This is a genomic window from Paraburkholderia phymatum, assembly GCF_040965635.1.
Lineage (GTDB): Bacteria > Pseudomonadota > Gammaproteobacteria > Burkholderiales > Burkholderiaceae > Paraburkholderia > Paraburkholderia phymatum_B.
Genome location: NZ_JBFRCH010000024.1, coordinates 56,088 through 109,619, shown reverse-complemented (window position 1 = coordinate 109,619; position 53,532 = coordinate 56,088). Strand labels below are relative to the sequence as shown.

Genomic DNA, 53,532 nt, shown 5'->3' with positions numbered 1-53,532 from the left:
CATGGAACGTCGCGAAGCATCTCCCCCTATCTACATCTGCCTCGCTTTGATCCCTGCTGGCAGCGGCCTGCCGCGTTCTTCGACGCTTGTCCAGAGAATTCTCAACGGCTCCCACGCGACGCTTACGGTGGAACTTGGAAGATTAGCGGACAACTCTTTAGCGACCCACGCTAATCCTCATTGAGTGTTACGGATTCCGGCGGTCGAGCGTCCGCATACGCACCCAGGGGAGTGTCGGAACTTAGCCGACCGACATGCGCACGTCGCGTCGACTGGATGGCGATCCACATGCGAACGGCATAAAGCGACCCTCAACAGCCGTTGGGTCTAGCGCGAGTCGACGGCAGCTTTCAAGATCCGGCGGTCATTCAATCAGCGACGGCGCTCGATAATTGCTCGGCCGTTCTTCGTGCACTCGCCACCGCGGATCGTTAGGCATTGTCGAGTGTCCGCTTCACATCAAAAGGATTTCTGCCGCGCGGAGCCGATGCGGTCTATCGACGTATCTCGGGGTACGTGCGACATGAATCGCATATGCCATCCAGGCCGGGTAACGGCCTCACGAGGCTTCGTTGAGGACCTGGTGAGCCAATGACCTCGGCTTCGGTACACAGACCGTGACGGATTACCTGCTTACTCGAGCGTGTCAGGCAATACCGTGTTGCCAGCTTCGCCGACGGGGTGCACCGACGAAGCCCGGCCTTTCATGCAATGTCCTGGAACGGCCGGCGTGGACTTCCCCGGCCTCGGTCAATCGTGGGCTAGCGCGAAATCGCCGCGCGCAATCTTCCAGATTACAGCGCCTGTCCAGGTCTCTCTGCTTAAGCATTGGTGACGTTTCGTGCAACTGTCGACCGCCGCGAACACCTTATGCCGAATCGCGGCGGACCTCAATTACCATTCAGCAGGGATTGGCACCCGCTTCGCCGCAGTCGATGTGGCGGCGATTTCTCCCGTCGTGCGGTGTCGGCAGGTAGGGGAATACGGTGTAGATGCCGTTCGCGGTCACGTTGCGGCCTTCGGCACCGATGTTGAAGTTCACGCCATCACCCAGCAACAGGTTGCCCGTTGGCGCACCTGTCAGACGGCCCGCAATGACCCGCAGCGCGATGTCGGTCACGTCGTCGTTCGGGCGCCGCCCATTGGGCCAGCCGGCGCTGTCCCCGGCAAGAACGGCGAGGCGACGCTGCTGCGCGGGCGGTGTCGGAGAAACACCCAGATTGAGCCGCAGAAGTTCCGAGCAATCGTGTGCGCCGCACGTCCCAGTCTGCGGTTGGGAGGGATACTTGAGAAGCACGTTTACCAGATCAGTTCGGTTGGTCGTCGGAATCGTCAAGCCGAACCGCAGGTTGAGTGCGGTCGCCAGCCTGGAGTTGAGATAGAAACCGAGGAATTGCGCTTCATCGGCCGGATCGGTCGCATTCCATTTGTCTTTCATATCGGTCCCAATGATCAGTTCGTTGACGAGTGGATTGCCCATGCGGGACACCTGCACCCAACGTCCGGCGTTGTCCTCATCGACGCCCATCCCGCGGCCTTCGTGACGCATTGTGGACACGTACGCGCCGATTACGCCATTGGGTCTGGACGTCACCGTGGTGATTGGCACTTCGATCGCAATGGTGCTGATGTTGAAGCCGGACAAAGTGTCGTTGCCAAAAGGATTCACGTGATCGTTGGCATCCTCCGCCGGTGTCAACACAGGTGGCGTGCGGCGCAGATTCACCGTGTCGAACACGGCGCCCAAATCGATGTAGAACGTCTCACCGCGCTGTCCGGCGAAGACCTTGCCGCCGTTCGCCAGCGAGTAGATACCCTGTGCGGCGAGCGCTTCGTAATTGGGCATCGTTAGCGGTCCGACGTTGGACGGCACCGCGAACATCCTCTGGGTACCCAGGTCGGTGCGTTGGCCGTGACGAACTTGCGTCACGGTGTAGCTCTGGCGCAGGATCAGGCCGTCCGAGCCAGGGCCGTCGAGCGCAGTGATCGGCGGCAACGCGGCGTATGACAGCGGCAGCTGTTGGCTCGCCAGGGCCCCGCGCAATTCGGTCTTGAAGCGGATTTCGTAGACGAGGTCGTTGGCCTTGCCGTTGCCATTGGTGTCAATGTTGATGCGATAAATCACGTCATCGCCGAAATTGAAATAGTTCGGCCCAGCGCCAGGGTCCTGCATGGGAATCACGTTCAAAATGAAAACGACGTTGTTAGGGTTCGTCCAACTCCGAAACATGTAAAAGTCGGTGTTGTCAGCGGTCGGGTCGTTCGCAATTAGGGGTGCCTCGCGGTGACTGGCAGGGTGCGTTCCACTGCCCCAAAGCGCCGCGGAGCAAAGCGCGACGGCCGCCATGATGCGGACAACAGATCTCATGGTGTTCTCCTTCAGGTTATAACGGGGCCGCAAACGAGCTAAATATGGGCACGTTGAGTGCACGCTCGAGCAGCCAGATCATGGCGACGGTCGCGGTCACCGCTGAGCCGCCGGTAAGTACCACTCGCCGGTATGTCCAGGTTGCTCGCAACGAGAACGCCAGTGGCAGGTAAACGAATACGATGGCGAGTTGTCCTGCTTCGACGCCAAGATTGAATCCGGCGAGCGACAACGCAAGCGAACCGGTCGGCAAGCCGAGGTCGTGCAACGCGCCTGCAAAGCCCAGTCCGTGCAGCAGCCCGAAGCCGAACGCCGCCATCCAGCGTCCGTTCGTCACGTGCGGAAACAGGTTATTCAGCGCCGCCAGCACTACCGACAAGGCGATGCCCGATTCAACGAGCCGCGAAGGCAGCACGACGATCGATAGCGCCGCGAGCGTGAGTGTGATCGAGTGTGCCACCGTAAATGCGGTCACAACCCTGGTGACATCGATGAATGCCCGGCGAAATGATGTGCCGGGCTGCCATGCATGTCCCTCACGAATCAGCACCGCAGGCAGCAGCAGCGAAAGCAGGAAGAGGATGTGATCGTATCCGGTCCAGATGTGCCAGACGCCTTCGTTCAGATACATCGCGAACTGGGTCAATGGCCCGCCGGTATCGGTGCCGACGATGCGGTGCGGCGCATCAGCGCTAAATACGACACTTCGGCTTTCACCGTTCTCGACGAAGTGAAGAAGTCCGCGATGCTGGGGATCAAGGCCTTCGAACAGCCGGTAATCGATAGAAAGTGTTGGGCTCGCCCGCGGACATTGTCCTGTGAACGTCAGCACCGCGTAGGTGCCATCGGTGTGCGAGTCGATCAGTTGCCCAGTCGGTTCGAGCGCACAAAGTTTGCCGGCGGAGGACACCTTGAGGTGTGCAAGCGCATATGCCGCGATATCTCGCTTTCGCGAACGTACTTCACCCCACGTGATGTCCCCGTCGCCGTTCTCATCGAGCCCAAGCGCGTTGTCGAGATCGCGTAGCGCGATATCCCACTGACCGCGCAGCGCTTGCCCGCTGCGCTCCAGTGTGAGGTAGGCGTCGCTTGCCTTGTGCGCAAACGCGGGCGCTATCAGCAACGCGAGCACAAAGGCGAGGACGACGCGTCTCATTGCCGCACCTGCAGCAGCGTGACAATCGATGCATCTTCGAGACGCGTTGCGGCGACCCAATCGGATGCAATCTTTAGGGCATCAGCATCACCGGCCGCACGCGCGGCTTCGATCAGAATCCGCAGGTCTGGCGGCTCGCGCTGGACCAACCAGTTTTCGCGCGCGAGAATGAGTGCCGCTTTGGCGTCATGTTCCACTGTGAGACGAAAGCGCGCCTCCTCCCGGCGATGCACGCTATCCCCGCGGCGACGCGCAGCGTCAAAGCGCGCCGAGAGATCCTCGCGGTGCGCAGCGAATGACTCGCGCAATTCCGGCAGCTGTTGTTCGGCCAGCACTAAACGAAGCAGCAGCGCGTCATTTTTTGTAGCGTCACGCAAAAGTGGCAGCAACTCTCGCGGACGACCCCGATCCAGCAGAAAATCGGCGTACGCCCCCTGCAGATAAGCGTCACGCGGGTCGAGCGCAAGTGCGTCGCGGAAATGTCGCTCGGCAGCATCGAAGTCGCCGCGGCGAGCGGCAATTTCCGCGGCGAGCGTCAACGTCCACTCGCGCACGTCCAGATTGCCGACGCCTTGCGCGAGCACCTGCACGAGCGCCCGGTATGCGCCGGCTGCGTTGCCGTTCATGCTCGCCGATGTCGCATCGCACCCGATAACGACGATGGGTGCAACGAGTCCCTTCAGTTGCTCGCAATCGTGCCGCGCGTCCGCGTAGCGTCCGCGCACGCTCAGCACTGTGGCGCGCGTCAGTCGCGCCTGCGCGAGCGCTGGATGCGCGGCCAGCAACCGATCCAGATCGGCAAGCGAGCCGTCGAAATCATGCTGGCTTTGCTTGAGCGTCGCGCGAAGCAATAACGCGGTAGGCGGCACATCCTCTGCGCTCCACCACGGCGCCAGCGCCGCCTGCGCCTGGCCGAAGAAGCGAGGATCGCCCAGCCTCCGCCCTGCTTCGAGAGCGCGACGCGCGACGGACATTGCCAGGTTGAGATTGCGCGGGTCCATCATCAGCGTCGCGCGCATGCGCTTCAGTTGCGCGAGCGTTGGATCGTTTTTTTCCGGGAGGTGTTCGAGCACCACTCCATCGCTTTCGGGTACGTATGGCTTCGCCCCGCTCTCGCCTGAGAGCAAGACAAGCGCGGCTACCACCGTGACGAATGGCCAACCCGACATCGACCTTCTCCCGTCTGCATTGGGTTGTACGCGAAAAGTCCCGATCCGGATGCAGCCGGCTGTCACTGTTGACTCCAGCGTCTTGCCTATGTCTGCGCAATCTGGGCGTCCACCACGCCAGCGCGGTTCAGCATGATGGGTTAGCCAGAAGTAAAGCTGGTTTCGCTTGACGTTGATGTTGGTTGCACCAGATCAAATATCGATCAGGTCACGATACGTCTGCGCTACAGCCGCTCTACCTTGAATTAGATCTGTCTGTAACGCTCTGCACATAGCGCACGCGCGAATGGGCTTTTTCAGGGTTCGAGTTGCATTTTTGGCTTTATAGGCGACTTCTCAATCACATTCAACGCTTAAGATCCGTCACGAACGGTCAATACAACGATGTCTTAAGCCACAGCGCGGGGGGCGCTGCTATGGCCAGAGCAGACATTCGCGCGTCAACACGGGTGGCAAGCCGGGCGGTGTCCATATAAGACCATGTCAAAACACTAAGGGGCTCCGACCATGGCGAGTTCGTCGCTTTCAAGGCCCCCCTTCTCGGGAACGGAGGAGCGACTGAATAATTTGGCACCATAGGAACCGCAGCGCTGTCAGGTGGCGGCGTTACCCCTCAACGCCCCAATTAGCCGTTGCGAACAAGGAGCTTAATAACGCACTTCATGTTGTAGGCAAGCACGTACAGACTCATCTCCGTACTAACTCGCGCCTTCCTTAACAGCGATACTTGAAAGGGAAACAACTCCACTGACCGAATTAGGAAAGGAATTACTGTGTACCCGAAAATTGCAAGCCAGGTACGCCAACGCATTCGATATATATCGAAGCAGGAGGAAGAGCTAGTTTGGCTACGGTCCTCTCAGAACCGTTCAAGACGGTGCACACGTCCTCCATCAGGTTATTTGCCGAACGGCTGCTCCTGGCGGATCCCAATTGTGCGCTCGTCCGTCAGGTTCCGGTGCGATGCAGCCGTTCCAACAGCAGGGTTCCCGGAGCGCTGAACAGCAGGTTGTGGCCGATTGCTGCCCGACGCGACCGGCCGCAACCCTCTGCGGACCTTCGACAAGCCGTCACCCCTACGGCCGCTCTCAGGGAGCACGGGCCATTGGTGGAGGCCGGAGCGTTTCCAGCGCAATATCGTTGACATGCGCCTATACGCTGTCCCAATCGCGCTATAGGCCGCAAGCGGATGCCCGCGGAAGCTCTGCGGTCGCTGATGCGCATATCTTTTCGATTGAAGGGACATCCACCTGCTGTTGGCAGCAACGGGGTCGTCTAGCGCCCATTGCTTTGGTCACAGACTGGGGTTCATCTCGCCAACGCGATCTTCTTACAGCCATGGATCATCGCGGGTACGAAAGCAGTTGAGGCACACCCCCTTTGTGCCGCCAAAGGCATCGCCAATGCACCGCGAGCTGATCGCCATCGGCCCGGGTCGCAATTCTGGGGCGCCGTGCGCTTCTGCAAGCGCATACATGCTCTGACCGTTCTTCTGCAAGCGCTATACCACATCAATAGAGCGCAGGACGCCCACGCGACGAACCGGCATCCGTAACGAATCTTTCACACAAATGCGGCTGCCGCGACCTAGTGTGTTTCTGTAGGTGGCAATCGGCAGCAAGCGTTGGTTTTGCGGTGGGGCAAGTCGTCTTCGCACGTGGATCATCACGGTGCGAGAGTCATGGTGCCGGTGATGGTCTGCCGGCACTGCAAAGGCGTTTTATCCAATTTCACGAGGCAAAGAATGAAATCCATTTTCAGACGCCTATCCCGTTTAGCTTCCCCGAGCATCGCAGGCAGCGGCGTCATCGCGCTTACGTGTGCAATCGGCCCGGGCGCCCAGGCGCAAGTGCTCGGCCCGCTCGTTCAGGTGGCTGCGGGCGATCCATTCAGCGGATGCACTTCCGACCAGGTGAACGCACAGGAGTCCGCATTCGGGAGCATTCTGTTTCCAGCCACGTCGATCGAGCCATGGGTGGCGACCGATCCGACCAATCCGTCCCGCCTTCTCGCCGGGCACCAGCAGGACCGCTGGAACGACGGTGGCTCACGCGGGCTCGTCGGCGTCGTGTCCAACGATGCGGGCAGCACGTGGACCAATACGATCCCGACCGACGTTACCGACTGCACCGGGGGTAAGTTCCGTCGTGCCTCCGATCCCTGGGTGGACTTCGCGCAAAACGGAACAGCCTTCTTCTTCTCGCTGACGCTGGACCCCGCGCAGCCGACGACCCCGTTCGGTGCACGAAATAGCGCGATGCTCGTCAGCCGCTCCGTCGACCACGGCGCGACCTGGCAAAGTCCCGATACGCTGATTCAAAACAACTCGCCGCACGTGCTCAATGACAAGAACTCGCTGACCGCCGATCCGACAGCGAATGGTTTCGTCTATGCGGTGTGGGATCAGCTGAGCGTTTTCCCGCCAACCAGGGAAGGCGCTGAGTTGCTCGGGGAAAACGATGGTGTCGTCATCGCGCGCAAACTGCTCAATGCTGCGGCGGGCGGTGCTCCCGTCTTCAAGTTCAACTTCACCGGCCCAACCTTCTTCTCGCGATCCACCGACAACGGCGTAACCTGGAGTACGGCCGCCCCGATCTACCAGCCGGGCACGAACAGACAGACGATCGACAATATCGTGCGGGTGTTGCCTAACGGCACCGTGCTCGATTTCTTCACCGCGATTAATGTCACGCCGCAGGGCCTCAACATCGGCTATATAGCGTCCACGGATAAGGGCGGCCACTGGAGCGGGCCGGCGTTCGCCAGCAACATTCAAGTGGTCGGGGTCGTCACGCCGGACACCGGCCAGCCGATACGCGATGCCTCGATTCTCTACAGTGTTGCCGTGAACCCGGTCACCGGGGCAATCTATCTCGCCTGGCAGGACGATCGCTTTTCGGCAGGCACCTGCACGACGCCCACTGGGTCAATCCCGATCGATGGGATTGTCTTCAGTGAGTCGGACGACGGCGGGACCACCTGGTCGGCGCCAGTGATGATCAACAAGACGCCGGCGAATGCCGCGAACCCGTGCCGTCAGCAGGCCTTCGTTCCCGCGGTGGTGGCTGCGGGCGACGGCAAGACGATCGTGGTGACCTACTACGACTTTCGCAACGACACGAACACGCCTGCGGGTTTCGAGAGCACCGACTATTTCGCGCTCTTCTGCTCCACCTCCAGCGGATGCACGAACCCCGCCAACTGGGGCAACGAGCGGCGCCTGACCGACGCTTCGTTCAACATACTTGACGCCCCCGTGGCGCGTGGCCATTTCCTCGGCGATTACATGGGCCTGACTGCTAGCGGGCCCACGACCGTGTACCCGGTATTCGGCACAGCCACGGGTCACAATGTGACGGCCGAATTCACCCGCAAGATCACATTGCCGTGAGCGCAAATGGCGGCGACTGGAGGAGGTCGCCGCCCAGTCCTCCGCGACGTGTCATGGTCCCGGCAACAGATCATATGGCTAGGGGAATGCGCGAGCACGCGCCGTGATGCGCAGTGTCTTCGTCGCGCGATCGCTTTCGACAACCTGTGCCGCACTCCCGAATCCCAGGATCCCGATGACTGGCCCGCATTAACATGTCAGCGAACGACCGCAGTTGGATGCCAATCAGCCGTTTCAATGGACGCTTGATGGATAAAATAGGATGTCCATATGGGGAAATCATCATGCCAATAGTGCTAGTCCAGCAGTTTCATAAGGTCGAAGACAAATTCCAGAAAGTGGGGGAGCCGAACGAGCTCGATGTGACCGACGACGAGCGGGATCAGCTCGAGCGCGCAGCGGAGGTCGTGTATCTGGGAAGCCTCGACGGCTATTTCGCGCTTGCGGCTGGGGAGGAGTAACCCGGCGACAATTGGGGCGCTGGCGTGCCCCGCACCGTAGACGACCATGGCGGGTATTTCGCCCTTGCCCCGAAGGCGGGTAGCCAACAGGAGATTCGTGATGGTGACTAGTAAGGTGTTCGTAGCTCACATTGCAGCGTATTGACAAGTCGGTGCACGGAAGAAGACGGCCACAATGTCGGGCAGCTTCTGCAAGCGCCGCAGGATCCTGTCGACAATGCTTCTGAGTTCGTCCTTGGTCTGGGTCGTGGCTTTGGCCGCGTAGCTGCGCCACATGTGCCAGGGCGGCGGGTGCGACAGCGACCAGGCTACGCTCGCGCCAAAGTTGTAGCAAATCGTCGGACGCGATGGGCCGTAGCCGACCCTTCTCGGACCTTCAAGGTGAGTCGCCGCCTACGGCCGCTCAAAGATGTGGTGCGGTCATTGGCGTCGCCCGCCCATCAGCGTTCCTGAAACGACACCGTTGATAGGTCACTCATCGCTCTCAACCAGTATCCAAATAACGTTTTCCGTAACGACCCAAGAGAAATCCGATACAGATAGCGCCTATAGCCCAGCCGTATGTGTGCTGGCGCACAGTCCACGCAAGATTGTCTGCTTGCAGAACGATCACTCGGTTTCTATATCTGTAGCGGTGCAGCACCCGTCCACCGCTGCTCAAGACGTGGAAAACTCGAAAAGGCTATGACCCGCTATGGTGCTCATGTACGCGGTAATTGTCGCGCTGATCCTACTAATGCTCTTGGGAACTGTTGCACTGGTTTTTTGGGGTGAGCTAATTGCGGGAAGGATGCAAGGTGATGTCTTTAAGCTCATCACAACCCTCGTAACATCCTCAGGCATTGGCGGAATAGCAACGCTCCTGTACAACGCGCTAAACGTGCAGCGGGAACGACGAGAGGCCAAACATCAACTTGTGCAATCTACCCTTCAAGATATTGTCCGCTCCTACAATGAAATCAAAGCCATCCGTCGACAGCTGAGAGCGGAGGCCGTCCGACCGGCATATGACCATCTCGAAGCCTTCGTGCTTGCGACGCCCTATGCGGAACTGATGCGGAAACTAAACGACGCGCAGCTAGCACTGGAGACGCACATGCGGCGAATCGAGGGTAACAAGCCCCAATACCCTCATCCAGAAACATTGCTCGGGGGGCTAAGAAAAGCCGAGTCCTATGTCGGGAAATTGATCTCTGAATGGGAGAAGGGATCGGGGTTTGCCAGAAAAAAGGAACTCTCTGCATTTCCTGTACTGCGCAGCTTCCTCTCGCACGCAAATCAGGGCTTCAAGCCGTGCTTCGCGGATCCCATAGCAGACGTCCTTAACGCACTTGGCAAAGTTTTGTCGCCCAGCCGCCGCTTGATATGTTGGTCAAAATCGGTTCATGACGGTCAACGCGCCCAAATTCCACACAACACGCGGGAGTGCAACTTCATGGATGACCAGACAACTTCTGAAAAAGAGAAGCAAGCGATCGACTTATGGAAGCACTTTAGTACCTTTGGTTTCAATGACAAGAACGCAATGATGACCGGCGAGAACTGGCTATTGGGTTTGCAGGGGACCATTATCGGATATATTGTCACCAAAATCCTCTGTTATTCGGATGGCTTCCACGTCCACGTCCAAGAACCTTTTGCGGGTTTCGTGATTTCGCTTTTCGGTATCGGTATTGCAATCCTGGCCGCCTACGTGTCTTTCCTTTACGCAGGGCAGTCCAATCGGAATTGGAAGAACGCTGACAAAATCGCAAAGGATCATCTGCCATCAATTTGGCAAGAAATATGTGTGCCATCACCGCCTGCGAAAAAGATGGCACCGATCTTTTGTGTCTACATATTGATTGCCATCATTACGGGATTGTTCGACATAGCAATTTTCCTGCTTTGCATTTTTGGGGGAGCATCACGATGCCCGACGGCACTTATTTCGATTGCGCAATAACCGGTCGACAGCAATAGCCTCCTCGATCTGTCGCCAAAGAGGTGAGGTCACCGTACACTGGGACCGTAGCAATGCCCCGTAAGCACCGTAGGGTTACTCTGATCAACGCGCCAAGGTCCGTTGTTTGGTGCGGAGCCGACGTCCGAATGACGCTGAAACCGCGGCCCAATGTCCCTAGATGGCCGACACCGGGCCGACGGCGAACGCACCAAAACCCGTTGTGATCGTTCGACCAGAGCGGCGGCTTCCGGGGTATAACGGCCGGCCAGTCGCTGTCGCTCCATTCCGTTGACCAGACTGACGGATTGCGCAACACGCGGCATTCTTATGCCATTAAACACAATATCGCTAACACGAGTTATCAACGGTGCGGTCTCTGCAACGCCCGCGAAGACACCGCTGCCTGCTTTCACCAGTGAAAATGGCCGACAACGCGCCGGCGCGTTTCCTATGCTGGTTACACGCCTCTGCACACCCTTTGCCGGATCATGCCGGGAGACAGCCATGACGAGCACGCAAAAAGAACCAGCCGACCGTGATGAGATGCCGCTGACGGGATATTTCACCACCACGGTTTTTGTGAGTCCGCACCTGCCGGAAGTTGCAATAATCACGCTCCCAGCGAGCCGCCCCTCTTCGGGGTCGACGCAAGAAGATAGTTTGTGGGAAGCCAGATTCGCATACGACGGACTTGGAGATTGGGGCTGGGCATCAGAGGGGGTGGACGTGGTCGAGCGATTGGAGGCGATGCGGGGAATCGAAAGATGCCTCCCGGACGCTGAGGATTTGGACCCACGCACAAAGTTCCACTTAGTAGAGCTGTTGATGAAACAGCCGTTCCCGGTTATGAACTCCCCCATTGGAGGCACGACGCTCGCCCAGCTGTTCGCGACATCGGGAAGCGGCGCAGCCTTTCTCGCCATGTTCCCGCACCCCGACGCCGGACAGATCGCGATCTACTTCCTGGTGGTGGGGGGCACGAAAATCGTCTTTGGTGCGGCCGCTGGCATTGGTCAAGCCCTGGAGCACGGGTTGAAGTACAAGCTGCTGAAGTGGATGCACGCGCCAACCGAAATTGTCTACGGACAAAATAAGAAGGCGACAGGCAGGGAAAAGACCAGCGCTGAAAAAAAGAAGGAAGTGCAGGCAATCAGGTAAAGGATCAAGGCTGAAAAAAGAAGGAAGCGGTGCGCGCCGGGCAAAGCCGGTCAGGCATAGGCGGAGCGAACAGGTGCCGACGACGAACCCGAGGCGGAGGCGCGACGACGCCGGCCTCGCCAAGCGGTGGATCGGGTGACAGTGGCATGGAAAACTGCGGCCAGGTTTTCACTGGTGAAGGTGGCGAGGGGCATCGGCGCGTCGCCTCCGCTGTCCGCAGGTACGCGCGGACACGGCGCGGGGTCTGGTTTATTCCGCAGGCACTTCGAAAGCGCTCCACGACAGTTCGCAAGCGCGCAGGTCACCGTCGAACTGATGCAACTGGAAAAGTTGACTCACTGCATGCAGGGCATGCGCTAACACGGAGATCGCATCGGGAAACGGCCGGTCTCGGCAGCGGACGGCCGTTCGAACGTCTCAGCTCTCCCGACGATGAACGTCTGGAACTGGCCGGGAGTACGCGTTCACCCACGTCGCCGGAAATTTGTCGTTGAGACTCGAACGTCAGCTCTGTGGAACGTTCACGGAACCGGTGCTTTCGGCCACTTGCCGCCGCTCGCTCATCCGACGAAGCCGCCACTCGAATGGCCGGTTCGTCTCGGAGAGCTGTCCGACAACCAATTGTTGCATCTCGGCCTTCGTCGGCGTGAAGATTGGCAATTTTGGTTTCCCCGATTTTCCGTGAGCATTTCAAGCTAGCGTCAGACGTATTCTCCTTGATTGATCACATGAATCCATTGGAGTTTGATTCATACGGAGAATCGTATTGGTACACTAGGAGTGAGGTACAGAAGATTTGAAAATAAAGTCTCCGGTCTGACGACCTCTGCCAATCTTTATATCGCTAGCCTTTCGTATTTCTTCCAGAACTTGATCGCGAGATAGGGTTGTCTTGTTCATTATTCTCCCAATAGTCGTCCATTCGTACTTGCTGTCGCGGATGACGTCGCGGATGAGGTCTATGTTAGTTCTAGGACGACTGTACGGGGTACTCCACAACGAGATTGGACTCTTTGGATCGTGCAGCCACGTGGCAGCGCTGTGCTCCGGAACAGAGTGCTCCGGACTAGAAGCATCTGGGGTTGTCGAGCGGCCGGCAGTTTCGACATGCTCGGCAGAGGTGCCGCTATCGCTGGATGCGTTTGGAGGCGAAATGGGACTCTCCGAGTCAGACTGCTGTGAGTCAACGTGGAGATCGCTCTCCTCTTCAAGCTGTGCACCAAGCTGTTCCAGTTTGTCTATTTCGGTTTTCACTTTTTCGCTTTCTTCTTTTAGCGTGTTGAGCAATTCCACTGCATCCTGCTGGAGCTCTTTTGTCTCCCTTTGAATTGCGATCATTGACGCACGCGCATTTCGGACGTCCCATCCAAAGAAAGTCAGACCAAGAGTCGCAAGGATTGCAAGAAATATTCCGCCCAGCCAGATCGCGACCTTCAGAAGCAGAATAAGATCGGAGTTGATGACGAGGGTGGTGGTCGAAGGTGCGGATGCGACCTCGACGCCTAAAGCCAGGACCGGTACCGCTAGCGGTGCCAAGATTAGATAACGAATGTGCATGACTCTCCCGGAATTCCTTTGGACGAGCTATTTCAAAGTGGCTGCTCAGTTCGGCTGTGTCCGTTCAGCATGCGGTCAATGTGACGATTTTCTATCCTTTGTCTTGACCAGCGCCAAGGAACACCCACATCGGCCCTAATGCGGCGTTTATTACCGCTTTCATGTCGGCGATGCGGTCTGTTCCCGTCCAAACGACTTTCTCTAAAAATTCGACGTCAGAATTGAGGCTCTCGATCGTTACGAGACACTCGATCAGCGGATAGGTAACTGCTACGCTGTGACTGAGGCTTGCCATCTGCATCTCAAGTTGCTGCAAACCTCGCTTCAACGCGTCCTGTATCTCGCCAAGGACGTCATCGGCAGCGTGTTGCACTCGCGAGAATAAAGCCGGAGGTCCACCCGTTGATGATGAGCTCTCCTGACTCCTTGGCCCGTCCGGCGCAACCGCCTGCCTCTGTGCGTAAAAGGATTTTATCCATCCTATTGCGCCCACGACGGCGGACCCCACGCCTGTTGCGCTCAGAACACTCGCTATACCAGTCAATTTTGCATCGGGGCTGGACTGGGCGGAAAAAACCAGGTAAGCAGTGGCACCCGCAATGAGGAGCACGAAGATCACGAGAGGGATGAGGTAGGGGAGCGATTTAAGATAAAACGTCTTCAGTTCCTTATCGGCTGCCGTCGTCATTTGTGATACAGCTTGCGAAAACTGAACGCGCAGGTCGGCCTGGATGTTACTCCACACACTCTGTACGAGCCGAGTCGCGACACTCTCGACGTCGAACGCGCCCAGACCTTGCTGCCCGATCATCAGGCTCTCCCAAATGTTCGCCTGCCGAGTTAAGGCCAACCGCATCGTCTTCCAGGTTTCGATTCGGGCAGACGCTTGTGCAGTTCCCGACGCAAAAAGCGTTGCTTGCTGCGTAACCGTGCGCTGCCAGTAATCAATGCTTTTTTTAACCGAATCAAAAGCTTGAAGTCTCGGTTCGGTATCTTGCGCTGAGCCCAGCGCAGATGAAAGTTCAGAAATATAGTGCTGCAAGCGGATGATTACCTCAGGCCGAAATGCAGCACTCCACGCGTTCTCTAGATTCGTGACGTCCTCAGGCGCAGCCTTGCCGTCAGTCGACTCGATTCCTACAGACGCGACCGTTATTTCCCACGAGAACGACGCCATCGTGCGCCCCGCTTCGAAGGCTATCGATTCGATATCGTTGTCAGGGATCAATCCACCTGCGAAGTAATGCTCCCGGACATAGTTATTCCAGGCGTCCAGGACCTTGCATGCAAGTGTCCCGAGCACGCATTCGGGGGTCGTCTCTCCCGGCACCTGCCGTTTTACCTGGTCGCGGATTGACTGTTGCCGAGCCTCGATATCAGCTTCAGCAAGCCACTCTGCAGGATTTAAATAGAGCAGACAGAGACAGTTTATTGTTCGACGGGAGGTGTCATATAGGGCGAAGCCTCCCAATTGCGGTTCAAGGTTGCTAGGGCACGCTGCAGTGTTGATCGTCACATAGTCGGGATCCGCTGGAAATAGGAACGGTGGTGTATTGGCCGGAAGCGCATAGAGCGTGCCCTCCGTCGTACTTCCCGGGAAAGCTTTGGCGTGCAGAGCGCCGATCTTGAAAAGAATCACGCGCCACAAGGCCAGGATCCGGCTACTGGAAGTGGGCGTGGATTTCAATGAGGCTCGTATGCGTGCATTCAACTCCGCGAGGTTCCAACCAAGCTCAAATGCAGTCTGGATAGCTTCGTTCGTGTTGTCTACCTTGGGCGGCAAAGCATCAGCCGGAACGTTCATGTCAGTACCTCGTTCCCTTGACAAGCTCGTTGTTTGAACGAGTTTTCGAAGCAACAGCGACAATCTCAGCGACGTCATTTAGATGCCGTCGCCTGCATGGAAAACATTCGACAACAGAATGCTATTAGAAACAGTCTCAAGCTACCTTTCCGCCGGCATCAGTATAAGCAATTTGAAGTGACGAAACTGGATTTACATGTTGTTGATATATATTCCCCGGGAAGCTAGCCCAAATGTTACTGCAACGGTAAACTGCGCTCGAAAAATCACCACTATCGATAAATGGTAGCGCACCTTGTTCTTTTATCTGGCATAACGCAATCTTATCTTGAGATAACGGTGAAAAATCCGGTAACGAAAGCTGGGTTGCATAATGCGAAAAATAACGATACAGCAACTGGTAACGTCCCGCTGCCGTAGAATCAAATGTTGGATTAAATATGTTCGGATGCGTCGCATAGCTCGAAAAGAGTAAGGGATGACTCGCCGTCGATCCCACCAGAACGTTGTAGCCGTTTTGTGAGGCAGCGAGAAGCGGCGGCCCGATTTCGGAAAAAGCAATCATGTCTAGAAAGGCACATCGATTACTTCCGCCTGCAGCCTGCGAGTCGATGGTGGGCATCTCATACCTCAATCCGTTTGGTGAGTGGTAAAAGGTCATGGAGCACGCAGCTCAAATCAGCGAGAGGGAATTTCGCCGAATGAAATCTCTGTTCTTCAGAAGTGAAAAAGAAGATGGTGCTGGCTACCTGTTTGCTTATTATTATTCGAGTTGAAGGTCGGTCAAACAAATTTCCACTAAGCTTAGGAAATCATTTTGTGGTTTGTCAGGCCAAACACGTCCCATATGAGCGTTACCGTACACATCGTCGGTTCTGAATTTGTTTCGGAAAAGCATACAGGTGTTGTACTAGTATCCGTAGGCAATCTGGAAGGGTAGCAGGCTGGTCAACCGTCCTGACGAAACATATTGGCTGCCTTAAGCGATTGGGTTGCTTCGTCTCCTGATGCGATAAGCACGTGGTCCATGCTTAATGCTGCGATCTAGCTCTGAATCGCCCGGGAATCGTGGAGCCTGGTTGATTTAAGTTGATATTGATCTCGTTACCGCAACGGTAGCGAAACCTGATTCGAGGCTATCGATGTGCGAATGTCAAATGAAAGCGACCTGTTACGTCTCTCCAACGCCGATGCCAGAATGTCGGCAGAGACCGACAAGTCCGTAGATGACGGAGAGGTATGGCCGTTCCACTTTCAGACCTGCCGTTGGAACCGGGACGACGCTACGTCCGCAACGGGTCGGATTGCGACGGTCTGGCCGGTACGGTTTCGGCGCGCGCCTGGCGGACTCCTTCCCAGCGCTCCAATTTCCGGTCATCGCTTTCGACGCTTCTCTTGAGCTTCAAACGATATACACCGACTAAAGCGAATGAGGTACTCGCAGGAGGTCCGCTTTGGAGTCTGACTTAGATCACGTGATTTTGCCGGTCGCCTAGCATCACGACGGGTTGCAAGGCTAGTTTTTCGGCTTGCCCTGCTCTTCCGCCCATCCACAAAAGGCGTCGACACCCACCCGCATGATGAACAGTGCCACTCCACCGATCAGCGGTGCCATAATTGCAGCAAAGGCCGCAGAAAACAGGCTCGCGATTGCGACAGACAACGCTCCCGCCGCAGTCACCATTATTGAAACGGCAGTCGGGTCCGTTATCATAATATTCTGCTTTTTCGCTTGATTGAGTGCATCTCTTAATTCTTTAGAAACTCGTTGATCTGTGCATATTTGTTTTTGCAGCGCCTTAATAATGTGGCGACCAGCGTTTGCTCGTCCATCAGCGCTGTGAAGAAGATCGCCGGTCAGTTCGGGTAACTGAGTCTCCATCGCAGACAGCGCCGCAGGAAAATTGTTGACGCTGAGTTCTGTGAAAAGCTTAAGATAAGCGTCTTGTCCTGAAGGATTGTCAAGGTCTTGTATGATTTTGTCGGCAGCATCCGGGCCGCCCGGCGCGATGTCGCGTAGCCCTTCGTAGAAACTGCGGACGCCGGCATTCATTTCTTCTGCACTTATTTCTTTGCTTGTCATCGCCGTCTCCGTGGAGCATGCCAGCAGGCTTTAGCAAGATAGGTCATCGGCGATACATCGGCAAGGTGTATTTCGAGGCCCGTCGTGCAATAGAAATTTCATTGCTGTAATAAACTGAGCAATTTGTTTGTCACTATTCGGATGTGGCAAAAGCGGAGTTATAGCCTATGATTCCGGTGGGCTCGTACCGGTGGAGCAGAAAATGGACGCAAATATCGCGAATTCGTTTATCGATTTGATCGCTCCCCGGATTGTGGCGGATCCAACTAATGAAATTATCGGAATGGCAATTGGCGATGCCGAAGGCGGGCCGATACCCGTCACGCGGTTCACTGGATTTTGTATTCTTGTGTTCGTTGAGGACGTTAATCTTCTCGATCGAGCGCAGCGTACAAATATACGAAATATGTGTGTAACCGAAGCCCAACGTCAAATAGGGCCGCAAATCAGCGGCCAGGATTTTCGCGTTGTATCGGCCGGAGGCGAGTTTAGACTGCATAACTCTGGACAAACTGACGACGACGATGTGGAGTTGCAAGCGCAGGCGTATAGAGGTTCTGAACATGCCAATCCGGCTTGCGCAAATACACAAAAGTGGTTTCATTCAATTCGACCGGGAATCGGAATAGCGAACCCTGTGCAGTATTCCAAACTGCTTGGAGGAGGGACGCTTGCCTTTTTTGTTCAAGACCCACAATATCTGGATGAAATCTATCTCGTTTCGTGCAATCACGTTATTGCTCAGTCGAATGGAAGTGGAAGCCCTTCAAGTCCGAACGCCGACATTATCGTACAGCCTGCTACGCTGGATTTATCGGGAAGCGACATCCTAACTCTCTCCAAGGCAGATCTTGAGACGCGGTTTGGGATTGCGGAGCTCGCCGCCTTTGTTAATGTAAGTCTACATTCGCCGGCACTTCCTAATAATGCGCAGCCGACTAACCCGGTAGATGCGGCAATGGCGAGGCTCCTGGAAAGCGAGAGACTCTACGACAAGCTCGGCCGGCTTCCTTACGGAGGCTTGATCTGCGGTCAAGCGATTTACCGGCTTCCAACGACGTCTTACAAACCAGAGTTCAATGAGGATGATTGGAAAACTAGAAACCCGGGAGCATCGCCCTATGTATACAAATGTGGGCGCTCCACTGGATACACTGAAGGGTATGTTTCGGCACTCCGTGGCGTCTTCAACACAAAATTTGGGAACGGAACGGCCACATTCGTAGATTCGATCGGCCTCCGGACTACGCCGGACAACACCGGACCATTCAGTGCAAAGGGGGACAGTGGTAGCCCAGTACTAACAATTAACCACGAGGTGGTCGGGATGATTTTCGCTGGCACAGACCTTATTAGCTGGGCAAGCCCGATCGACGTAATTCTTGATGAACTAGGTAAAGTTTCAAATAAGACGTTGCAGCTTTATCCCTAGAAGCGAAACGTTAATGTTCTCGTCCGCCGGACTCAGTTTGGTTCGCCGGGAGCAAATGCCGGCGGCCCCGGTCCGGGTACCAGAGTGCGGGTGTGCCGGCCGAAACCGCTCATAGACTTACGGCCCGAACTCTTAGACAGGTCTGAGGAAGCGGTCTACTGCCGTTTCTGGAGAGCGAGGACAGCCTGCAGCGCCGGGCAGTCACTCAGCCGGCTGCTACACACTCGGCAGCAGGTGAATGACGCAAACTGGCCGGCTGTACGCATTCAGCGTCGTGCTCTCGAGCGACCGGTCGGCTCGCCTGCGGCCGCTTTGTGGCGCCGCATCTCTGCGAATGCGACCGGCCGGCCGAGATGGAATGGACACCACCCTCCCTCGGGGGAAGTGACCGCGATTGAGGGCCCCCAGGACCGAACGGCATCAATGTGCCAAAGTGGAGCTGCGACACAACCACTTGAGGAACGGAGGCCCCAGATGAATGCTACGACATATGGACTCGATATTGCAAAACGGGTGTTCCAGCTGTACTGGGTCGACGCCCAAACTGGCGAGATCGCGAATCGCAAGTTCAGGCGTGACGATTTAATTGCATTTCTGGCTCAACGCCCCGCGGGTCGAGTCGCCCTCGAGGCGTGCGGAAGCGCTCATTGGTGGGCGCGTAAGATCCGGTCGCTCGGACACGAGGTGGTGCTATTACACGCCCAATTCATTCGACCTTTCGTGCAAACGAACAAGACCGACGCGGCGGACGCCCGTGCAATATGGACAGCAGCGCAGCAACCCGGCATGCGCGTGGTTGCCGCCAAGACAGAAGATCAGCAAGTGATGCTAAGCCTTCATCGTATGCGCTCGTTGCTCGTCAAGTTTCGAACGATGCAGATAAATCAGTTGCGTGGGTTGCTGTATGAATTCGGCGTTACGTTTCGCGCAGGACGCGTGGCAGGACTCGACGAGATCAGAGAGCGCATGGCAGAACTCGAAGACACACTGCCACGATCAATCGTTCTTAACCTTCTCGAACAATTGCGTCGCATCAACCTGTTTGAGGAAGACATCAATCAACTCGAGAAGCGGATTGGCGCCTGGCAGAAGCACGAAGCGGCATGTCGAGCGATCTCCGAAGTGCCGGGCATCGGTCGCCTGACTGCAACGGCCTTGGTAGCAACAATTGGAGATGCGAAGACGTTCAGGTCGGGGCGCGAGTTCGCAGCGTTTCTGGGGCTTGTTCCTCGTCAGAATGGCACAGGCGGAAAGATCCGGTTGGGGTCGATCTCCAGGCGAGGTGATGCATACCTGCGTACATTGTTGATACATGGGGCACGTTCTGTTCTGTGTCACGCCAAGATGCCAACCGCATGGCAAAAGGCAATACAGGTCCGACGACCGGCAAATGTAGCAACAGTGGCCTTGGCGAACAAAATGGCGCGAATCGCATGGGCAATCCTCGCCCACGGGACTTCGTACGAAGCGCATCATGTAAGCCACAAACCCGCATAGCAGAATAGGCGCCTTGACGTGTTGGGGAAACTGGTAGGTTGCTAGGGTTGATTTCAATGTGATGGCGAGACAGGTCGGACCGCAGGAACGCAAACCTGAACACAGTCTTGTGCTTCAAGCACGTGGCCGAGATGAGGACGTTCCTGGCGAATTCCATCAGGGCCCGCAGCTTCGGCTTGCAAAAAGGCCGCATATAAGACCGCAGCCGATACCTCGTTCAAGCGTCACATCAAGATCGACCTGGCAAACCGGGTGGTGTCCATATAAGGCTGTGTAAAAACGCCTGGGCCGGCCGGCTTGCAAAGGAAGTGATGTCGCGCATTTGCCGCGCGCCAGATTGCGTGCATCGGGGCGATTGCGTTGCCCACCCGCGAGTGATTCGAGCGCCGTTAGATTACGCGCCCCGCAGCTTCATTGCCCGCATCGCGCCAGCGAATCCCAGAATTCTGATGACGCGTTTGAGGTTATAAGCCAGCACATGCAAGCTCATTTCAGCTGCAACGCGGCCAAGCCCGCGCGTCTGGAAGCGGGTCGAACCCATCCAGTGTTTGAGGGTGCCGAACACGTGCTCAACCGTTCGACGTCGTATCGTCATTGCGTCAAGCTGGCGATCCAGTCTAAGTTGCATCTTCTCAAGTACCGCTTCGTGTTCCCACCGGCGGATGCGCCTGTAATCAGCCGGCGTGCACTTGCTTTTGATCGGGCATCGCGGGCATGCACTGCTCCAGTAGGTATGCGTTTTCAGCAGATTGGTGCCCTCAAGCGAGGTGTATCTGTATATTGCCCGTTGTCCGGCCGGACACAGGTACTGGTCGTCCTTGGCAATATAGATGAAGTCAGACCGATCGAACCTCCCGTCAGCCTTCGCACCTGAGGTCTGCGATTTCGGTACCAGTGCCGCAATGCCCGCGTCTGCGCAAGCCTTGATTTCTGGCGCGTTGAAGTATCCACGGTCTGCAAGTGCCTTGATCTTCTTCTTGCCCATGACGTCGCGCGCAGCCTTGGCCATCGTGCTCAACTGTGCCCGGTCACTGCTGACATTCGTGACCTCGTGGGTGACGACAAGATGATGTTTGGTATCGACAGCTACCTGAACGTTGTAGCCAACGACACCTGTGCCCTTGGCTTGGGAGATCATCGAGCGTGAATCGGGATCAGTTAGCGAGACCTGCTTCTCCGGTAACTTGCTCAGGAGCACTGCTGCACGATCCAGATCGCGCATCTGTTCGCGCAGCGTCTCGATCTTTTCCCGCAAACGCTCGGTCTTCGCCTCTACCTCGGCTGGTTGCGTGCGATCGGCTGTCTCCAGTGCATCCAGGTAGCGTTGAATGCTTTGTTCGATCTGCTCCTGGCGTCTCTCAATCTTACCCCCGGCGTCATAGTAGTTGTCGCCTCTGAACTTTCTTATCAAGAAGAGTCAGAGGTGCAGGTTGAAGGCGAAACAAACGTATTCTGTTGAGTTCAAGGAGCAGGCGCTGTCGAAGGTCCTGCAGCGCGGGAGCCGCACGGTTGGAGCAGTGGCCGACGAATTGAACGTGAACGTACTGACATTAAGGAAATGGATGAGAGGCGCCGCCGCCGCGAACCGGAGCTCGGGCTCCGGAGACGCAAGACGTCCGGAAGATTGGTCGCTGGAAGAACGGCTGATGGCCTTGCAGGAGAGCCACGGGCTGGTCGACGAAGCATTGAACGGCTGGTGTCGGGAGCGCGGCCTGTTTGCGCATCATCTCGCGCAGTGGCGAGCGGACTTCTGCGCCGCTGGTGGAATCGGTGGTAGCCGGCGCGAGAGCGCCCAGGAGGTGCGGGATCTGAAGCAGGCCAATGTCCAGCTGCAGCGCGAGTTGAAACGCAAGGAGAAGGCGCTGGCTGAAGCTGCGGCGCTACTGGTACTGCAAAAAAACTACCGCGCGCTGTTCGAGGGCGAGGCCGAATGACGGCTCCTGAAGAGCGCAAGACATTGATCAGCCTGATCAACGAGGCGACCCTGGCCGGGGCTCGCCAGGCACACGCGTGCAACATTCTGGGGCTCAGTGCCCGGACCGTTCAACGCTGGCAACGCGGCGAACCTGACGCGGTGGACGGGCGCTCGTTACGGCACCATGAGCCGCGCCACGAGCTTTCTGCCGACGAACGCGCCGAGCTGCTGGCGGTCGCGAACTCGCCCGAATTCGGTAATCTGCCACCAAGCCAGATCGTGCCGCGACTGGCAGACCAGCAACGCTATATCGCCTCGGAATCGACGTTCTACCGGGTACTGAAAGCCGAGAAGCAACTCGCCCATCGGCGCAGCGAACGGCCGGCCCACGCTCGCAGCAAACCACGTTCGGTTTGCGCCGACGCGCCGAACCAGTTGTATTCCTGGGACATCACGTATTTGCCGACGACGATCCGTGGACAGTATTTTTATCTGTACCTGTTTCTGGATGTATTCAGTCGCAAGATCGTCGGCTGGCAGGTCTATGCGGAGGAAAGCAGCGCGCTGGCCAGCGAAGTCCTCCGGGACCTTTGTGCACGCGAAGCGATACAGTCCGATCAGGTGATCCTGCATTCGGATAACGGCGGCCCGACGAAAGGCGCGACGATGCTCGCCACCCTTCAGGCACTGGGTGTCATGCCGTCGTTAAGTCGCCCGGGCGTGAGCAATGACAACCCTTATTCCGAGTCGCTGTTCAAGACCCTGAAGTACCGGCCCGCTTATCCGCTCAAGGCGTTCGATACCCTGTTTGCCGCGCGCACCTGGGTGGGCGAACTGGTGCGCTGGTACAACCACGAACATCGTCACAGCGCGATCCGGTTCGTGACGCCGGCGCAGCGTCATGCCAACCTCGATCAGGACATTCTGGATCGACGCGCGGCGCTCTACGAGACTGCAAGGCAGCGCAATCCGCTCCGATGGAAAGGCCGTACACGCAACTGGCAGCGCGTAGATGCTGTGCACCTGAACCCGGATCGCATCGACAACCAGGGCGTCGCCCCGCAACGCCGTAGCCAGGAGAGAAAGGCCGCCTGAAATTTATTCGTTGAGGCGACAACTAGCTTGAAAATTTCCGGAGGCTTCGCCACGCAAAACGTCACAGTCGGGGACGTGTTGGTCTCAACGCAAATCGTGGATTATGAGCTACAGAAAATCGAACCCGGCCGGACGGCGGTGCGACCATCATATCCGCCGATTAGCCAGCGGCTTCTACAAGCAAGCTTGAACTTCCAGGATCGTAGCTGGGTGAAGTCGCTCAAATCGCGCCCGTCGCCTGGCGAACCGCAAGTGCATTTCGGGCCAGTCGCTAGCGGCGACAAGGTCATCAACGATGCTCAGGCGCTACAGCGGCTCATCGACCTTCATCCCAAGCTCGTCGGTGTGGAAATGGAGGCAGGGGGGGCGGCGGCGGCGTCTCACCAACATGAGACGAACTTCTTCATGGTCCGCGGAGTGTCGGATTTGGCGGATGGGCAGAAGGGCAATTCGGCCGTGCTTCGCTGGCGTCAGTACGCCAGCGAAGTAGCTGCCGCGTATGCCGTGGGACTCGTGCGCAGCGGCCTACTCGCGCCGCCTGGGCCGCGAGAACTCCGGAACAGTTATGAAGACGTGTCGGAAGCGATTGCCGCGACCGCGAAGACGATGGCCATGGTCGACAAGCTGGCAGGACCCGTGGAATTCTTGTTGACCGGCAAGGACAAGGGAGGTGCCCATCGGGTGCAGTATGAGGGTGCGGGGATCGAACTGGTAGCGAAAGAGCATGGCGCAGTAATTCAGACGATTACCGGGCAAGATCTGCAACGGTTGCCTGCGGAGCAGTTGCGACACATTCGGGTTCGGGAAAGGACGCTCGAAAGTTACTATGCGGTCTGGGAAGACGTCCACCCTCAACTGCCACTAATGTCAGACCCAATGGCAAAGGCCCGTGTTACGCTGCAACTCAAGCAAACGGTCTCCGATATGAAGACTGAACTGGACGCCATCTTTAGGTTCCTCACGGATTGCGGGCTGTACCTGGACGATCACTATCAGCGCTTTTAGGACGTCATCCGAGACTATGCCTAGAAAGGCGCAGCGCAGCGGGCGCGCCATCGCCGGGACGCCAACGTGAAGTATCCCTCGGTTAGGAGCCTGCGCCGCAGAAGAAAATCGTTACTGCGCGCCTCGAGATCTACCACGAGTTTTCCGGAAGCCAGCACACCCAGTCAGTCGTGAAGATCAACGATGAGGGCACGGAGGCTTCGGCAGCGGTGGCCACCCGGGTGCGGAACGACGGGAAAAAGCTCCGCGTTATCCTTTGCGAGAGTTTCGGTAAGCGTCGTAGGGCTGTGTCGCGCCGGTGGCGTCTTGAGCTATTCGAGAACTCTCATGCCGGACGTCCCGTGCTGGGCGGAGAGGACAGCATCGACGTGCATCAACTACGTTTCCGTGACCGTTGCCTCGATAAGCGCGAGCAGACCCCGTTCAACGTCCGACCAAATCGAACGGCCGAGATCGCACAGCTTCCGTTCGGCGCGTATCAGAATGCGACGCCCATACAGCCAGCAAAGGGCGTGCTGGAGCAGTTCGTCAGTCGCAGGTACGGTGCCGCAAGCACGGTGGTCACGACCAACAAACCGTTCAAGGCATGGTCAGAGGTGTTCCCGAATGCGGCCTGCGTCGTCTCGCTGGTCGATCGTCTCGTGCATCGCGCCGAGGTCATTGCAATCGAGGGCGAGTCGTATCGCGTCAATGAAGCGCGCGAGCGATCCGAGCAGCGTGCCAGCAGGCGTAACGCCACGCGCCTGGAGAAAAAACCATGAGCCGGCGCACGCACCTGCCATCGGGCCTGTCTCGCGGACTGGACTTCCTGATCGATGCCGAATGGTCGCCCCAGCAGGCGTTCGCCGTGTTTGAACTGCTCAGCGATCTGCGTGCGCGCATCTGGATGCGCTACGGCGTCGAACTGCACGAACTGATCCGTCAACAGCGATCGCCTCCGGACGTCGGCGACACTGATGATATCGCGGACCCGTTCTGAAAGGACGCTTAACGGCGGCCGGCATCGGCCGCCGTTCGTTGTTAAGCGATTTACTCGACCTTGCGCCGCCGTCTAGTGTCGGATTTACACAGCCGTCAACATCAGCTTCCACGGCTTGCCAGATGGTCAGGCAAGCGTCGGATTGAGGGCACTGATCGACCACTACTCCTGCTTGAGATGCGCTTTCACGTCCCGTACCTGCACTAGGCGCTTCGATAGCTCGTTCGTATCGAATGCGTGCTGGCCGTCGGGGCGTGAAGCAAGCAGGCTGTAAAAGCTTTCCAGGTTCGCGACAAGGTTGCGGTTACCCGGGTCGAGCGATAGGGCTCCCAGAAAGTTCGCGACAATGGCTTGCTCCTCTTTAGCGGGATCGGAGCTCGCACAACAGCGAGCCGCGCGGAACATCGTTTGCAGGTTGCGCGCTTCCGCGCTCTGTGGAGCCAGGGTCGCGGACTGGCTGAACAGCTCGACCGGACCGGACAGGTTAGCCTGCTGCGGGTCGAGCATCATGACGGCGCGCAAGCTCATCGATGCCGCGCGCGCCTCCGGTGCCGAACTTGCGGCGCCGCGCTCATAGCGCTGGAAGGCGTCGCTGCCCAGCATGGCGGCGGTTTTGGCGCTGACTTGCGGTCCTTTTCCGGCAAGCGCCTCCTTGTATTGCAGATAGCCAACCAGTCCGTCGATAAAGTTCAGCTCGGGCATTCGATCGAGCAACGGCCACTTCGTGTTGGAACCGCTCGAGCGCAACCAGCCTTCCTTGCCGAAATAGAGTTCTTTGACTCGCATCCACTCGCCTTTGATTTCAAGCACCTGATAGGCAACCGGAACCGCCGGGTCGCGCAACAACGGCGTGGCGGGCGCGCTATCGCTGGCTTGGGTGTGAAGGCGCGCCAGTTGTTCGTAAGTCTTTTCTATGTTGTCGAGATCGGCTTGTGTGACGCGATGAGGTTCGAATGCAAACGACTGCCATGGGACGTTGCCGGTGAAGCGAATAGTGTTCGACTTCGCATCGGGCGGCGTCGCGGTGATCGTTTCTGTTTCACCGTTCCGTAGAAAGCGGGCGAATGTCTGAATGTAGATATCGTCCTTTTCCTGATAAATGCTCCCCCAGACCAGCACGACCCCTTTGCCGGGTTGAATATGCCGCGGCGCACCGGGAGTTCTGCCCAGCACCATACCCAACACCGTTGCCGGACTGCAAGGGCGCTGGGTTTGCCCCGCCAGTCTTGGTACGAGATCGACAACCGCGATGCTGCTGTACTTCGCAAGCCGGATCAGGGAATCTTGCTGGATCAGCAAACCCAGCCGCGTGCCGACTGCGGTCACGCGTTCATCGAAGCCGACGCCTGCTGCATACGGAAGTACCAGAACATTCACCGCACTGCCTTCGAATACGATCGGTTCCTCGCAGGGGGCGACCCCACCGGCACGTGCAAGCTGACCGCTCGAAGCCGCCAAGAGCACGAGCAGCACGCTGGCGAGGAAGCGCGATCGCATGATGCAGGCACGCTGCGAAATGATCGTGTAACGGGAGAGGGTCCGCATGGATGCTGTCCCGCTACGAGCAAGGCTGGTCCGCACCAACCAGCTTCAGGCTGCCGTGATAGGCGGTGTCTTTTCGTGCGGTGTCGACCACCTTTGCCGCCGACTGCTGGACGTAGGCGGTCAATGCATTGTCTGGGCGCTTGACAGCTCGCAGTTCAACGGCGGCCTGGCATAAGTAGCCTCGTGCAACGTCATAGTCGTTTGCTTTCATTGCCTTGATGCCGACCGCGACTTTCCAGTATGCCTTCAGTTCTTGCGCCTGACCGAGCAGATCCACCATGAGTTGGCCTGGCTGACCTTGGCTGCCGGCATATTCAACCTGATAGATGCCGCTGAGGCCCGCGGGGCCAGCACTCTCATAGAACCGTACGGGAATGATGGTGTAGCCCAGCTTCGCCACGCGATCCGACACATGACCATGGGCGATCTTCGCGTCCAGTGTGCCCCAGACTTCGAGCATCACATTGCTGGAATTCAGCGCATCGGTAACGGTTGAATTGAATTCGCTGCCGTCGCGTGGCGAGCGCCCCCTACACCAGATAGCCTGATAAGGCACTCTCTGGTTTTCGAGTTCGAGCATTTTCTCGTTGTTGCTAAGGTTCCACTGCAACCTTTGAGGAAGAGGACCGAGTTCCGGGTCGCTCGACAACGCGGGATCGGTATACGCGAATTGATCGAGCAGAAGCTTATAGGTCTGGCTCGAATAGCCACATTCGATCAACGTCGGTTGTTGTGCTGCAACGACCATCGGCCACATCAGCATGGTAGCCAAGGCAGCACCCCATTTCGATTGACGATTGAAATCGCCACTCATATCGCTTCCTGTCCGCTTGCACGGCGCTTGCCGTGATGTCTTAGCGCTGCACGAGTTGCTGCGTCCTGTCGAGCGCTTTGCACAAAAGATCGATGCTTTCCTGCGTGGGAACCGACTCCGCGCTGACTACGTTCTGGTATGCCGCAAGTTCCGGTTTGGTTCGCGTGCAGCCTGTCAACTCACTATAGTTGTTCAGTGCCGCCGTTGCAGTCTTTCCTTTGCAACCGATTTCGCCGATCAGCGTGATGGTCGTGCGGTGCGTTTGCCATCGGTACAGTTGCGTGCGATTATCGAGAACTTGTGCCAACCGGTCGCAGACGGCTTCATGCGAAACCAGTGCCGCGGCGCGCAAGCCATGCATGGCCGCGGGACCGCGCACGTCGCCGCCGCTATCCAGCACCGTGATAAACGGAACGACCGCATACTCGCCATATGCGGCCAGCGCAAGCGCGCTGGCTTCGGCTTCCGTCTGCGAAACATCGGCACTATTGAGCTTGATCAACGTATCCCGCATGGCGGTGATGTTCACCTCCTGGAGCTTTTGCCGTTCGAGAGCGTTGGTGATCCTTCCCGTCAGGTAGTAGCTGACCAGCGCGACCACGACCCCTGTCAAGATCGTCGCAAACGGGCTGACGAAAATGCCAAGCTTGTCCCAATTGTCTTTAGTGGCGGGCAACCGTTTTTCCAATGCCGACAGTCGTGCTTCAAGAGAAGGCTTCGGCTTTTCGATTTCGCGCTCAACAGAGGCGAGCCGTTCCTCGACGCCAAGCATTGTTGCGTCGCCTGCTGTTCGCACCGCCGGATCGTGTGCCGGTGGCTGCCCGCCTGCCGTGGCCGTATCGTTATTCACATGCCAACCCCATCGGAGCATGAAGCGGTCAATCTAGCCGAAAGAAGAGGCCTCATCGCGAGGCATTTCATGGCTGTTTTATAGTCGAAACGACAGCAAGGTTCCATTCGCGACGCTCGCGGCGTTGGAAGCGAGCCGCCGCTGTCGCTTCGAGGCTGCCTGCTCTGCCGTCCGTATCCGCGATACGTGATCGTCAACGGGCGAATACCCGGCCCTAGCAGGTACGAAATTATGCTAAACGAATTGAATTACCCGCCGCATCGTCGAATGGCATTTTGAGCACCGCCCGCAAAATCGCGATTGTCGGGAAAAACGCGGCGCTGTACGTCGCTAATCGATTTGAGACAGCTAGTTGCCGATTCCGCATCGGTCCAATGTGAATTGGAAAATTCTATTCTTTGGATTAACTATTCACTTCCGTTCTATTTGGCGCAATCGCGCGCCCGCCATAAAAACCGGCTTGCCGTGCTTCTCCCGACAGCTAAACTAATGGAGCCTAAGCGGCCTTTCATGCAATTGCATCGCGCAATCACCCGTGCAAAGCGAAGGACCATGTTGGTGCATGCCGAAGCGGTCCCGCCGTTAGCAATCGATTTCAAATCAATCGCTGTCTATTCGTTTGATTTCGCAAACGCGACGCTCGCGCGCTCAAAGGTGACGGGAGGTGCCGAATGGAAGATTTGGCACGGTTCAACCTGATCGGACAGTCCGGGGCCTTTGTAGCCGCGATGGCCTCGGTTGAAAAGTTTGCGGCTTGCGACATGACCTTGCTCGTGCACGGTGAAACCGGCACCGGCAAGGAACTGGTTGCGCGTGCTATTCATTATCTAAGCGCCCGGCGCGACGGCCCGTTCATTCCAGTGAACTGCGGCGCGTTGCCCGAGGCGCTGGTTGAAAGCGAGCTATTCGGCCACGTGCGCGGCGCCTTCACGGATGCGCGCGAGACACGTCAAGGGCTGATCGCGCAGGCGAACGGCGGCACGCTGTTTCTGGACGAAATCGAAGCAATGAACGCGCGTGTCCAGGTTTCATTGCTGCGTTTTCTACAGGACAAGGAGTACAGGCCGATTGGGGCATCGGGAATACATTGCGCCGACGTCAGGATCATCGGCACCAGCAATGCCGACCTGAAAGCGATGGTGCAACGCGGACAGTTCCGGCCGGATCTGCTGTTTCGCCTCGACGTGTTGTCGCTGCATTTGCCGCCGCTGCGCGATCGCTATGGCGATGTGGACGTGCTAGCCGAAACCTTTCTCGAACGGCTCAACAAGCGATCGTGCCATCCGCCCAAGGCATTTCATCCCGAAGCGCTCGATCGGATGAACAGCTATCGATGGCCGGGGAATGTACGTGAACTGGAAAATCTGGTCGCTCGCGAGTTCATCCTCTCGACGGGATCGATTGTCACGCTGTCGAGCATGGAAAGAGCGCGCTCGCCTCAAGCGGCTGCGGGCCATGAAGCGCTGGCCATCGACACCTTCAGATCGGCAAAAGCAAAGGCCATAGCCGATTTCGAAAGGTCTTATATCGAAGCACTGTTATCGAGGACGCGCGGTAATTTGAGCCTTGCTTCACGTATGTCGGGCAAGGATCGCAGCGACCTCGGCAAACTGTTGCGCAAGCACGGAATTGTGCGTCAGAACTTCAATTGAGACTGGTAGCGGCTCACGCCCAGTCGGCCTGCGCACACCCCAAGAAACAAGCGAGACGCGTTCGTGTCTCGCCCATTTCATTCACAAACACGGGGATTCGAACCCCCCGGCATCGCCGTCCCTACCTTGGGCCTTTTCAACATAGTCAACCGGCGATGCGTTGTCAATTGAGGCGCTTTCCCCTCATGTGGAGAAAGCCGCGAGGCCTCAGCAACCACCGCGCGTCAAGCGCTGCGTGTGCCGGCGCGCTGGGGACGTCCTCCCGCAGCAGCGAGCCTGCTTGTGAGTCGCGCGCCTTGATGCACGGTGCGCATGCGGCTGGCACCGTCCTTGCACCCGGATTCGTCGCGGCAGCCCATTAACTTTCGGCGGGCGGACATGGCGACGGCGGACGATCAAATGGTTCGAGATCTGGAACGCGAGATCGAGGCCTATGTGGCGCTGTATCCCCACGCCGCGGATAGCGCCGACGGAATTCGCAGCTGGTGGCTCGATGCACGGCGCGAGGACGCCAGCGACGAACAGGTGCAGCGCGCGCTGGCGGAGCTGGAGCGGCGCGGCGTGCTGAGCCGCACGGAGCTGCCCGATGGGCACGTGATCTATCGTGCCGCCAACGGCTAGCCGTGCCGCGATCCGCAAATTTTGACTCAGCCTGCCTGGAGGAAGTCGACACATGCCCGCTACCCTGAACTACCCCGGTGTCTACGTCGAAGAGCTGCCAAGCGGCGTCCATGCGATCACGGGCGTGCCGACCTCGATTGCCGCCTTCGTCGGCCGTGCCGCTCGTGGCCCGCTGAATACGCCGACGGTGATCAACAGCTTCTCCGATTTCGGCCGTCAGTTCGGCGGCATCGTCGCCAACTATCCGCTCAGCTACTCGGTGCGCGATTTCTTCGCGAACGGCGGTGGCCAGGCGATCATCGTGCGCGTCTGGTCGGCTATCTCAGGCTCGTCCGGTAGCAGCTCGAGTTCGTCGTCGAGTTCCGGCGCGCCGCCGTCGCCGCAGACGGAGCCAGACGGCATCGCGCGCATGGACGCGGCGGGCACCAACTCGATCGGTCTCGCGCTACAGGCGACGAGCCCCGGCAACTGGGGCAATCTCGTTCAGGTTCATGTGGTGCTGCAAGACCATCTGGACGACACGGTGCTGCAGAGCCTTGGCTACGCAGCAGGGGATTTGTTCGATCTTCTCGTCACCGACACCGGCAGCGGCCTCAGTGAAACGATCCGCAATGTGTCCGTCGTCGAAGGCTCGCGCCGGGTCGACCGCGTGCTGGCAGTCGAGTCGCAGTTGGTGCGAGTTCAACTGGATGTCAACAAAGTGCCGATTCTGCCCGGCACAAGGCCGCCGCAAACGATTCCGTTGAATGCACCGACGGGTTCCGGATCTTCGTCGAGCTCGGGGTCTTCGTCGTCGTCTTCCGGTCAAGCGGCCGCGGCGCCGCTGTGGCCCAGCCTGAGCGGCGGCTCCGATGGCGGAAACATCACGAGCACGAAGATCTACTTGCCGACCGACGGCAGCAAGACCGGCATTCACGCGCTGGACAACGCGGACATCTTCAATCTGTTGTGCATCCCGCCCGATGCGCCGACGTGGACATCGGGGAGCGATTTCTTCAACACCCTTTACCCGCAGGCGCTCGCGTACTGCAAGTCGCGCCGCGCGGTGCTGCTGGTCGATCCGCCGAGCAACTGGGTCTCGGTGGATGACGCGAAGGCGGGTCCGGCGGGCCTCAATCTGACGGCGAACGGCGACTACGGCGCAATCTACTTTCCGATGCTGATCGAGGCCGATCCGCTGCGGCCGGGCCAACTCGACAACTATCCGCCCTCGGGCGCGGTGGCCGGCGTGATCGCGCAGACCGATGCGAGCCGCGGCGTGTGGAAGGCGCCGGCCGGCACCGCGGCCGGACTGGTCGGCGTGCAGGGATTGAGCGTGCCGATGACCGACGCGGACAACGGCGAGCTCAATCCGCTCGGGGTGAACTGCCTGCGCAACTTCCGTTTCACCGGCAATGTCGTGTGGGGCGCGCGCACGCTGCGCGGCGCGGACGCGCTGACCGACGACTACAAGTATCTGCCGGTGCGGCGGCTCGCGTTGTATCTCGAGGAGAGCCTGTACCGCGGCACGCAGTGGGTGGTGTTCGAGCCGAACGACGAACCGCTGTGGTCGCAGATCCGGCTGAACGTGCAGGCCTTCATGCAGTCGCTGTTTCTGCAGCAGGCGTTCGCGGGCACCACTCCGAAAGAGGCCTACCTCGTGAAATGCGACAGCGAGACGACCACGCCGTATCACCAGAGCATCGGCGTGGTGAACATTCTGGTCGGGTTCGCGCCGCTGCGGCCCGCCGAATTCGTGGTGCTGCAGATCCAGCAGCTTGCCGGCCAGTCAGGCTCAGCGTGAGGTACACGAACATGGCGCAATTCAGTGTCAATCCGAAACGCTTCGATCCGTACAAGAACTTCAAATTCAAGGTGAAGTGGGATGGCCACTATGTCGCGGGCGTGAGCAAGGTCAGCATGCTCAAGCGCACGACCGAGGTGGTCAAGCACCGCGAGGGCGGCGATCCGAGCACCACGCGCAAATCGCCCGGCCGTACCGACTTCGATGCGATCACGCTCGAGCGCGGGGTCACGCACGATGTCGACTTCGAGGCATGGGCGAACAAGGTGTGGAACCTGGGCGCCGGACTCGGCGCCGAGGTGTCGCTCGCGGACTTCCGCAAGGACCTGATCATCGAGCTGTACAACGAAGCAGGCCAGAAGGTCATCGCCTACAAGGTATTCCGCTGCTGGGTATCGGAATATCAGGCGCAGCCCGATCTCGACGCGAACGCGAATGCGGTGGCGATCCAGCACCTGAAGCTGGAAAACGAGGGATGGGAGCGCGATACGTCGGTGACCGAGCCGACCGAGCCGACCCTTAACGCGTAGGAGGCGCAATGCGTTCCTTGCCGGACGGCCAGTCGCTCCTTGCGCTGTGGGAGCGCGGGCAGCGCGAGCACCCGGTCGATCGCGCGCTGTCGATCCTCGAAGCGTTCACGTTCGAGACGCGCGACGCGCTGGCGCGGCTGTCGATCCGGCGGCGCGACGAACTGCTGATCGCCAGCCGCGTCGCGGCGTTCGGCGCGAGGCTCGACGGCGTCGCGCAATGCGACGCATGCGCGAGCGAGCTGGATGTGAGTGTGGATCTGTCGGCGCGCATGTGCGGCGACGAGCAGGACGGCGGCACCGTGTTCGTCGCGGGGCGCGAGATCGGGTTTCGCGTGCCGGACAGCCATGATCTCGCGGCGATCGCGCGCTGCACGGAACCGCGCGACGCGGCGCGCGCGCTGCTCGGGCGCTGCTTCGCGCACGACGCCAACACGCCGCTGGCGCCGCCCGACGAGGAGGTGGCCGAGGCGATCGGCGTCGCGATCGAGCGTCTGTGCGACGCGTCGTCGATCGAGCTTGCAATCTCGTGTCCGGAGTGCGGCAAGGGGTTTCAGCTGCCGGTGGATATCGGCGAATTCCTGTGGGACGAATTGAGCGCGCGGGCGCGGAGCCTGATCGAGGACGTCGACACACTGGCGAGCGTATACGGCTGGTCCGAAGCGGCGATTCTCGCGCTGCCGGAACAGCGTCGCCGCCGCTATCTGGAGTTGATACGGTGAGCGGTTACCTCGAACGCATCGCCTCGCTCGCGGTCGGCGCGGGCCCGCGTCTGCGGCCGTTGCCGCGCTACCGGTTCGGGGACGCGCAGGCATGGGCGCACGGCGATCCGGGCAGGCCGTGGCTCGATATCGAACAGGCGGCCGAACGCTCCGCGCCTGTTGACGCACGCGACGATGTGCCGGACACGCGGCATGCGGTGCGCGATGCCGCGCGAGTGGAGACGCCGCCGTTCGACGATCAGGGTGTGCCGGTGCGGACGGCGCTCGCGAACCGCGCTCGTGCGTGCGTGCCAGATGGACTAGATCGACCAGGTCGACCAGATCGACCGGATGGACGGCTGCTGGCGCAGCAACCGGATCCTGGCCCCGCCGCCGAAACCTCGTCGTTACAGCCGGCGCAGGCCGCGCCCACGCAGCGCTCGCGCGACGATCGCGAGCCGCTGGTTCCGGCGCTCGCCGATCCGCGTGCGCGCGCGGCGCTTCCCCGCATCGAAGCGCGCCACGGCCCGCTTCACGACGGCGAGCCGCGCTCGCTCCGCCAGAGCGCTCGCGAGCCGGGCCGCGAACGCCTGCGCCCAAGCGACCGGCACGCCGCGCAGGCCGACGGGCCGCCGACGGTGATCGTGCGCATCGGCCACATCGACGTGCGCGCGCAGCACGCCAGCCCACCTGCCGCGCCTGCCCGCGAGCCCGAAGGCGGGTTGCGCAACCCGTCGCTGGACGCGTACCTGAAAACGCGCGACCGGGGACGGCCATGAGCACCGCCTTGGCGATCGCCGCGACGTCCCGCGTTATCGCCGCGGTGGTCGACGACGCGGTGGCCGCGGCGCGGCTCGCGATGCCGTTTCTCGGCGGTGCGACAACGAGCACGGCGCCGCCCGATCACCTCGTCACCGGCACCGACGGCGAGGTGACCAACCTGAACCTGTTCCTGTATCACGTCACCTACAACCAGGGCTGGCGCGAGGTCGGACTGCCGACACGCGGCAGCGACGGCAGCCAGGTCGGCCGCGCACCGCTGGCGATCGATCTGCACTACCTGATGAGCGCCTACAGCGCGGGCGACTTCGAAGCGCAGATCATGCTCGGCATCGGCATGCAGGCGGTCCACGAGATTCCGGTGCTGTTTCGCGGCAAGATCGCCAACGTGTTTTCCAATCCGGCCACGCCGGTCGACAAGGCGCTCGCGAGCGCCGATCTCGCGAACCAGATCGAGATGGTCAAGATCGTGCCGCAGCAGATTGGCACCGACGAGCTCTCGAAGCTGTGGACCGCGTTTCAGAGCAAGTTCCGCGTGTCCGCGGCGTATGCGGTGTCGGTGCTGCTGATCGAGAGCAAGGCGCCGGTGGTCGCGTCACTGCCGGTGTTGAGCCGCAACGTCGTGGTGCTGCCGCTGGCCGGGCCGGTCATCGATGCGATCGATCCGCAGAGCGTGCCGTTTGCGGCCGGCGTGGCGCTCACGCTGACGGGGGCGAATCTCGTCGGCAGCAATACGTTTGTCGTGTTCGACGGCGCTCCGGATGCGCCGCAAAAGCCGACCGCGAGCGGCGACGGCGCATCGGTCAGCGTGACGCTGCCGGCGCTCACTGCCGGCATCAACACGCTGCGCGTGGTCCAGCAGATCGACCTCGGCACGACACCGAAGACGGCGTTCGCGGAATCGAACGTCGCGTCGTTCATTCTGCAGCCGCGCATTCGCCGCGCGGCGGGGTCAGGCGATTACCTGATCGCGGTCGGCGCGTCGGACAACACGGTGAAGCCACCACGCGTGCCGGTCACGGTGACGCTCGATCCGGCGCTCGCCGCGACTCAAAAGGTTTCGCTGCTGCTCAATCCGCTCAATCCGCCGGCGCCGCAGACGGCACGGAGCTACACATTCGACGCGGACGCGGATGGCATCAGCGGGCCGAATACCGTGACAATCAAAACCCAAGGGGTGCCGATAGGCGACTACCTTGTCCGCATCCGCGTGGACGGCGCGGACAGTCCGCTCGATATCGATCCGGGCACTCATGCGTTCAGCGCGCCGAAGGTGACATTGTGAATTTCGACGATGGCCTGAGCGGCTGGCTCGAAGCCAATCAACGCGCGTTGCTGGCGGAGATCGCGGAGGTGGGGGTGCAGCTCAGGCGCGTTGCCGGACCGCCGGAGCAGACCGCGCAAGCGGCCGGCGTGGCGCCGCCTGCGGAGTTCGCCGCGCCATTGTGCGAGGATATCGACCCGACGTGCGCCACGGGCTGCACATCCAGCGCGCTCGACATCGCGTGCGCACGCCTTGGCCTGTCGTCGTTCGAACGCAAGATCGTGATACTGTGCGCCGCGCTCGAACTGGAGCCCGGCTTCGCAGCGCTATGCGCGCTCGCGCAAGGCGACCGGGCGCGCGACTATCCGACCTTCGCACTCGCGCTCGCGGCGTTCGAGGACGCGCACTGGAGCGCGCTTGCGCCGTCCAGTCCGCTGCGCCGCTGGAACCTCGTCGAAATGCACCCCGGCAGTTCGTTGACGCTGGCGCCGCTGCGCATCAACGAAGCCTTTCTGCATGAACTGGCGGGCGTGTGCGAACTCGATCCACGCATCGATGGCTGCGTGAGCCCGCTCGATGCTCCCGCGAGCCTCGTGTCCAGCCATGCCGAGGTCGCGCGCCAGATTGCCCAAGTGCTGGCGTTCGACGTATCGCGCGCGCTGCCTGCCGCCGCGCTGCTGACTGGCAACGATCGCGCCGGGCAGCAGCAGGTCGCCGCGCATGCGTTCGCCCAGCTTGGCTTCGTCACGTTCGAGTTCGACGCATCCGTGCTGGCAGGCACGGCCGAGGAACTCGAAGCGCGCGCGCGCGGCTGGGAGCGCGAAGCGCGTCTGCGCAATGCCGCGCTATTCGTCGACGCGCACGGCGTCGTCGAACCGCTCGCGCGTGAAAGCCTCGGCCGTTTTCTGGAGCGCTTTGCGACGCCGGTCGCGATCGGCGCACGGCACCCGCTTCACTTCGGGCGACGGCCGGTGCACGTGTTCGACGTGGTCCGGCCGCTGCGTGTCGAGCAGCGTGAGCTGTGGAGCGTCGCGCTCGGTGCGGCGCTGACGACCTCCACATTGTCCGATTCGAGCCCCAGCGCGATGCCGCGCAACCCGCCCGAGCCCGCGTTGCGCGTGCTGCTCGACCGGGTCACCGCGCAGTTCGATTTCGACGCCGTGTCGATCGAAAAAGCCGCGCAGCGCGCCCAGGCCGAACCAGGCGCGACGCCGCGCGAGCGGATCTGGAGTGCCGCGCGCGCAGGCGGCCGCAACGAGCTAGCGACGCTCGCGCAGCGGCTCGAACGACGCACCGAGTGGTCCGAGCTCGTGCTGTCCGACGATCAGCTCAACACGCTGCGCGACATCGCCGCGCATGCGCGCCATCGCTGCACCGTTCATGACGAATGGGGCGTAGGCATTCACGACGAGCGCGGCCTCGGTCTGGCTGCGCTGTTTCACGGCCCAAGCGGCACCGGCAAGACGATGGCGGCCGAAGTGCTGGGCACCGCGATGGAGCTGGACGTGTTTCGCGTCGATCTGAGCCAGCTCGTCAGCAAGTACATCGGCGAGACCGAGAAGAACTTGTGCCGCGTGTTCGACGCCGCGCAAGCGAGCGGCGCGATCCTGCTGTTCGACGAATGCGACGCGATCTTCGGCCGGCGCGGCGAGGTCGAGCACGGCCAGGACCGGTACGCGAATCTCGAGGTCAGCTATCTGCTGCAACGGATGGAAGCGTATCGCGGCATTTCGATCCTCACGACCAACATGCGCAAGGCGATCGACCCGGCGTTCATGCGGCGTCTGCGCTTCGTCGTGAGCTTTCCGTTTCCGGACTACGCCCAGCGCATGTTGATCTGGGCGCAGCTGTTCGGCCCCGGTGTGCCGGTCGACGGCGTGGACTTCACGCAGCTCGCGCGGCTGAACGTGGCGGGCGGCAGTATTCGCAACATCGTCACCTATGCGGCGTTTCTCGCGGCGGACGCGGCGCAGGCGGTGAGCATGCACCACCTGCGCCAAGCGGCGCTGGCCGAGTGCGCGAAGCTCGAACGTACGCCGAGCGAAGTGGAGATCGGAGGCTGGGCATGACAAGGTCGCGCATCATCGTCGAAATCGACACGCTCGCGCTGGATGGCTTCGACGCGCGTCAGTGCCGCGCGCTCGCCGACGCGCTGGGGCGTGCGCTGACGCTGCGCTTCGCGGCCGAGCCGGCGCGCGCGTATCGCAATGCGGCCGTCGACGCGCTCGCCGCGCGGCCGCTCGAAGTGAACGCGCGCAGTGCGCCGGCCGCGCTGGGCGGCGCGCTGGCCGAGCGGGTCTGGCGCAGCATCGGCGAGACCCAGGCGAGCGCGCCGGCGCGCGCACGCGCCACGCCGGATCGGAGACGCTGATGCTCAAAGCTGGCATTGTCCTCGTCGATCCGGCGAACGCGGCCGTGCTGCGGGTGATTGCGCTGCAATACAACCCGGAGACGCTGACGCGTTCGCTGCAGGTGCAGGGCGTCGGCGCCGACAGCGGGCCGCACGTCGATCAGCTGCGCCTGAAGGGCGTCGCGATCGAGACGTTCAAATTCGACGCCGAGATCGACGCCGCCGATGCGCTGGCCGATCCGGGCAGCAACCCGAACACGGTCAGCAACGGCATCGCGCCGCAGCTCGCGTCGCTCGAAATGCTGATCTACCCGACCACCCAGCAGCTCGCCGCCGCCGACGCGAACGCGCGCAACGGCGTGCTCGAGATCGCGCCGATGGACGCGCCGCTCGCGCTGTTCGTCTGGAGCAGCAACCGGATCGTGCCGGTGCGCGTCACCGAATTCAGCATCACCGAGGAGATGTTCGACAGCGCGCTCAATCCGATCCGCGCCAAAGTGTCGCTCGGTCTTCGCGTGCTGAGCATCGACGATCTGCCGTACGCGTCGAGCGGCGGCAGCATCTACCTCGCCTATCAACAGCAGAAGGAGCGGCTCGCGCAGAAGGCGGTGGGCGGTTCGCTCGCGAAGCTCGGCATCACGGGGATTCCATGAGCGACTTGCTGACCGCGCTACTCGACGCCGGCACGCTGCCCGCCACCGGCTACGACACCAGCAGCCGGTATTACGGCTTGCCGGTGCTGGAAACGACCGCGGCGAACGGCGTCGTGATCCGCTATGTGAAGCGCCGCTTCATTCCGGATGCGGCGCTGTTTCCGACGCTCACCGTGCATCAGGTGCAACAGGGCGACCGCATCGACGTGCTGGCTGCGCGCTATCTCGGCGATCCGCTGCTGTACTGGCGCGTCGCCGACGCGAACCTCGCGGTGCGTCCGGACGATCCCCTCGCGCCGCGCACGCCCGCGGTGCCGGCGGGACAACCGTTGCCGCCGCCGGTCGCGGTCAGCGTGGATATCCCGCTTGCCGCTAGCAGCGCGGGAGGCCTCACATGATCAACGCGATCGAGCTGTCGCTGTGGATCGGGCCGGTCGTGCCGATCAAGGCATCGAAGACGATCATCGACGCGCTGCAGTCGGTGAAGGTGACGACGCGCGCGACCGGCGCGAGCGGCTTCGAGCTGAACTTCCTGATCGACGTCGATTCGCCGCTGCAGACGCTCTTTCTGATCGCGGGCGGCGGCGTTCCGCCGGTGATGCGCGTGATCGTCGGTGTGACGGTGAACGGCACGATGAACGTGCTGATCGACGGCGTGATGACGAATCACCACGTCGGCACCGACATCCAGAACGGCAAGACCACGCTGACGGTGATCGGCGAAGACCTGACGCGCATGATGGACCTGTTCGATACCAGCGGCCTGCCGCTGCCGGCGATGCCGCCCGAGGCGCAGGTCGCGCTGTTGCTCGTCAAGTATGCGGTGCTCGGCGTCGCGCCGATGATCATCCCGAGCGTGCTGATCGACGTGCCGTTGCCGATCGACCGGATTCCCCGTCAGAAGGGCACCGATCTGAAGCACATCCGGCGGCTCGCCGATGCGGTCGGCTACGTGTTCTACCAGGACCCCGGTCCGCAGCCCGGCATCAGCGTCGCGTACTGGGGACCGCAGATCAAGATTGGGCCGGTGCAGCCCGCGCTCGCCGTCGACGCCGACGCGTACACGAATGTCGACAAGCTGCAGTTCACGTTCAAGAACGCTCGCAAGTCGCTGCCGATCGTGATCATCCAGGAGCCGCTGACGAAAACGCCGATCCCGATCGCGGTCGGCGACATCTCGCCGCTCAATCCGCCGCTTGGCGCGATCCAGCCGATTCCGACGCGCATCGATTTGACCAAGGGCGCGGCCAAGTGGTCGGCGATGCGCGCGATGCTAATCGCGATGGCGCGCGCGGCGCAAAGCGCCGAGGCGGTGACCGCGAGCGGTTCGCTGAACGTGCTGCGCTATGGGCGCGTGCTGAAGGCGCGCGGGCTGGTCGGGCTGCGCGGCGCGGGTCTCGCGTTCGACGGTCTGTGGTACGTGACGGGCGTCACGCACGAACTCAAACGCGGCGAATACAGGCAGGACTTCGAACTGAGCCGCAATGGGCTCGTCTCGACGCTTGGGAGCATCCCGACATGAACGACTATGAGGCCTCATCCGACGAAGCCGGCAGCACGCTCGAGGCGGAAAGCTCGAACGCGTCGCAGCAGTTCTTCGGCAAGTATCGCGGCACGGTGCTCAACAACGTGGACCCGATGCAGATCGGCCGCATCCAGGTGATCGTGCCGGACGTGTCGACCTTCACGCCGACCTCGTGGGCGATGCCCTGCGCGCCGGTGGCGGGTATCCAGATGGGCATCGTGACGGTGCCGCCGATCGGCGCGGGCGTGTGGGTCGAGTTCGAGCAGGGCGATCCGGACTATCCGATCTGGGTCGGCTGCTACTGGGGCGAGGCCGCCGAGGTGCCGGTGCTCGCGCACGCGGCGCCGCCCGCGGTCGCGACGATCGCCTTGCAGACGACGCTGCAGAACGGCCTCGTGGTCAGCGATCTCCCGGGGCCGACGGGCGGCATCATGCTGAAGAGCACGACCGGCGCGACGCTGATCGTCAACGACACCGGCATCTACATCCAGAACGGCAAGGGCGCGTCCATCACGCTGATCGGACCGACCGTGACCGTCAATGCAGGCGCACTCACCGTGATCTAGGCACGCGAGGAGACACACATGGCCGGTCCTCTGTTTCACGTCGGCGCGGTGGCGATGTGCCCGCACGGCGGTCAGATCGCGGTGCTGCCCGGCAGCCCGCGCGTGCTGGTGAGCGGCATGCCGGTGGCGACCGTCGCGGACCAGCATCTGGTGGCGGGCTGCGGCTTCACGATCCCGCCGCCGCAGCCTTGCCTTCAGGTGACGTGGCTCACGCCGGCGACGCGGGTGCTCGTGAACGGCTCGCCGCCGATCACTCAGGCCTCCACCGGGTTGGCGATCAGTGCGACCGGCGTGCCGCAAGGGCCGCCGATGATCGTCTCGACGCAAACCCGAGTGATCGCGCAATGAATACCGTGCCGACCCTGCCGATCGCGGCGCCTTATGGCATCGACGGCCGCGGCCGCACGATGGAGGCGCAGCGCGGCCGCCATCTGCGCGATCTGATCGAAGCGGTGTTGTTCACCGCGCCCGGCGAGCGCGTGATGCGTCCGACGTTCGGCAGCGGCGTGCTCGGCCTCGTTTTCGATCCGAACGGGCCGGGCCTCGCGGCGATGACCCAGGTGCTGGTGGCGGGCGCGCTGCAAACATGGCTCGGCGACCTGATCGAGATCGGCGGCGTCGAGGTCGAAAGCGACGACGCGACGTTGACGATCAAGGTCAGCTACCTCGACCGGCAGAGCGGCGACACCGCCACGGTCCTGTTCGGGAGATCGGTATGAGCACGTCCGCGATCGACGACCGGCGCGAGCTGGTCCGTCGCTCGACGACGGACCCGGCGCTCGCGCCGGTCAACGGGATCGACTTCATTCAGATCGATCCGGCCGACGAGGCGCGGCTTGTCGTGCAGTTCATCTTCGACATCGACACCGATGTCGATCCGGATCTGCCGACGGCGGTGGGTGCGCCGCTGTCGAAGCAGCTGGTCTCGATCGCTGGCGGCGAGCGGATCAGGTCGATTGCGGTCAAGTCGGTGCAACGCGGGCCGGCCTCGAACCAGTTGCAGGTGATCGCAAGCGAGGTCGGCGACTTCTCGACCTATACGCTGCAGCTCGGCTCGCCGGCCGACCCGCCGCCCGCCGGCTTCGATCCGGTGCTGTGCGCGGCGAGCTTCACGTTTCATGTCGAATGCGCGAAGCGCTTCGACTGCAAGGACAGCGCGCTGTGCGTGCCGCCCGCGCAAAGCGCGCCGAACATCGACTATCTGGCGCGCGACTACCCGGCGTTCGTCCGGGTCATGCTCGACCGTCTCGCCTTGCTCGCGCCGCGCTGGAGCGAGCGCAATCCGGCCGATCTGGGCGTGGCGCTGGTCGAGACGCTCGCCTATGTGGCCGACCAGCTCGGCTACCGCCACGACGTGATCGACACCGAGGCGTACCTCAACACGGCCCGGCTGCGCACGTCGATCCGCCGGCACGTGCGGCTGGTCGACTATCGGCTCGACGACGGCTGCAATGCGCGCGTCTGGCTGGCGCTCGATCTCGACGCCGACCTGCCGCAGGGCGTGCCGCCGGGTACGCGCTGCGCGACGCTGTTCGACGGCGCCGGCGCGCCGACCCTGCGCGCCGACGCGCAGACCTATGACATGGCGCTCGCAGCGGGCGCGCAGTTCTTCGAGGTGATGGCCGACCGCTTCACCGCCGACCAACCGCCGCGGCCGAACCCGCGGCCATTGAGCGCCGACAACAATGCGATGTCGCTCTACGCATGGAGTGCGCGGGAATACTGCCTGCCGGTCGGCGCGACCGCGGCGACGCTCGACGGCACCTACACGTTGCAGCGAGGCGCTATCCTGATCCTGGCCGAGGCCTGCGGACCGGACACCGGCGCGACCGCCGACGCCGACCCGGCAAGGCGCTGCGTGGTGAGGCTGGTGCGCGACTCGGCCAAGAGCACCGATCCTTTGACGCTCAGGCCGGTCACGCGCATCGTCTGGCACGACGGCGACGCGTTGCCGTTTCCGCTCTGTGTGTCGAGCGTGACCGACTCGACCCACGGAAGCCGGCCGCTCACCGGTGTCAGCGTCGCCTACGGCAATGTCGTGCTCGCCGATCATGGGCGCACGCTCGGCAGTCCGCTCGAAGCGCCTCAGGAACTGCTGGCGGCGGTGCCGCCGTACGGCCGCTACCGGCCGCTGCTTTCTCAGCCAGGCGTGACGCTCGCGGCCGCCAATCCGTACCTAGCCGATCAGCCCGGCGACACCGCCAAGCCGATTCAGCCGGCCGCGCGCGCGGCTTCATGGAGCGTCGCCGATACCGTGCCGACCATCGCGCTGACCAGCAGCGATCAGGATGGGAACCCGCTCAACTGGCGCGCGGTCGGCGATCTGCTCGAAGGCGGGATCGACGCGGAAACCACCGCGTTCGAAACGGAAGTCGAGAACGACGGCACCACGTACCTGCGTTTCGGCGACGGCGTCAACGGCCATCTGGTCGAACCCAGCATGCAGTTCACTGCGTCGTACCGCGTCGGCAACGGTGCCGCGGGCAACGTCGCCGCGGATTCGATCGGCCTGATCGACCGCGGCTTCGAGGGTGGCGGCGTGATCCGGTCATTGACCAATCCGTTGCCGGCGTTCGGCGGGCGCGATGCTGAAACGATCGCGCATGCCCGCCAGAACGCGCCGATCGCATTCCGTCAGCAGGAGCGCGCGGTCACCGCGCAGGACTATGTGGACCGCGCGCTGCAATTCGCCGGTGTCGCGCGCGCAGCGGCGAGCCTGCGTTACACCGGAAGCTGGACCACGGTGTTCGTGACGGTCGAGCGCAACGCGGGCGTGGCGCTCGACGCATCGTTCAGGACCAGACTCGAAGCCTATCTGGAGCGCTACCGGATGGCGGGCCATGACCTCGAAGTCGAGGACGCGGTGCGCGTGCCGCTGCGTGTCGCAATGCATGTGTGCGTCGCGAACGGCTACGTGGCCGCCGACCTCGCGAAGCTGCTGTTGGCGATCTTCACGAGCGGGCTGCAGCCGGACGGCACGCCCGGGCTCTTCAATCCGCAGCGTTTCCTGATGGGCGAGCCGTTCTATCTGAGCCCGCTGATCGCGGCCGCGCAGCGGGTCGAAGGCGTCGCGTCGGTGAAGGTGACCCGCTTCGAGCGCGAACAGTCGCCCGACCGCACCGGCCTGCGCACCGGCGTGCTGGTTCCGCGCGCGACCGAGCTGTTCGAGCTCGCGAACGATCCGGATTTTCCCGAGCGCGGACAGTTCGAACTGACGATCGATGGTGGGATATGAGCACGACCAAGCCAGGCTGCGAGTGCGACTGCTGCACCGGCGTGTCCGCGCAGACGCCGGCGACCGTGACGAACCGCCCCGGGCTGTCGTCGCTCGCGTACCGGGTCGGCACGTGGGCGAAGTTCCGCAATAGCATGCTCGACGCGCTGTCGAGCACGGGCCGGCTCACGGCGCTGAAAACCCGCAGCGACGACGATTTCACCATCGCGTTGCTGGATTCGTTCGCGGTGGTCTGCGACATCCTGACGTTCTACAGCGAGCGCAGCGCGAACGAACATTACCTGGGCACGGCCACCGATCCGGTGTCGGTGCGCGAGCTGGCGAAGCTGGTCGGCTACCGGCTCGCGCCGGGCGTGGCGGCGAGCGTGCCGCTCGCGCTGACGGTGCAGGCGCCGGCGGCCGTCGCGGCGGGCACCGCGCTGTCCGGGCCGCAGCCGGTGCTGGTGCCGCCGGTGGTGCCGGTCGTGGCCGGACTGCAGGCGCAGAGCGTGCCGGGGCCGGGCGAGCAGCCCGTCACGTTCGAGACCATTGCGCCGATCGAGGCGCGCGCGAGCTGGAATGCGCTGCGCGTTCGCACCGCGCGCGCGCTGGCGGCTGATCCGGCCAACGCAAGCGCAGGGCACTTGAGTCTCGCTGGGCTGGCGGGCAGCGTGCAGGCGGGCGACTGGCTGCTGGTGGTGGTCAGCAACGCCGGCGGGGTGCTGGCCACCGGCGTGAACCGCGTTGCGCAGGTGAATACCGACAACGCGACGCAAACGACAGTGGTCACGTTCGACAACCGCGGCGGTGCGCCGGTATTGGCTGGCGATCCCACCACGGCCGCGCCGGCGCTTGGCGGAACGCTCGGCGATGCGGCGCTCGCGCGCTCGGTCAAGGGCGTCGTGTGGAGCGACCAGGCGGAGCTGGTCGCCCAGGCGCGCAAGCTGCAATGGCCGTTGCAGCAGCTCGAAGACAACCTCAACGCGCTCAATGCGTCGCCGCCCACGCCGATTGTGCAGGCGTTCCGGCTCGGCGTGCGCGCCGCGCTGTTCGGCCACAACGCGCCGCTGTTCGCCACGCTGCCCAAGTTTCTGACGATCTCGGGCGTGTACTCGGACAGCGTGCTCGCGAATTGGGACAGCCCGCGCGCGACGATCGGCAGCGATCCATCCCGTTCGCCCGGTTGGATTTCGCTCGACCAGACGTATCCGGCGCTGGTCGCGGGCGGCTGGGTGGTGCTGCAAGGAGAGAGCGGCAACCCGCTCGTGATGGCGATCGGCGCGAGCCGCCAGGTGTCGCGCACCGGCTTCATGCTGTCGTCGAAGATCACGCAGCTCGAGCCGTTGAATGCGCCCGCGAGCCTCGGCGCATTCGTGATCCGCACCACCACGGTCCTCGGCTCGACCGACCGCTTCACCGTTGCCGCCGAGCCGGTGTCGGACCCGGTCTCTGGGTCGACGCTGAGGCTGGCCTCGGCGCAGTTGGGCCTGCGGGTCGGCCAGCAGATCGCGATCACCGGCGCGGCGCTCGACCAGTCGAGGCGTCTGGTCAGCGAGGTGCGCACGATCATGTCGGTCGCGCTGGTCGACGGCTATACGACGCTGGGCCTCGATCTCGATCTCGCGCACCAGTACGATGCGGCGTCCGTCACGATCAACGCGAACGTTGCGCCCGCAACCGAAGGCGCGTCGAAGAGCGAGATCCTCGGCAGCGGCAATGGCGTCGCCACGTGGCAGCGCTTCACGCTGAAGCAGACCCCGCTCACCTACGTCAGCGCGCCGACGCCGTCCGGCGTCGCGTCGACGCTGAGCGTGCGGGTGAACGGCGCGCGCTGGTCCGAAGTGCCGTGGCTCGCGACCCAGGGGCCGACGGCAGCCGTGTTCGCAACCGCCGTCGACGCGAACGGCAACACGATGGTCCAGTTCGGCGACGGCGCCGATAGCGGCGCGCGCTTGCCGAGCGGGCAGAACAACGTCACCGCGACCTATCGGCAGGGACTCGGCGTCGCGGGCAACGTTGCGGCCGGGCGCATCACCACGCTGCTCACGCGGCCGGCGGGGCTGCAAGGCGTCATCAATCCGGTCGAGGCGAGCGGCGGCGGCGACCCCGAATCGCTCGAATCGGGCCGGCTCAATGCGCCGATGAACGTGCGGGCGCTCGATCGGATCGTCTCGCTGGAAGACGTCGGCGACTTCGCGCGCGCCAGTGCCGCGATCGCGAAGGCGCAGGCCGTGTGGGCCTGGGACGGGCGGCGCCAGGTGGCGTGCGTGACGGTCGCGGGCACGGGCGGCGCGCCGCTCGATGCGTCGTCGGCGCAATTCGCGCATCTGCTCGGGGCGATGAACGCGGCCACCGACGGCACCGTGCCGATCGTGCTGTGCAGCTACGTGCCGCGCGTGTTCACGGTCGGCGCGACGCTCACCGTCGACCCCGCACTGGATGCGGATGCGGTGGTCGCCGCGGCCAAGTCTGCGTTGCGCGCCGCGTTCGGCTTCGATGCGCGCAGCTTCATGCAGCCGGTGCAGGCGAGCGAAGTGATCGACGTGCTCCAGAACGTGCCGGGCGTGATCGCGCTGACGCTCGACGCGCTGCGCGTCGCAGGCGGCGCTGCCACGGGGGCTTCGACGCCGATGCTCCTGACCGTCTCGACCTGCGCCTCGGCCGGCAGCCTGCGGGCGATGCCGCCGCAGCTCGTCGCCGGCAAGCTTGCCGGCGCCGAGTTGCTGATGCTCGACAGCGGACCCTTGCCAGCGGTGGTGCACACATGAACCCGCTCGTTGCCGAAGCGATCTATGGGCTGTTGCCGGTTGCCGTGCGCACCAGCGATGCAGCGGCGGGCGGCGCGCTGCTCGATCTGATCAAGGTGATCACGACCCAGGCGCAGTACCTCGACGCCGACCTCGAACAGCTGTACGACGACCTGTTCATTCAGACCTGCGCACCGTGGGCGATTCCGTATATCGGCGAGCTGATCGGCTATCGGCCATTGCGGCCGATTCCGCCGCAGGACGCGACCGCACGGGCCGACGTCGCCGATACGATCGGCTACCGGCGCCGCAAGGGCACGGTGGCGGTCCTCGATCAGCTCGGCTTCGACGTGACGGGCTGGCCCACGGTGGCGGTCGAGTTCTTTCAGCGGCTCGCCGTTGCGCAGTACGTGCGCAACCACGTGCGGATCGGCAACGCATGCGTCGACACGCACGGCTTTCAGTGCGCCGCGGACTTCGACTCGGCGTTCGACACGATGCCCCGCAGCGCGGATGTGCGCCGCATCGCCAGCGGGCGAGGGCGCTACAACATCCCGAACGTCGGCGTATTCGTCTGGCGCCTCGCGGCCTTCGGCGGCGCGACGCTCGCCGCGCCCGATAAGCCGGTCGGTGCGGCCGGCATCGGCACGGCGGCGCGGGTCGGCGCGGGGCGCTACACGTTCGACCCGTTCGGCCGCAACGTCGCGCTCGTCAATCCGCCGCAGCCGCTCGCGCAGAGCTTCAGCGTGACGCAGCGCGCGAACGTGCCGTTCGCGTTGCGGCGCGACGCACTCTACGTCGAACTGGAGGCGCTGCGCACCGTCGCCGACTATCGGCCGGAATTCTTCGGCAATCCGCCGGTCTTCGCGGTGTATGACAGCAACGGCAAGTCGATTCCCGCGTCGGCGATCTGCTGCTGTGATCTCGCCGGCTGGACCGCGCCGACCGAGCCGGGCATCGTCGTCTCGGTGGATCCGGAACTGGGACGCCTGATGTTCGCAGGCGCGCCGCCTGACCCGGTGCGGGTCGCTTATGCGTACGCGTTCGGCGGTCCCTATGGCGGCGGCACCTATCATCAGGCGGCCGATGCGCACGAAGGCGCGGCGCGAGTGGTGACGGCGTTCGCGTCGGTCGATCCGGCAACCTTGCAGCAGGGCGTCTTCGAAATCGCCGACAGCGGCACGTTCGACGGCCCGTTCGCGCTTACGCCCGCATCGGCGTCGCTCGTCGTGCGTGCGGCCGAGGACGCGCGACCCATCGTGCTCGGGTCGCTCACGATCGACGCCGTGCCGGGCGGCAGCGTCACGCTGCGCGGCCTCGGCGTGCGCGACGGGATCGTGGTGCGCGCGGGAGCGGCGAGCTCGTCGAGCGCCGCTAGTGCGTCGAGTTCTTCGAGTGGAGCGAGCCTCGCCGTCACGGACAGCGCATTCACGCTGAACCTCGAGCACTGCACGCTGTGCGGCCCGCTCATCTGGACTTACGACGGCGGCGGCAGCCTGAAGGTATCGCACAGCTTGTGCGCCGCACTGCAAATCGACGCACGCGTGACTGTCTCGGTGGCCGATAGTGCGGTCGACGGCGGCACGGACGCGGCGCCCGCGATCGTCGGCGCCGACGGCGCGAGCCCTTGCGGCGAGGTGGACATTGCGGCATCGACGGTGCTCGGCACGATCAGCGCGCGCGAGACCACGCTGATTGAGAACAGCATTCTGAGCGGACTTGCGCGCTTCGAACGCACCCAGGCGGGTTGCGTGCGCTACAGCTATGTGCCGCCGGGCTCCGTCACGCCGCAGCGGTTTCGCTGCCAGCCGGACCTCGCGACCGAGGCGGCGTTCGCCGCGTACCTCGCGTCATCCGGGCTCGCCGCGCTGGACGGCGTCACGCGACAGGCCATCGGCGCAGCGGTCGCGCTGCGCGTCGAGCCTGTTTTCACGAGCCGCCTCGCGGGGTTGGGCGGCTATCTGCAGCTCGCGGACAGCGGTCCTGTCGAGCTGGCCCAGGGCGCCGAAAGCGGCGACGAAATGGGCCTGTTTCACGGCATGTACAACGTGCGGCGCGAAGCCAATTTGCGGTTTCGCCTGACCGAGTATCTCCGCATCGGCCTCGAGGCCGGGGTGATCCATGCAAGTTGAGCCGACGATGGCGAGGAGACTGTCATGAAGGCCGATCGGAGTCGCGACACGTTCGACCCGCGCAAGCACTATCGGCGCGTGCTGCATCAGCAGGGCAGAGTCGTGCTCGACGCCGACGAGAACGAACAGGTATCGATCGATCTCGCCACCGCCGAGCGCACGATGTCCGACGTGATCGGGCCGGCCGGCGTGCCGGAGACGTCGCTTGCGCCCGGGTACGCGGGTGGCTTCGCGCTGGGCATCGGCGCGCCTCCCGGCAGCAGCTCGTCGGGGAGCTTCAGCAGTGTCAGCAGCTTCAGTAGTTTCAGTAGTTTCAGCAGCCTGAGCAGCCTGAGTAGCGTCGGCAGTTCCAGCAGCGGATCGAGCGTGGGCGGCTCCTCGTCGAGCAGCTCATCGGGTTTTGTGCCGCTGCCGGGCAACGATCTGACGATCGCGCACGGACGTATCTATGTTGACGGCATTCTGGTCGTCAACGACGCCGATACCACGCTGCTCACGCAGCCGTATTTGCCGCTCGCCGGCGACGCCGGTCCCGCCGGCCTCGCGGGAGCTGGCGTCTATGCGGCCTATCTCGACGTATGGGAGCGCGTGGTAACGCCGATCGACGATCCATCGATTCAGGAGATCGCGCTCGGCGGCCCGGACACGTGCTTGCGCTCGCAGCTCGTCTGGCAGGTACGGCTCGCTGCGATCGACACCCGCAGGTTCGGCAATGCTCCCGTGTGCAACGACATTGGACCACCCTGGCCGCAACGCTCGACCGGCCAGCTGAGCGCGCTCACGAGCGCCCCCGCGGTCGATCCGACGCCATGCACGCTGCCGCCCGAAAGCGGCTACCGCAGCCTCGAAAACCAGTTGTACCGCGTCGAGATCCAGCGCGCGGGCGGCTACGGCAGCGCGACCTTCAAGTGGTCGCGCGAGAACGGCTCGGTGGTGCTCGGCATCGCGCCAGCGCCGGGCCAGCCGGCCTCCGGGACGCTCAGCGGCAGGACGCTATACGTGAGCTCGACCGGCCGCGATGCGTCGCTGGGCGTCGCGCCCGGCGACTGGGTCGAGCTGATCGACGATCGCGCCGAGTTCCTGTCCGGACGCGGCGAGCTGCTGCAGGTCGCGGCGACCAGCGACGCGCAGATGACCGTCACGCTGCAAAACGCGCCGACGCAGCCGCTCGATCTCACGCTGCATCCAAAGCTGCGGCGCTGGGACCAGACGCAGAATGCGACAGCGGCGGGCGTCGCGATCGTCGACGGCACGCCGATCGATCTGGAGAACGGCGTGCAGGTGCAGTTTTCGAACGGCCAGTACGCGGTTGGCGACTACTGGCTAATTCCGGCCCGCACGGCTAACGCGCAACAGCTGACGGGCACGATCGAATGGCCCGAGGACGCGGGCGGCAATCCGCTGCCGCAACCGCCGCGCGGCGTCGTTCACCACTACTGCAAGCTCGGTATCGTTGCGTATGACGGCTTTGCCTTCGTGCCGCCGCAAGGCGCCAGCGCGGTCACCGACTGCCGGCTGTTCTTCCCGCCGCTGACCGGGCTCGAGACCTCGCAATGCCCGTGCACGATCACGCTGCAGCCCGGCTCGAACTGGACTGCGCAACTGGCTTCGCTGTTCGCGCGCGACAGTGCCGCCGACGCCGAGATCTGCTTCGCGGCGGGCGAGTTTGACACAACCCAGACCGTCGCGATCACCACGACCGGCAATGTCAAGGTAACGGGCGCGGGGTTCGGCACGAAGCTCGTCGGACAGCAGCTCGAAGTGGTGCTTCGCTTCAAGAACTGCGCGAGCGTGATCGTGCGCGACCTGAGCGTGATGGCCTCGCGCGCAACGACCCAGCTCGATGGGGTAGGCGACAGCATCGGCGGCGCGCTCGAATTCGACGACTGTGCGCTGGTCAACGTCGATGCCGCGGCCCTCACGTGCGCGGGCGCGCTGAGAGCGGGCGCGGCCTGTCTGAAAGTGTCGAACACGACTACCGACGCGGGCACGGTGCGGGTGTCGAACACCCGGATGTCGGTCGGCCAGATGCAGTACGGCATGGTGCTGGTGAACGTGCAGAAAGCGTACATCGACGGTAACGAGCTGCTTGGCGCCCACAGCAAGCCGGTGTTGTTTCGGACCGCATTGCAAAGCGGGCTATATCGCAAGCTCGTCCAGCGCGTGCTGGTCGGCAGTGCGGGGACGCCGGGCGTCGGTTCGTCTTCGTCGAGCTCGTCTTCGTCGAGTTCGTCGACTTCGCCGCCCACCCGGCCGACCGCGAAGAAGACCGTCGCCGTCGCACGGAAGAGGGCCAGCAAGAGCATCGCCAAGGTCGCGCCCGAGGCCACTGCGGCTGGCGTCGCACCGGCCGCGCCGGTCGAACCCGCCGCCGCGACCGGTGCGATCTCGCCGATTGCAGGCGCGCTCTCGCGTCTGCCGAACACGCACATCAACGTCGGTGCCGCGACGATCAGTTTCAACACGCCTGCGCAGTTGAAGGGGGTCTGGCAGACCTACGTCGACAGCAACGCGCCGAAGGAATTCGCAACGAGCCGCGATCTTCTCACCTTCGTCAAACAGGCGGCGTCGACCTTGTTGACCAGCCCCGCCGCGCAGGCGCAGTTTTCCGGATTCCGCGACATCGTCCGCTTCTTCGAGAACAACCAGATCTCGTCGGGACGCGCGGGCATCGTGGTCGGCGGGCAGGTATGCACGACGCTCAATGTGACCCGCAACACGATCGATGGCTTCATGCAGGGTGTCGCAGTCGGCGTCAGCCATTTCGACGCGGGGCCGGGCGCGACGCCCCCCGACATGGCCGGCAGCGTAACGATCCGCGACAACGAAATCCAGGTGCTGATCGATCCGGTACTCGGTCACGCTGCCGCGCGCTACGCGATCTTCGTGGGCAACTGCACGTCGCTACAGATCGAGAACAACCGCGCGAACCTGACCATGCCTGCTCAAGCCGATCTCGTGACGGACGGCATCCGCGTATGGGGCTACGCGGGCAAGAAAATGATCATCCGCCACAACCATATGACGCGCTTTACGACCGGCATCCGCGTCGTGCGGGTGGTGGCGCCGGGCAAAAAGAACGATCAGGGCGGTCCCGGTCCGCAGAACTACGTCTCGAATGAGCCGCCCCCGCAGCTATGGCTCGTCGCGGATAACCTGCTCGAAAGCGTGGGCAACCCAGTCGATGCACCGACCTGCATGAAGGTCGATAACGTGCGTGGATGAGCGCGGCAATTGCGGGAACGACGATGAAGAAGCTGATCCTGCGCAACTTTCAATCGCCGGGCGACATCGTGATGCTCACGGCGGCGGTGCGCGATCTGCATGCCGCTTATCCCGGCGAGTTCGCGACTGACGTGCGCACGCCGTGTCCGGCGATCTGGGAGAACAATCCACACCTGACGCCGCTGCGCGAGCAGGATCGCGACGTTAAGGTGTACGACTGCCACTATCCGTTGATCCACCAGAGCAACCACGCGCCGTATCACTTCCTGCACGGCTTCATCGACTATCTGAACCGGCAGCTCGGTCTCGCGATCCGGCCAACCCGCTTTTGCGGCGACATCCATCTGGCTGCGCGCGAGAAGGCGTGGATCTCGCAGATCGAAGAGCTGGTGCACCAACCGGTGCCTTTCTGGATCGTCGTCTGCGGCGGCAAGCGCGATTTCACGATCAAGTGGTGGTCCCCCGAGCGCTATCAGGCCGTAGTCGATCATTTCGCCGGCCGGATTCAGTTCGTCCAGGTGGGCGAGGCCGGTCATCAGCATCCGCCGTTGCGCAACACGATCGATCTGCGCGGCAAGACGGATCTGCGGCAACTGATCCGGCTTGTCCATCACGCGCAAGGCGTGCTCTGTCCGGTCACGTTGCTGATGCACCTCGCCGCCGCCGTGGAGGTGAAAAGAGGCATGCCAAAGAACCGGCCATGCGTGGTGGTGGCCGGCGGCCGGGAGCCGCCGCATTGGGAGGCGTATCCGCATCATCAATACTTGCATCGCGCCGGCGCCCTCAAGTGCTGCGACGACGGCGGCTGCTGGAAGTCGCGCGTGCGTCCGCTTGGCGACCACTCGCAGAACGATCGCCCGGAGAACCTGTGCATCGATGTCGTCGGGCAGCTGCCGCGTTGCATGGAGCTGGTCACCGCGGGCGATGTGATTCGCGCGATCGATCTCTACTTCGAGGGCGGTGCGATCAGCGCGTTGTCCGCGCAGCAGCGCGAGGCGTGCAACGCCCTCGTGACCGGCGCGGCGTACGCTGCAGTTTGAACGGGGAGCGACGCAATGGCCTTCGTAGACAATCGCAAGCTTGCCGTCGCGATCTATCTGAGCGGCGGTATTGGCGACGTGATCGTCTCGGCGCGTTTCGTCCAGCATCTGTTCGCGGCTGTCGGGCATCCCGGCATCGACGTTTACTATCACTCGCCCGACGTGGCGCGCTTCGTTTTCAACGCGGCGCGCTTCGTCCACGGTGTCTATCCGCTGTCGGCCCTGCAGGGCGCGCGGCATAGGTACGACGTCGTCGTCTTTGTCGCGCAGTTCGTCCGCTACGAAATCCAAAAACGGGCCAACATCGAGCGGTTGTGCCCGGCGCTGCTGAAGATCGCGGACGAAGCCGACCAGCGGCTCGCGCAATATCGCGGCCTGTTCGACCGGTTGCCGCTGCTTGACGGCTTGTGGGGCAGGTTATCCGCGCAGCAGGGCCGCAACGTGGTCGCCAATCTGGGCTTCCTCGGCAATCTGCCGATCGACGCGGCGACCGGTACGTTTCTCGCGCCGGACCCGGCTCGGCTGACG

The 53,532-nt window shown here is 62.1% G+C and carries 41 protein-coding genes and 2 pseudogenes (1 of these 43 cut by a window edge); 32 read left to right on the top strand and 11 right to left on the bottom strand.

Features of this window, described 5'->3' with window-relative positions; translation table 11 throughout:
* A partial coding sequence (locus AB4Y32_RS29665) for a hypothetical protein (RefSeq protein ID WP_368724733.1) occupies nucleotides 1–184 on the top strand: 184 nt, incomplete at its 5' end.
* Between the two features lie 717 nt (nucleotides 185–901).
* Here the strand turns inward: AB4Y32_RS29665 and AB4Y32_RS29660 are convergent.
* From AB4Y32_RS29660 to AB4Y32_RS29650, 3 genes are read right to left on the bottom strand one after another with little or no spacing between them, the layout of a single operon-like run.
* Complete coding sequence (locus AB4Y32_RS29660) at nucleotides 902–2,368, bottom strand: DUF4331 domain-containing protein (RefSeq protein ID WP_368724732.1); 1,467 nt, start codon at nucleotides 2,366–2,368, stop codon at nucleotides 902–904.
* A 16-nt stretch (nucleotides 2,369–2,384) separates the two neighbouring features.
* Nucleotides 2,385–3,500 (bottom strand): HupE/UreJ family protein, encoded by a 1,116-nt coding sequence (locus tag AB4Y32_RS29655; RefSeq protein WP_368724731.1) that lies wholly within the window; start codon nucleotides 3,498–3,500, stop codon nucleotides 2,385–2,387.
* 20 nt (nucleotides 3,501–3,520) lie between these two features.
* Nucleotides 3,521–4,693: a tetratricopeptide repeat protein gene (locus AB4Y32_RS29650; RefSeq protein ID WP_368724730.1), complete on the bottom strand. Its 1,173-nt coding sequence runs from the start codon at nucleotides 4,691–4,693 to the stop codon at nucleotides 3,521–3,523.
* 1,744 nt (nucleotides 4,694–6,437) lie between these two features.
* Here AB4Y32_RS29650 and AB4Y32_RS29645 point away from each other — a divergent pair.
* The 4 genes from AB4Y32_RS29645 to AB4Y32_RS29630 all read left to right on the top strand — a co-directional run bounded on the left by AB4Y32_RS29645 (nucleotide 6,438) and on the right by AB4Y32_RS29630 (nucleotide 11,648).
* Nucleotides 6,438–8,084 carry a sialidase family protein gene (locus AB4Y32_RS29645; protein WP_368724729.1) on the top strand — a complete coding sequence of 549 codons (1,647 nt, stop codon included), beginning with the start codon at nucleotides 6,438–6,440 and terminating at the stop codon, nucleotides 8,082–8,084.
* 284 nt (nucleotides 8,085–8,368) lie between these two features.
* The gene (locus AB4Y32_RS29640) at nucleotides 8,369–8,545 is read left to right on the top strand and encodes a hypothetical protein (RefSeq protein ID WP_157686956.1); all 177 of its coding nucleotides are present in this window, start codon (nucleotides 8,369–8,371) and stop codon (nucleotides 8,543–8,545) included.
* Between the two features lie 694 nt (nucleotides 8,546–9,239).
* Nucleotides 9,240–10,490 (top strand): hypothetical protein, encoded by a 1,251-nt coding sequence (locus AB4Y32_RS29635; RefSeq protein WP_368724728.1) that lies wholly within the window; start codon nucleotides 9,240–9,242, stop codon nucleotides 10,488–10,490.
* 504 nt (nucleotides 10,491–10,994) lie between these two features.
* Nucleotides 10,995–11,648, top strand: a complete 654-nt coding sequence (locus AB4Y32_RS29630; protein WP_368724727.1) for a hypothetical protein — start codon at nucleotides 10,995–10,997, stop codon at nucleotides 11,646–11,648.
* A gap of 774 nt (nucleotides 11,649–12,422) precedes the next feature.
* Here the strand turns inward: AB4Y32_RS29630 and AB4Y32_RS29625 are convergent.
* The 4 genes from AB4Y32_RS29625 to AB4Y32_RS29610 form a co-directional block, all read right to left on the bottom strand.
* On the bottom strand, nucleotides 12,423–13,205 hold the full coding sequence (locus AB4Y32_RS29625; protein WP_368724726.1) for a hypothetical protein: 783 nt from the start codon (nucleotides 13,203–13,205) through the stop codon (nucleotides 12,423–12,425).
* Nucleotides 13,206–13,296: 91 nt separating this feature from the next.
* Complete coding sequence (locus AB4Y32_RS29620) at nucleotides 13,297–15,009, bottom strand: hypothetical protein (RefSeq protein ID WP_368724725.1); 1,713 nt, start codon at nucleotides 15,007–15,009, stop codon at nucleotides 13,297–13,299.
* A gap of 136 nt (nucleotides 15,010–15,145) precedes the next feature.
* A complete protein-coding gene (locus AB4Y32_RS29615) occupies nucleotides 15,146–15,631 on the bottom strand; it encodes a glycoside hydrolase family 104 protein (protein ID WP_368724724.1) in 486 nt (161 codons plus the stop codon).
* An 894-nt stretch (nucleotides 15,632–16,525) separates the two neighbouring features.
* A complete protein-coding gene (locus tag AB4Y32_RS29610; RefSeq protein WP_368724723.1) occupies nucleotides 16,526–17,092 on the bottom strand; it encodes a hypothetical protein in 567 nt (188 codons plus the stop codon).
* Between the two features lie 202 nt (nucleotides 17,093–17,294).
* Here AB4Y32_RS29610 and AB4Y32_RS29605 point away from each other — a divergent pair, with 202 nt between their 5' ends.
* Both AB4Y32_RS29605 and AB4Y32_RS29600 read left to right on the top strand, forming a co-directional pair.
* On the top strand, nucleotides 17,295–18,524 hold the full coding sequence (locus AB4Y32_RS29605) for a hypothetical protein (RefSeq protein ID WP_368724722.1): 1,230 nt from the start codon (nucleotides 17,295–17,297) through the stop codon (nucleotides 18,522–18,524).
* Nucleotides 18,525–18,998: 474 nt separating this feature from the next.
* The gene (locus AB4Y32_RS29600; protein ID WP_368724721.1) at nucleotides 18,999–20,021 is read left to right on the top strand and encodes an IS110 family transposase; all 1,023 of its coding nucleotides are present in this window, start codon (nucleotides 18,999–19,001) and stop codon (nucleotides 20,019–20,021) included.
* 394 nt (nucleotides 20,022–20,415) lie between these two features.
* Here AB4Y32_RS29600 and AB4Y32_RS29595 read toward each other — a convergent pair.
* Nucleotides 20,416–21,423, bottom strand: a pseudogene (locus AB4Y32_RS29595) (transposase); the annotation flags it as partial.
* Nucleotides 21,424–21,451: 28 nt separating this feature from the next.
* Here AB4Y32_RS29595 and AB4Y32_RS29590 point away from each other — a divergent pair.
* The 4 genes and pseudogenes from AB4Y32_RS29590 (at nucleotide 21,452) to AB4Y32_RS29575 (ending at nucleotide 25,015) form a co-directional block, all read left to right on the top strand.
* Nucleotides 21,452–23,031, top strand: a protein-coding gene (locus AB4Y32_RS29590; protein WP_439899858.1) for an IS3 family transposase whose coding sequence is annotated in 2 segments (ribosomal slippage) — nucleotides 21,452–21,935 and nucleotides 21,935–23,031 — 1,581 coding nt in all. Because the reading frame shifts where the segments join, the coding sequence is not laid out codon by codon here.
* A 27-nt stretch (nucleotides 23,032–23,058) separates the two neighbouring features.
* The gene (locus AB4Y32_RS29585; RefSeq protein WP_368724719.1) at nucleotides 23,059–24,036 is read left to right on the top strand and encodes a phosphorylase family protein; all 978 of its coding nucleotides are present in this window, start codon (nucleotides 23,059–23,061) and stop codon (nucleotides 24,034–24,036) included.
* Nucleotides 24,037–24,548: 512 nt separating this feature from the next.
* Nucleotides 24,549–24,797 (top strand): annotated as a pseudogene (locus AB4Y32_RS29580) (ATP-binding protein); the annotation flags it as partial.
* Entirely contained in the window at nucleotides 24,794–25,015 is a 222-nt protein-coding gene (locus AB4Y32_RS29575; protein ID WP_368724718.1) for a hypothetical protein, read from the top strand. The pseudogene AB4Y32_RS29580 and the gene AB4Y32_RS29575, both read left to right, overlap by 4 nt.
* 162 nt (nucleotides 25,016–25,177) lie before the next feature.
* Here AB4Y32_RS29575 and AB4Y32_RS29570 read toward each other — a convergent pair whose 3' ends face one another.
* Genes AB4Y32_RS29570 through AB4Y32_RS29560 form a run of 3 tightly spaced genes read right to left on the bottom strand, consistent with a single transcriptional unit; the run spans nucleotide 25,178 to nucleotide 28,224 of the window.
* Nucleotides 25,178–26,560: a hypothetical protein gene (locus AB4Y32_RS29570; RefSeq protein WP_368724717.1), complete on the bottom strand. Its 1,383-nt coding sequence runs from the start codon at nucleotides 26,558–26,560 to the stop codon at nucleotides 25,178–25,180.
* A gap of 13 nt (nucleotides 26,561–26,573) precedes the next feature.
* Nucleotides 26,574–27,374, bottom strand: coding sequence for a hypothetical protein (locus AB4Y32_RS29565; RefSeq protein ID WP_368724716.1), 801 nt, complete (start codon nucleotides 27,372–27,374; stop codon nucleotides 26,574–26,576).
* Nucleotides 27,375–27,414: 40 nt separating this feature from the next.
* On the bottom strand, nucleotides 27,415–28,224 hold the full coding sequence (locus AB4Y32_RS29560) for a hypothetical protein (protein ID WP_368724715.1): 810 nt from the start codon (nucleotides 28,222–28,224) through the stop codon (nucleotides 27,415–27,417).
* A gap of 671 nt (nucleotides 28,225–28,895) precedes the next feature.
* Between AB4Y32_RS29560 and AB4Y32_RS29555 the strand changes: the two genes are divergently transcribed.
* From AB4Y32_RS29555 to AB4Y32_RS29455, 21 genes are all read left to right on the top strand, one after another.
* On the top strand, nucleotides 28,896–29,876 hold the full coding sequence (locus AB4Y32_RS29555; protein WP_368724714.1) for a sigma-54 interaction domain-containing protein: 981 nt from the start codon (nucleotides 28,896–28,898) through the stop codon (nucleotides 29,874–29,876).
* A 378-nt stretch (nucleotides 29,877–30,254) separates the two neighbouring features.
* Complete coding sequence (locus AB4Y32_RS29550; protein WP_368724713.1) at nucleotides 30,255–30,497, top strand: hypothetical protein; 243 nt, start codon at nucleotides 30,255–30,257, stop codon at nucleotides 30,495–30,497.
* A 52-nt stretch (nucleotides 30,498–30,549) separates the two neighbouring features.
* Complete coding sequence (locus AB4Y32_RS29545) at nucleotides 30,550–32,280, top strand: phage tail sheath family protein (RefSeq protein WP_368724712.1); 1,731 nt, start codon at nucleotides 30,550–30,552, stop codon at nucleotides 32,278–32,280.
* Nucleotides 32,281–32,291: 11 nt separating this feature from the next.
* Nucleotides 32,292–32,810, top strand: a complete 519-nt coding sequence (locus AB4Y32_RS29540; RefSeq protein WP_368724711.1) for a phage tail protein — start codon at nucleotides 32,292–32,294, stop codon at nucleotides 32,808–32,810.
* 8 nt (nucleotides 32,811–32,818) lie between these two features.
* Nucleotides 32,819–33,529: a hypothetical protein gene (locus tag AB4Y32_RS29535; protein WP_368724710.1), complete on the top strand. Its 711-nt coding sequence runs from the start codon at nucleotides 32,819–32,821 to the stop codon at nucleotides 33,527–33,529.
* The gene (locus AB4Y32_RS29530) at nucleotides 33,526–34,287 is read left to right on the top strand and encodes a hypothetical protein (RefSeq protein WP_368724709.1); all 762 of its coding nucleotides are present in this window, start codon (nucleotides 33,526–33,528) and stop codon (nucleotides 34,285–34,287) included. The genes AB4Y32_RS29535 and AB4Y32_RS29530 overlap by 4 nt, the downstream gene beginning before the upstream one ends.
* Complete coding sequence (locus tag AB4Y32_RS29525; RefSeq protein ID WP_368724708.1) at nucleotides 34,284–35,573, top strand: DUF4255 domain-containing protein; 1,290 nt, start codon at nucleotides 34,284–34,286, stop codon at nucleotides 35,571–35,573. Before AB4Y32_RS29530 ends, AB4Y32_RS29525 begins: the two co-directional genes overlap by 4 nt.
* Nucleotides 35,570–37,621: an ATP-binding protein gene (locus tag AB4Y32_RS29520; protein ID WP_368724707.1), complete on the top strand. Its 2,052-nt coding sequence runs from the start codon at nucleotides 35,570–35,572 to the stop codon at nucleotides 37,619–37,621. Before AB4Y32_RS29525 ends, AB4Y32_RS29520 begins: the two co-directional genes overlap by 4 nt.
* Nucleotides 37,618–37,923 (top strand): hypothetical protein, encoded by a 306-nt coding sequence (locus tag AB4Y32_RS29515; protein ID WP_368724706.1) that lies wholly within the window; start codon nucleotides 37,618–37,620, stop codon nucleotides 37,921–37,923. The genes AB4Y32_RS29520 and AB4Y32_RS29515 overlap by 4 nt, the downstream gene beginning before the upstream one ends.
* Nucleotides 37,923–38,555: a hypothetical protein gene (locus AB4Y32_RS29510; protein ID WP_368724705.1), complete on the top strand. Its 633-nt coding sequence runs from the start codon at nucleotides 37,923–37,925 to the stop codon at nucleotides 38,553–38,555. Before AB4Y32_RS29515 ends, AB4Y32_RS29510 begins: the two co-directional genes overlap by 1 nt.
* Nucleotides 38,552–38,953, top strand: a complete 402-nt coding sequence (locus AB4Y32_RS29505; protein ID WP_368724704.1) for a hypothetical protein — start codon at nucleotides 38,552–38,554, stop codon at nucleotides 38,951–38,953. The genes AB4Y32_RS29510 and AB4Y32_RS29505 overlap by 4 nt, the downstream gene beginning before the upstream one ends.
* On the top strand, nucleotides 38,950–40,077 hold the full coding sequence (locus AB4Y32_RS29500) for a hypothetical protein (protein WP_368724703.1): 1,128 nt from the start codon (nucleotides 38,950–38,952) through the stop codon (nucleotides 40,075–40,077). Before AB4Y32_RS29505 ends, AB4Y32_RS29500 begins: the two co-directional genes overlap by 4 nt.
* Nucleotides 40,074–40,646 (top strand): phage baseplate assembly protein V, encoded by a 573-nt coding sequence (locus tag AB4Y32_RS29495; protein ID WP_368724702.1) that lies wholly within the window; start codon nucleotides 40,074–40,076, stop codon nucleotides 40,644–40,646. The genes AB4Y32_RS29500 and AB4Y32_RS29495 overlap by 4 nt, the downstream gene beginning before the upstream one ends.
* Nucleotides 40,647–40,664: 18 nt before the next feature.
* Entirely contained in the window at nucleotides 40,665–40,994 is a 330-nt protein-coding gene (locus AB4Y32_RS29490) for a hypothetical protein (protein ID WP_368724701.1), read from the top strand.
* Nucleotides 40,991–41,365, top strand: coding sequence for a GPW/gp25 family protein (locus AB4Y32_RS29485; RefSeq protein WP_368724700.1), 375 nt, complete (start codon nucleotides 40,991–40,993; stop codon nucleotides 41,363–41,365). The genes AB4Y32_RS29490 and AB4Y32_RS29485 overlap by 4 nt, the downstream gene beginning before the upstream one ends.
* Entirely contained in the window at nucleotides 41,362–43,881 is a 2,520-nt protein-coding gene (locus AB4Y32_RS29480; protein WP_368724699.1) for a baseplate J/gp47 family protein, read from the top strand. The genes AB4Y32_RS29485 and AB4Y32_RS29480 overlap by 4 nt, the downstream gene beginning before the upstream one ends.
* Complete coding sequence (locus AB4Y32_RS29475; RefSeq protein WP_368724698.1) at nucleotides 43,878–46,628, top strand: baseplate J/gp47 family protein; 2,751 nt, start codon at nucleotides 43,878–43,880, stop codon at nucleotides 46,626–46,628. Before AB4Y32_RS29480 ends, AB4Y32_RS29475 begins: the two co-directional genes overlap by 4 nt.
* Nucleotides 46,625–48,739 (top strand): hypothetical protein, encoded by a 2,115-nt coding sequence (locus tag AB4Y32_RS29470; RefSeq protein ID WP_368724697.1) that lies wholly within the window; start codon nucleotides 46,625–46,627, stop codon nucleotides 48,737–48,739. Before AB4Y32_RS29475 ends, AB4Y32_RS29470 begins: the two co-directional genes overlap by 4 nt.
* Before the next feature lie 24 nt (nucleotides 48,740–48,763).
* The gene (locus tag AB4Y32_RS29465; RefSeq protein ID WP_368724696.1) at nucleotides 48,764–51,964 is read left to right on the top strand and encodes a DUF6519 domain-containing protein; all 3,201 of its coding nucleotides are present in this window, start codon (nucleotides 48,764–48,766) and stop codon (nucleotides 51,962–51,964) included.
* Nucleotides 51,961–53,004, top strand: a complete 1,044-nt coding sequence (locus tag AB4Y32_RS29460; protein ID WP_368724695.1) for a glycosyltransferase family 9 protein — start codon at nucleotides 51,961–51,963, stop codon at nucleotides 53,002–53,004. Before AB4Y32_RS29465 ends, AB4Y32_RS29460 begins: the two co-directional genes overlap by 4 nt.
* A 15-nt stretch (nucleotides 53,005–53,019) precedes the next feature.
* Nucleotides 53,020–53,532 carry the 5' portion of a methyltransferase domain-containing protein gene (locus AB4Y32_RS29455; protein WP_368724694.1) on the top strand. 1,323 nt of this gene lie beyond the right edge of the window, so only the first 513 of its 1,836 coding nucleotides appear in the window; the start codon lies at nucleotides 53,020–53,022; its stop codon lies beyond the right edge, outside the window.

Excerpts from the sequence above, each read along its gene's own strand:
- AB4Y32_RS29620 (WP_368724725.1), bottom strand. The coding sequence starts at position 15,009 with ATGAACGTTCCGGCTGATGCTTTGCCGCCCAAGGTAGACAACACGAAC.
- AB4Y32_RS29510 (WP_368724705.1), top strand. The coding sequence starts at position 37,923 with ATGCTCAAAGCTGGCATTGTCCTCGTCGATCCGGCGAACGCGGCCGTG.
- AB4Y32_RS29575 (WP_368724718.1), top strand. The coding sequence starts at position 24,794 with ATGAGCCGGCGCACGCACCTGCCATCGGGCCTGTCTCGCGGACTGGAC.
- AB4Y32_RS29635 (WP_368724728.1), top strand. The coding sequence starts at position 9,240 with ATGGTGCTCATGTACGCGGTAATTGTCGCGCTGATCCTACTAATGCTC.
- AB4Y32_RS29545 (WP_368724712.1), top strand. The coding sequence starts at position 30,550 with ATGCCCGCTACCCTGAACTACCCCGGTGTCTACGTCGAAGAGCTGCCA.
- AB4Y32_RS29565 (WP_368724716.1), bottom strand. The coding sequence starts at position 27,374 with ATGAGTGGCGATTTCAATCGTCAATCGAAATGGGGTGCTGCCTTGGCT.
- AB4Y32_RS29535 (WP_368724710.1), top strand. The coding sequence starts at position 32,819 with ATGCGTTCCTTGCCGGACGGCCAGTCGCTCCTTGCGCTGTGGGAGCGC.
- AB4Y32_RS29465 (WP_368724696.1), top strand. The coding sequence starts at position 48,764 with ATGAAGGCCGATCGGAGTCGCGACACGTTCGACCCGCGCAAGCACTAT.
- AB4Y32_RS29475 (WP_368724698.1), top strand. The coding sequence starts at position 43,878 with ATGAGCACGACCAAGCCAGGCTGCGAGTGCGACTGCTGCACCGGCGTG.
- AB4Y32_RS29485 (WP_368724700.1), top strand. The coding sequence starts at position 40,991 with ATGAATACCGTGCCGACCCTGCCGATCGCGGCGCCTTATGGCATCGAC.
- AB4Y32_RS29550 (WP_368724713.1), top strand. The coding sequence starts at position 30,255 with ATGGCGACGGCGGACGATCAAATGGTTCGAGATCTGGAACGCGAGATC.
- AB4Y32_RS29610 (WP_368724723.1), bottom strand. The coding sequence starts at position 17,092 with ATGACAAGCAAAGAAATAAGTGCAGAAGAAATGAATGCCGGCGTCCGC.
- AB4Y32_RS29540 (WP_368724711.1), top strand. The coding sequence starts at position 32,292 with ATGGCGCAATTCAGTGTCAATCCGAAACGCTTCGATCCGTACAAGAAC.
- AB4Y32_RS29505 (WP_368724704.1), top strand. The coding sequence starts at position 38,552 with ATGAGCGACTTGCTGACCGCGCTACTCGACGCCGGCACGCTGCCCGCC.
- AB4Y32_RS29460 (WP_368724695.1), top strand. The coding sequence starts at position 51,961 with ATGAGCGCGGCAATTGCGGGAACGACGATGAAGAAGCTGATCCTGCGC.
- AB4Y32_RS29525 (WP_368724708.1), top strand. The coding sequence starts at position 34,284 with ATGAGCACCGCCTTGGCGATCGCCGCGACGTCCCGCGTTATCGCCGCG.
- AB4Y32_RS29625 (WP_368724726.1), bottom strand. The coding sequence starts at position 13,205 with ATGCACATTCGTTATCTAATCTTGGCACCGCTAGCGGTACCGGTCCTG.
- AB4Y32_RS29495 (WP_368724702.1), top strand. The coding sequence starts at position 40,074 with ATGAACGACTATGAGGCCTCATCCGACGAAGCCGGCAGCACGCTCGAG.
- AB4Y32_RS29640 (WP_157686956.1), top strand. The coding sequence starts at position 8,369 with ATGCCAATAGTGCTAGTCCAGCAGTTTCATAAGGTCGAAGACAAATTC.
- AB4Y32_RS29630 (WP_368724727.1), top strand. The coding sequence starts at position 10,995 with ATGACGAGCACGCAAAAAGAACCAGCCGACCGTGATGAGATGCCGCTG.
- AB4Y32_RS29480 (WP_368724699.1), top strand. The coding sequence starts at position 41,362 with ATGAGCACGTCCGCGATCGACGACCGGCGCGAGCTGGTCCGTCGCTCG.
- AB4Y32_RS29660 (WP_368724732.1), bottom strand. The coding sequence starts at position 2,368 with ATGAGATCTGTTGTCCGCATCATGGCGGCCGTCGCGCTTTGCTCCGCG.
- AB4Y32_RS29605 (WP_368724722.1), top strand. The coding sequence starts at position 17,295 with ATGGACGCAAATATCGCGAATTCGTTTATCGATTTGATCGCTCCCCGG.
- AB4Y32_RS29555 (WP_368724714.1), top strand. The coding sequence starts at position 28,896 with ATGGAAGATTTGGCACGGTTCAACCTGATCGGACAGTCCGGGGCCTTT.
- AB4Y32_RS29500 (WP_368724703.1), top strand. The coding sequence starts at position 38,950 with ATGATCAACGCGATCGAGCTGTCGCTGTGGATCGGGCCGGTCGTGCCG.
- AB4Y32_RS29615 (WP_368724724.1), bottom strand. The coding sequence starts at position 15,631 with ATGCCCACCATCGACTCGCAGGCTGCAGGCGGAAGTAATCGATGTGCC.
- AB4Y32_RS29490 (WP_368724701.1), top strand. The coding sequence starts at position 40,665 with ATGGCCGGTCCTCTGTTTCACGTCGGCGCGGTGGCGATGTGCCCGCAC.
- AB4Y32_RS29600 (WP_368724721.1), top strand. The coding sequence starts at position 18,999 with ATGAATGCTACGACATATGGACTCGATATTGCAAAACGGGTGTTCCAG.
- AB4Y32_RS29650 (WP_368724730.1), bottom strand. The coding sequence starts at position 4,693 with ATGTCGGGTTGGCCATTCGTCACGGTGGTAGCCGCGCTTGTCTTGCTC.
- AB4Y32_RS29645 (WP_368724729.1), top strand. The coding sequence starts at position 6,438 with ATGAAATCCATTTTCAGACGCCTATCCCGTTTAGCTTCCCCGAGCATC.
- AB4Y32_RS29515 (WP_368724706.1), top strand. The coding sequence starts at position 37,618 with ATGACAAGGTCGCGCATCATCGTCGAAATCGACACGCTCGCGCTGGAT.
- AB4Y32_RS29470 (WP_368724697.1), top strand. The coding sequence starts at position 46,625 with ATGAACCCGCTCGTTGCCGAAGCGATCTATGGGCTGTTGCCGGTTGCC.
- AB4Y32_RS29570 (WP_368724717.1), bottom strand. The coding sequence starts at position 26,560 with ATGCGGACCCTCTCCCGTTACACGATCATTTCGCAGCGTGCCTGCATC.